Below are 56,193 nucleotides of genomic sequence, written 5' to 3' on the forward strand. Positions count from 1 at the left end.
CCTTATCATGGCAAACAATCTGTCCTGCTCGAATGGAATAAGCAGGATCCGGTTGACGACCGCGAGCGGAAAAGAAATGAAATCATTTATGAAAAATATCAGCACAACCGCAATCCATTTATCGACCACCCTGAATGGGCGGATGAGATTTGGCCGTAAGAAAAAGGTGCTCCTTTTAAGGAGCACCTTTTTCTAATACACAGCCTCTTCCGTTTCCGCATCGAAAAAGACGACGTGGTCCATTTTCACTGAGAGCTGGATTGAATCGCCTGCATCGATTCGCGTGTTTCCGTCCAGGCGGACCTTGAGCCGCTCGTCTCCAGCCATAACATGCACTATGAGCTCCGAGCCCAGATTTTCATTCACTTCCACCTTCGCTTGAAACACTGAATCAAACAACTGGTCATTTCCTGTCATTTGTGTGATGTGCTCCGGCCGTACACCGACAATCATCTGTTCTCCGGCATATCCCTTTTCCTTCAGCCGCTTTGCTTTTTCCTCAGGAATATGAAGCCGGATCGAAGAATTTGTGAAAAACAGCTCGCCATGCTGCTGTTCTATGATGCCTTTCAAAAAGTTCATTCCGGGAGAGCCAATGAAGCCTGCGACAAACAAATTGGCCGGGTAATGATAAATGTCATGAGGTTTTGCCACTTGCTGAATTTCCCCTTCATTCATGACGACAATCCGATCTCCCATTGTCATTGCTTCGGTCTGGTCATGCGTGACATAAATGATCGTTGCCTCTAATCGCTGGTGCAGCTTGCTGATTTCTGTCCGCATCGTCACTCTTAGTTTTGCATCCAGATTAGAAAGCGGCTCGTCCATTAAAAAGACCTTCGGCTCCCTCACAATCGACCTGCCAAGCGCCACCCTTTGCCGCTGCCCGCCGGAGAGCGCCTTCGGTTTTCTCTTCAGCAAATGTTCAATTTCTAAAATTCTAGCTGCCGCATGAACCCGCTCGGCAATTTCCTGTTTCGCCATCTTTCTGAGCTTTAATCCAAACGCCATATTATCAAAAACCGTCATATGCGGATAAAGCGCATAGTTTTGGAATACCATCGCAATATCACGTTCTTTCGGCGGAAGATCATTGACCCGCTCCCCATCAATAAGAAGATTTCCTTCAGAAATGCTTTCTAATCCAGCCACCATCCGCAGCGTTGTTGATTTTCCGCATCCTGACGGCCCCACCAGCACCAAAAGCTCCTTATCCTTTACATCTAAATCAAAGTCCTTCACGGTTAATTGTGAGTGATATGATTTTTTGACGTGTTCAAATGTTAATGAAGCCATCAGAAAAGTCCCCCTATCTTTTGACCCGTTATTTCGTCACTGGAAACAACTTGGTCTTTCTGTTATTTTTAGAGTAATCGATTCCCATTTTTGCTATATCTCTAAAATAAAAAATGTAAATTTGTATTATAACGTCATAATACATTATAATATAAATAATAGGTTAAAAGGAGGCTACCCTTTGTTAAACAACGGAAGTTCTACACCTTTATACATTCAGCTAAAACAAATCATCACTGATGACATCAAAAAGGGCGTGTATTCCCCAACTGCCAAGCTGCCTACCGAAAACGAGCTTTGCAGCAAGTATAACGTCAGCCGCATCACCGTCAGGAAAGCCATTCTCGATTTAGTCGAAGAAGGCTATCTGATCAGGCAGCAGGGAAAGGGAACGTTCGTTAAAAGCCCTAAATTAAAACGAGAGCTGATCGCTGTAAACGGCTACTCGGAATTTATGGAATCCACCGGCAAAAAACCGAAGCATCATGTGCTGTCCCATGACATCATTCCAGCGACAAAACCCATCGCCGAAAAGCTTCAAATCCATCCCGAGAGCCCTGTCGTTGAATTAAAACGGATTTTATATAATGATGATCAGCCTCTCACCTTTGAAGTGACGCATTATCCGCTTGATTTGTTTCCCGGCATTGATACCTTTATTGCTGACGGCGTATCCATGCATGATATTTTGAAACAGCAATACAAAGTTGTACCCACGCACAATACGAAGCTATTAAACGTTGTATATGCCCAACAGGAGGAAAGCAAATACCTGGATTGTGATATCGGGGATGCGCTGTTTGAAATTGATAAAACGGCTTTTACATCAAACGACCAGCCAATCTATTGCTCATTGTTTTTGATGCACACAAACCGTGTCACTTTTACCATCAACAGCCCCTACACATAACAGGCATAAAAAACGAGACACTGCTTATAGTATTCTCGTTTTTTCACTGCTTCCCCCGTCCTCCAAGCGATAAGGATAGCCATAGCCGAAAGCTCCGTACACACCGCATGTTTTCGCAGCCGTTTCAGCAGCCTGGCGCAAAGCGTACGTTATATCCTGCTTCACGCAAAAGGCAGTCAAAAAGCCTGCTATAAAAGAATCACCCGCTCCAAGTGTATCTATTATATCAGTTTCCACAATCGGCTGATGATAGATTCGATCACCCGCAGACAGGATTGCTCCTTGGCCCCCTCGGGTCATACAAACCATTTTGGCTCCGTACCCATGAGCTGTTTTGGCAAGCTCACCGCATTCCGACTCACTCAAATCGCTTCCTGAAAAAAATGCATACGTCACATAAGGACAGACCCTCCTCAAATAATCATCCTCCCGATTGGTTGAAAAATCAAATGAGACCGGGACAAGCCCGCACAGCTGGGGAAGATCGTTCTCAAGCCTGCTGTACACGCTCGTATGCAACAGATCATGTCCTCTGATAAAGGCTATATCTTTCTCCTGGAACACGAGCCGAAGCCGGGACTGAATGCCGCCTTTATTTGACCTGACAAAAATGCGGTCCCCCTGTTCATCAAGGGTGACAATCGCCATCCCGTTTTCTCCGTGCGCCTGGCGGATATAATCTGCATTGACCTGCTCCAGCTTGAGAACGTTCAACAGATGTGCCGCGGCTTCGTCATTGCCGACGATTCCGATATAGGAAGACTCATGCCCGAGCCGCTTGGCAAGCACAGCAACGTTTAAAGCATTTCCTCCCGGGTAGAATGTTTCTTGATCCTGGTAATAATCTACAACATTATCTCCAACCGCAATCAATTTCATAGCGCTTCCTCCTTTATCCTTTTACACTGCCGCTTGCAATCCCGCGGACAAAATATTTCTGCATCAATAAAAATAGAATAATAATCGGCGCGGCTGAAATCGTTAACCCCGCCAGCAGGACGCCCCAGTCTGTCTGCAGCGCGTCTCTGAACTGCATCAGCCCGGCTGGAATGGTCCGCAAATTCTCATCATCTATGAAAATAATCGCAAACATAAACTCATTCCATGTATGGTAAGCCGTCAAAATGCCGGATGTCACCAAAATCGGCACACTAATCGGTAAGAAAATTCTGAAAAATACCCCAAAACTTGTACACCCATCCAAATAGGCCGCCTCCTCCAATTCTTTGGAAATAGAAAGAAAATAAGAGCGGATCAAAATGATGGTGAATGGGATCCGATAAGCCGCATACGGCAGGATTAACGCCCAATACGTATTGTACAGGCCCAGCGACTGAATAATAGAATAAAGCGGCACAAGACTGACCTGCGGCGTCAGCATCAATCCGCCAAGACATAGCACCAAAAAGAATCTTTTTCCTTTAAACTCAAACCGGGAAAGGCCATACGCTGCCCATGCACTGATAAAGACAGTGATCACACACGTCAGCGCCGTAACGATGACACTGTTCATAAAATAAGAAGAAATCCCCTGGTTCCAGGCGGAAACAAAATTTTCCGGATGCCACGATGACGGCAGCGACCAGCTGTGCTCAAAAATATCGTCAGAGTTTTTAAAGGCGCTCATCACCATCCAGAGAAGCGGATAGGCAATCGCAATCAGATATAGAAACAGAAAAACCCACACAGACGTTTCTCCGATATACCATTTTCGTCTAGGCTTATCTTTAACCTCAATGTGCTGGTCAGGCACAGGCTCCAACCTGAACGAATCTGTCTTCTTCTGAGGCAGCATCAGTTACTCCTCCTTTCCGGTTTTAAAGAACTTCATTTGCATGAGCGATAATGCAAGCGTAATGATTAACACGACAGTGGCAATCGCTGAGGCGTAGCCCATCATATCCTTTGTAAAGGCGCTTTTATATAAAAACGTGCTCAAGACTTCTGACGCGTTTCCCGGCCCGCCGCCTGTCAAAATGTACGGCTCATTAAAGACCGTAAAGGCCCCGGTCAGCGTCATGACCACCGCAACAAAAGACATCTCTTTCGTCTGGGGAACAGTAATATGAAAAAACTGCTGAATTTTACCCGCGCCGTCAAGCCGGGCCGCTTCATACAGTTCATCCGGTATTTTTTGAATCGACACAATGTACAGCATCGCAATATAACCGACAGATTGCCACTGGGACACAAAAATGACAGAAAGCATAGCTGTGCTGTCATCCCCGAGCCAGGCCCTCGTCAGCTGATCAAGACCGATGGCCTGAAGCAGCTGATTCAAAAGCCCTGTCTCCGGATTGTAAATAAAATCAAACAAAAGCGCGATCACAGTCATTGAGATGACAACCGGCAAAAAGAAAACGGTACGAAAAAACGGCGACCATTTTCTGACCAGCTTATCCTCAAGCACCGCCGCCAAAATCAAACCGCCAAATACCTGGCATACAATTGAGATCACTGCATAAAGCACATTATTGGTAAGTGCCTGATAGAAGACAGGATCATGAAATAATTCAACATAGTTTTTTAAGCCGATAAACGTTTTTTCCGGAGAAAATGAGCTCCACTGAAACAGGCTGAGGAATACATTCTCAAAAATCGGGATATAAACGAAAAGTAAAAAAACGAGAGCGGGCACCAAAAACAAATAGGGGATTATTTTATTCTGATTGACCAAGGGTATCTCATCTCCTTTATAAAAAGAAAAGGTGCGAAGCTTCACCTTTTCTTTGATTTATTCAGCTGACGCCCTCACCTGCTTTGCTGCCTTTTGAACGGCTTTCATCACCTGCTGCGGTGTCATGTCGCCGCCAAGCATTTGCTGGACGCCTGTTAGGTACGCATCTGCGACTTCAACATCGACATCCATATCAAACCATGGAACCATTGATTTGGCATCAACGATATGCTGAACGGCTTCACGCTGAATAGCTGTTGCATTTTCTTCAGTAGCCGTACCTTGCACTGCACTGTATTTCCCGACATCTTTCACGAGCTTTTCGCCCATTTTTTTCGACGTCAAGAACTGCAAAAATTCCATCGCTTCCTTCGGATGTTTTGTTCTTGAGGAAATCATGAATCCTTCCGGCGCTCCCGTTAACGCTTCTGAAGATCCTTTTTGCCCGCTGATTTCAGGAAATGGGAACATCCCGAGATTAACCGGTTCAACCAGCTTGATTTCCGCTGTTTCCGCATATATCATCGCCGACTTTCCGCTCTTAAATTGCTGTCTCACATATTCGTGGTCGACGGAGTTTACATGTTTATTAAAGTAAGGCATCAGCTCTTGAAGCTTTTCAAGTGCTTTTACGTAGCCTTCATCAGTAAATTCACCCGTTTTGGCGTTATAGTCCTTTTCCCGTGTTTTTTCATCGACCATCCGCTGATTAAGCGTGCCGATATAGTGCGAGATTGTCCAAGTCGCCTTTGTTCCGAAGCTGATCGGTGTGTAGCCATGTTCTTTCAGCTTTTTTGACACATCGATTAATTCATCCCACGTCTTCGGGGGATCAAGATTCAGCTTTTGGAAAATGTCTTTATTATAGAAGAATGATTTAGCGTCCATTTGCCACGGCACGCCATATTGCTTGTTTTCATAAGTAAATGGTGTAATTTGCGATTGAACGAGCTGTGATGACCAATCGGTGTCATTTTTGTAGTAGGACGAGAGATCAAGTGCTTTATTGCCTCTGATAAATTTAAAAGCAAACTCATCGCTCCAAGAGAAGTAAATGTCAGGAGGGCTGGTGGTTCCCAGCATGACCTTAATTTTATCTTTATAGGAGTCATTTAAAACGGCTTCAATTTGAATATCGATATCTGGGTGTTCTTTTTCAAACTCCTTAACAACCTCTTCAAAATAACTTTTTTCCGGCTCCTTCGGCCATCTGTGGAAAAATTTCAATGTCACCTTTCCGTCCGCTGAACTGCTTTGGCTCGAACAGCCTGCAATGGTGAACATACTGACAGCTGCAATGATCAAGAACAACAACATTTTCTTCAAAGGGTTGGCCTCCTCTGGACATTAGACTATAATGTTATATAACATTATAGTCTAATGCATAATGGTTCCTCATTTTCAGATCAATACTCAACTTTCCACATGTATCTTCTATGAGATAAAGGATGATTTCTCGCCTCTGCCAGCTCGTCTGCATAGCTTCTCAGCACACGATTGAGAACGAGCGGAGCAAGATAGCCTTTAACTGAATCGTCAATTGCAGTGAAGTCGTAAGATGCAGCATCAAGCACAGTGAGCTTTTTGCCATACTTTTTCGAGAAGGTAAGCGCCCGCTCTTCAAGAGGTCTTGTTTCATCTAAACCGAGCAGGATGATAAACGGCACGGATTCATCAATAATTTCAAACGGTCCGTGAAAATATTCTCCGGCATGAATGGCGTGGGAATGAATCCATTGCATTTCCATGAGAATGCAGATGCTGTAGGAGTAAGCGACACCGTAGTTTGCACCGCTTGCCATGGTATAAATAATACTTTCTTTTTCATGGGCTTTTGCAAATTGCTTGGCGTTGTCAGCTTCCTGCTTAAGGGCTTTTTCATATACAGCCTGCAATTGATCTAAGCCTTCAATTGCTTGTTGGAATTTCGTATTGTTTTCTAATACTTGCAGGATTCCAAAAACGATTTGATACAAAACGCCATAGTTTGTATTGATCGCAAGCGCCTCATCACCCCAATCGTACTGGGCAACATATTGCGCTTCCTGCGCTAAAGGAGACTCCGGTTTAAACGTCATCGCAATCGTAAGTGCACCCTTGCCCCTTGCAAACGCAGCAGCTTTGACTGTCTCCGGGGTATTTCCCGAATGCGAGCACAAAATAACAAGAGACTTTTCACCAAGCTGAACAGGGTTGCGCTGAATAAATTCGTTGGCGCTGTAGAGGTCGGAGTTTATTGATTTTGACTCTCTGTCAAACACATACTTACTCGGATACATAATGGCAGAAGACCCTCCGCATGCGACAAAGAATACATGATCAATGGTTTTCCCTTTCAAATCCTGCAAGAAAGCTTGAACCTCACGATTTACTTTTGCTGTGGCCTGACTCAAATCCTTCACTCCCCGTTTTTATTATATAACGTTATATAACATTATATATTGTTATATTAAAGTCCGCGGCTAGGATTGTCAATATTATTTTCTGAAATTTCTCAATAATTTATTCGAATGATAGACAAAGGGCCTATATGCGAAAAAATGCCCAAATCAAAAGCCAGAACTTGACTTAAGCTCTGGCTCGCTGTTCAATCCGCAGACTGACGTCTTATTTAAAAAATACCTTGTCTATGTTGTACTTCGAGTGCTGTGTATTGATGATATATGTTTCGTAAATCTCTCTTTCCATTGGATCATCAACTACACATACCTCAATTTTATATACTTCGTCTCTGTGATGTTTGATCGGTGAAACAGTGTCTTCGAAATGCTTCTTAATTCTCTGTCTTAACTTTCTGGCTTTACCGACAAACAGCAGCTCGTCATGAATGTTGTAAAACATAAAAATGCCGCCTTTGTCCCTTGGTATCTGGTGAAAGTCGATGAATCCGTGAATCGGTTTTATCTTCGGCTCGTTATCATTAGCTGACTGCTGTCGTTCAGTGATGGTGACATTCGGTGCGGGTATATCAATTTTTATCAAAATCAGTTCACGTCCTCTTTTTCATTAAAGATAAATGCTAACACATACAGAAAAGAAAAGCCAGAACAGCTTTATACTATTTGTTTGTTAAGCCTTTATTTATTATGCAAGCGCTCCGGCTAGATCATACGGGCCAAGGTCGATTTCAGTCTGCTTTCCGAGAACTAGCTTTGCGAGCTCTGCACCCAAGAACGGCCCCATCGTCAGTCCAGAAGCACCTAAACCGTTTGCAGCGTACAGGCCTTGAACATTCGGCACGGCCCCTACGACCGGCAGAAATCCCGGTGTAAACGGCCTGAAGCCCACTCTTGTTTCAACAGCAGCCGCATCAGCAAGACCCGGTGCAACGGCTAACGCTTTGCTTAATACTTCGTGCTGGCCTCCGGCTGTCACACGAAGATCATCAAGGCCTGCATCGTTTTCGTGTGTGGCGCCGGCTACAATTCTGCCGTTATCAAACGAAAGAATGTACTGATCACTCGGCGGCATGACAACCGGCCACGATCCTGTATCTGCATCTGTCATATCAAAATGCATAATCTGCGCTTTTTGAAATGACACTTGAAAATGAATGCCAAGAGGCTTCAATATCTCATTGGCCCATGCTCCCGCCGTCACAATGACCGCGTCAGCCGCAAACTGCTTTGTATCTGTTTGCATGCCGGTGACTGTTCCGTTTTCAAAAAGCAAAGACGCATTTCCTTTGATGACCGTTGCGCCGCGTTTCTCTGCAGCGCTTAAAAGCGACCGGCACAGCGCTCTTCCGTTCACACGGGCGGCACCGCTGATATGAACCGATTCATAGCCGTCAGCTAAAATCGGAAACAGCTTTTTCGTTTCACTTGCAGACAAGCGGGTAATGTCGCCGATTTCCGGCGCATCCTCCCGTCTCTTATACGCCCTTTCCTCCATTTTATCGAGTTTAGACGCGTCCGTATGAATGCTGATGGCACCGACACGTTTGTATCCTGTATCCGATTCACCGTCTTTTTCCAATTGATGGATTAAATCCTTATAGTACCGGGCTCCCCCCTTAGCAAGCTGGTACCAATCCTGATTACGGCGCTGCGAGAGCCAAGGACAGACGATCCCCGCCGCCGCATCAGTCGCTTGTCCCGGCTCTTTCCGATCAATGACAGTAACGCGAGCGCCTGTTTTTGCGAGATGATAAGCCGTCGACGCGCCCAGAATCCCTGCGCCGACGATGATGTACGATTTCATATGCAAACACCTTTTCTATTATAATGTCTATTCATTTTACCAAATAGAATGCTTTCCTTCGACCTTTTGCCCTAATGTGGAAAAACCGCGAAGTTCGTCCAATCTCTTTACTCTCCTATCGAATATCCTGTCACTATCAATAGAGAAAGGATGATACCATGAGCGAAAATCGTCATGAAAATGAAGAAAACAGACGCGATGCGGCAGTCGCAAAAGTCCAAAACAGCGGTAATGCAAAAGTCGTGGTCAGCGTGAACACAGATCAGGATCAGGCACAGGCGCAGTCACAAGACGGAGAAGACTAATGAACGAAAACATCATTCCTCTTAACAGACATACTCAAGAGATACCCACTACTGAATCTGTTATCAAAAACAGCGGCAACTCAGAGGTCCATATCGACATTCACATTGATACAATGCCAATTGCTTTTGCTATATTATGCTCTGCATTAGCCGCAAAGCAGATGACAAAAGAGGAATTCGATATGGCTTATACTCAATTGCGAGAGATGAACAGAGAAAATAACAGCAGATCATCTGTAAAGCAAATTATCAATCAGGAGACAGAAGAAGAGTAAAAAACCGCGGGCCCTGTGGCCAGCGGTTTTTCTTCTGCATACAAAAAGGACGCGACTGAATCGGTTACTTCTGTACAATTTGAATAAGGTTACCGCTTGTATCGTCGAAGACAGCTATTGTGACTTCGCCCATTTTTGTCGGTTCCATCGTAAACGTCACGCCTTTTTCCTTTAATCGGTTGTACTCTTTTTGAATATCTGCAACGCCAAACATTGTGGCCGGGAGGCCTTCGGAGAATATCTTCTTTTGATACTCCTTGGCGGCAGGATGTTCATTCGGTTCGAGTAAAAGCTCGGTTCCGTCTTGATCATCTGGAGAAACAAGCGTTATCCACCTGAATTTCCCCATGGGAACATCCTCCTTTTTTACAAACCCCAGTTTTTCTGTATAGAACTTCAGTGCCTTGTCTTGATCTTGCACGAATATACTAGTCACAATGATTTTCATATTGTTGTTGCCTCCTTTGATATTTATGGTACATGGTACTGTGCAAACAATCCGGCTTCAAGCAAAACAAACCAACATTTGTCAGAAACTCAGTACTGGTTTTATAAAATTACTCTATCCATCCTTTCAGCAAATTTTTAAGCGGTTCGTTGTTGAATATAAGTACTCGATATTTTCCCTTTCGTTTTGATGTTACGAGTCCTGCATCCTCCAGTACAGAAAGGTGTTTAGCTATCGCCTGTCGCGTAATAGAAAGGTCGTACTTTGTATTAAGACGTATCGTAAGTTCATACAACGTCAGCTCGTTGCGTTCAGATAATTCGTCTAATATAAGCCGCCGAGTCGAATCGCCGAGTGCTTTGAATATAGCGTCTTTGTTCCAATTCATATATTGAGTATAAGCAACTTATTAGTTGCATGTCAAGTATAAGCAACTGTATGGTTGCGTGATATAGGAACTGAACCTATCCGGCGCAGGTCTGAAATGTTCTAATCGATAAGGAATTAAAACCATTAAAATAACAGTGGATATGTCTCTGAAAAATAAAAGAAGACGAACTTCAAAAGTTCGTCTTCTACAATCAAATTCGGCACGCCGGCCATTTTAAAGTTGATAACTATCTCGAAAACCCTTGATAAACAAAGGGGTTTTCATCATTAACCGATAGAACCTTCCATTTCGAACTTAATCAAACGGTTCATTTCAACTGCGTATTCCATCGGAAGCTCTTTTGTGAATGGCTCGATAAAGCCCATTACGATCATTTCAGTTGCTTCTTCTTCAGAAATACCGCGGCTCATCAAGTAGAAGAGCTGCTCTTCAGATACTTTAGACACTTTCGCTTCGTGCTCCAATGAAATGTTATCATTTAAGATTTCATTGTAAGGAATTGTGTCTGATGTTGATTTGTTATCCATAATGAGCGTATCACACTCGATGTTAGAGCGGGCGCCTTCCGCTTTGCGTCCGAAGTGGACGATTCCGCGGTACGTTACTTTTCCGCCCTGTTTTGAAATCGATTTTGATACGATTGTAGATGATGTGTTTGGTGCAAGGTGAATCATTTTCGCACCTGCATCCTGATGCTGGCCTTTACCCGCAAGAGCAATAGAAAGCGTCATACCGCGCGCGCCTTCGCCTTTTAGGATACAAGCCGGATATTTCATTGTCAGCTTAGAACCGATGTTGCCGTCGATCCATTCCATTGTTGCGTTTTCTTCACAGACTGTACGCTTTGTTACAAGGTTGTAAACGTTGTTCGCCCAGTTTTGGATCGTTGTATAACGGCAGTAGCCGCCTTTTTTCACGATGATCTCAACGACCGCACTGTGAAGTGAGTTTGTTGTGTAAACAGGCGCAGTACAGCCTTCAACATAATGAACACTTGCTTCTTCGTCAACAATGATCAGTGTACGTTCGAACTGACCCATGTTCTCAGAGTTGATACGGAAGTAAGCTTGAAGCGGTGTTTCAACCTTCACGCCTTTAGGCACGTAGATGAAAGATCCGCCGGACCAAACAGCTGAGTTAAGCGCCGCAAACTTGTTATCAGTCGGCGGGATTACTTTTGCCCAGTGCTCACGGAAAATATCTTCATTCTCTTTCAGCGCGCTGTCAGTGTCTTTAAAGACGATGCCTTGCGCTTCAAGATCTTCTTTCATGTTGTGGTATACAACCTCAGATTCGTACTGAGCAGAAACACCCGCAAGGTATTTTTGTTCAGCTTCAGGAATACCGAGCTTGTCGAATGTTTGTTTAATTTCTTCAGGAACTTCATCCCAAGAACGCTCTGAACGCTCAGACGGTTTTACGTAGTACGTAATTTCGTCAAAGTTCAGTGAGTTTAAATCTCCGCCCCATTGAGGCATCGGCATATTGTAGAAATGCTCAAGTGATTTCAAGCGGAAGTCAAGCATCCATTGAGGCTCTTCTTTCATGCGAGAAATTTCTTCTACGATTTCTTTTGTCAATCCGCGCTCTGAACGGAAAATGGAAACGTCCTTGTCGTGAAAACCATACTTGTATTCACCAATATCAGGCATTTTTTTAGCCATCCATTTTCACTCCAATCCTTTTAATTGCCGCCTTCTTCTTTCGCGACTCCTTTTTCAAGTGCTTTCCATGACAGGGTTGCACATTTGATACGGGCCGGGAATTTTGAAACGCCTTGAAGGGCTTCAATATCCCCGAGATCTATAGAATCATCATACTCTTTCCCTTGCATCATATCCGAGAAAATCTTAGACATGGAAAGGGCAGTTTCAATATCTTTCCCTTTAATCGCCTGAGTCATCATCGAAGCGGATGCCATTGAAATGGAACAGCCTTCCCCTTCAAACTTCGCATCTTCCACGATGTCTCCGTCAAGCTTCATTGTCAGTCTGATGCGGTCGCCGCATGTCGGATTGTTCATATCCACGACAATGCTGTCATTCAAAACCCCTTTATTTCGCGGGTTTTTGTAATGATCCATAATCACCTGTCTGTACAATGTATCTAAGTTTGCATTAAAAGACATTTGTAAAATACTCCTTTGTCTTTTGAAGAGCTTCCACAAGCTTATCAATCTCTTCCTCTGTATTATACAGATAAAAGCTTGCTCTTGCAGTAGCAGTTACATCCAGCCATTTCATCAGCGGCTGCGCACAATGGTGGCCGGCTCTGACTGCGATTCCCTCCGCATCAAGCACAGTCGCCACATCGTGCGGATGAACATCATCAAGGTTAAATGTGACAAGCCCGGCACGCTCTTCCGGCCCGTAAACCGTTACGCCGTCAAGCTGGCGGAAGCGTTCAAGCGCATAAGCTGCAAGCTTGTGCTCATGGCGGGAAATCTCATCAAGACCGATTTCTTCGAGAAAATCAATGGCGGCACCGAGGCCGATTGCTCCTGCAATAATCGGCGTACCCGCTTCGAATTTCCACGGAAGCTCTTTCCAAGTTGATTCATAAAGCCCGACAAAGTCGATCATTTCACCGCCGAATTCGGCAGGCTCCATGTTTTCCAGCAGGGCTTTCTTTCCGTACAGCACACCAACACCAGTAGGTCCGCACATTTTATGGGAAGAAAGCGCAAAGAAGTCGCAATCGAGATCCTGCACGTCAATTTTCATGTGAGGCGTGCTTTGTGCACCGTCCACCACAATGACAGCCCCATTGTCATGAGCGATTTTCGCCATTTCTTTAATCGGGTTGACCGTGCCGAGAACATTAGATACATGAGACACCGCAACAATTTTTGTGTTGCTTGTGACCGTTTCTCTGACGTCTTCTAAAGAAATCGTTCCGTCTTCCTGCAGCGGAATATATTTTAATGTGGCGCCAGTTGCTTTTACAGCCTGCTGCCACGGAATGATATTCGCATGATGCTCCATGTAGGTGATGACCACTTCATCACCAGGTTTCAGGTTGGCGCGCGCATAGCTTAACGCCACCATATTCAGTGATGTGGTCGTGCCTTTTGTGAAAATAATCTCAGCCATTGACTTCGCGTTAATAAACTTGCGGACTTTTTCACGCGCTCCTTCATAACCATCTGTCGCTCTGGTTCCAAGTGTATGGACGCCCCGGTGAACATTGGAATTGTATTGGTTATAATACTTATCCAGTGTTTCAATGACAGCACGCGGCTTCTGGGAAGTCGCCGCGCTGTCGAGATAAACGAGATCATGTCCGTTCACTTGCTGATGAAGGATCGGGAACTGTTCACGAATATCTGTGATATTCATTACTTCACTTTCCTTTCGATAACAGAAACTAATTGTTTCTTAACGCCTTCAATCGGAAGTTCATTTACTACCGGTGCAAGGAATCCGTAAATGACTAAGCGTTCTGCTTCTTCTTTCGGAATTCCGCGGCTCATCAGGTAGTAAAGCTGAATAGGGTCCACACGGCCGACAGATGCCGCATGTCCTGCAGTTACATCGTCTTCGTCAATTAAAAGAATAGGGTTTGCGTCTCCGCGTGCTTTTTCGCTGAGCATCAGCACGCGTGATTCTTGCTCCGCATTCGCTTTAGAAGCGCCATGTTCGATTTTGCCGATTCCGTTAAAGATAGAAGAAGCGGAATCCTTCATCACACCGTGCTTCAAGATATAGCCTTCAGAAGCTTTACCGAAATGGATGATTTGTGTTGTGAAGTTTTCTGTTTGCTCTCCTCTTCCGACAACAACCGTTTTCGTATCGCCGTATGTGCCGTCACCGTAAAGGTTTGTTGTGTTTTCGGAAATCGTGTCGCCGTCGTTCATCAGGCCAAGAGCCCACTCGATTTTGCTGTCGCGTCCGCGCGCAGCACCGCGGCGGTTCACATAAGTTGTCACACCGCTTGACAGATTATCCACCGCACCGTATGTCACGCTGGCATTATCACCTGTGATGACCTCACTGATAATATTGAAGACAGCGTCTTTCGGGTTTACAGTGCTGATGTAGTTTTCTACATATGTTACAGAGCTGTGGTCTTCAGCCACAATCAGCACGTGGTTGAATAGAGCTGTATCATTGCTTTCGTGGACATAAACAGCCTGAACCGGCGTCTCCACCTGAACATTTTTCGGAACATAAAGGAATGCTCCTCCGTTAACAAGAGCCGCGTGAAGTGCAGTTAACTTATGTTCGTCAACCTTCACGCCGTCCTTCATAAAGTATTTCTCCACCAAGTCGCTGTGCTCGCGTGCAGCAGTCAGAATATCAGTGAAGATGACGCCTTTGTCTTTCAATTCTTGAGAAAGAGAAAGATGTGCAGGCGTCTGGTCACGCTGTACGTATAATGTTTTATCTTCGTTTTCAATGTCGATCAGCGCTTTTACTTCATCAGTCAAATCTTCTAATGAAGAAAGCGGTTCGTTATCTACTGTATGCTTCGCGAAATTCGTGAAGTTCCAGTTTGTGATTTTTGTTTTGTCAGGTTTCGGCATCGGCAGATCCTCAGCTTGTTCAAGAGCCTGTAAGCGCAGGTTCTTCAGCCAGGCAGGTTCTTGGTGCTTTTCGGAAAAGCTTTTGAGATACTCCTGATCTACGGATAGTTTTGTACCTAGTGTCATATTAATCCCCCTAACGCTTACGCTTCTTGGCCAACAGTTTCGTCTTCAATGCCAAGTTCTTGTTTGATCCAGTCATAACCTTCTGCTTCAAGACGCTGTGCAAGCTCTGCACCGCCGGATTTTACAACGCGGCCTTGCATCATAACGTGAACAACATCCGGAGTGATGTAGTTTAACAGGCGCTGATAGTGAGTGATCATCAAGCAGCCGAAGTTTTCGCTGCGCATTTTGTTGATCCCTTTTGATACAACTTTCAAAGCGTCAATATCAAGACCTGAGTCAATTTCATCAAGGATGGCGATTTTCGGTTCAATCATCATTAATTGAAGGATTTCGTTGCGTTTTTTCTCCCCGCCTGAGAAGCCTTCGTTAAGATAGCGCTGAGCCATTTCAGGGTCCATTTCAAGGAACTCCATGTTTTCGTCCATTTTGCGGATGAATTTCATGAGAGAAATTTCATCGCCTTCTTCTCTGCGCGCGTTGATTGCTGAGCGAAGGAAGTCGGCATTTGTCACACCGCTGATTTCACTTGGGTACTGCATCGCAAGGAATAAGCCTGCCTGCGCACGCTCGTCCACTTCCATCTCCAGTACATCTTTGCCGTCAAGCGTGATGCTGCCTTTTGTTACTTCATATTTAGGATGCCCCATAATAGCAGCTGATAATGTGGATTTACCAGTTCCGTTCGGGCCCATTACTGCGTGGAATTCTCCACCTTTTATTTCAAGGTTTACACCCTTTAAGATCTCTTTCCCTTCGATTTCAACGTGAAGATCTTTGATCGTTAATGTTGAAGCAGCCATATCTATACCTCCAAAAATATATAATCATTATTCTCATTTTATTCTCATTCTAATTTTATAACAAATGAAAAGTAAATACAACTTTTTATCGTGCCTTGCACATTCCTCAAGTTTAACAAAGATCAGCACTTTATTAAAGCGATTGAAAAAGAAAAAGAGTGGATTCCCACCCTTTTTTAAAAGATTGATTTTCTCAATAAGCTCCCGCAGAAATCCGCTTGCTTTTTTCATAATCAAGCTCTCTCTGCCGCTCTACTTTCATTCTTGTTTCCAGCCGGCGTCCATATTCCTCGTATCCAATTCCGTGTGACAGCTGCATCGCTTTTTCCATTTCTGACGTATAATCGAGGTTCAGTCTGTCCTGGCTGCTGCAAATAATGAATCAATCCCTTCATATATTTGCTTTTTATTGTACCAGTGCTGCGTGGGATGCCGCAAAAACGATTTGGCGTGAAATAGCGGCAGATGAGACGAAAGCATCCTTTCAGAACAAATGAGAATGGTTTTTCGGAATATTCCTTCTCTTAATGCGTGGTGTTTCCGAATTCCTCAATGCACTGTTGAACGACTGTCACGCCTTGGCTGAAAGCCGCGCCGCCTCCAAATGCCGCTGCCACACTGACGGCTTCGAGAATGTTTTCTTCTGTCGCTCCCTGATCGAGACAGCCTTTTGTATGATAGATCATGCAATATTCGTCCTGAGCATTGATGGCAATTCCGAGGGCGATCAGCTGTTTTTCTCTTTCAGTCAGAGAATTCCCGGCAAAGCACTGTTCAGTAAATTCGTTAAATTTTCTTCCCATCAGCGGCATCTTTTGTTCAAATGTGCCTAAACCATGTTTATATTGTTTTAACGCGTCCTGCATGCTTCCTCTGTCTTGATTCAAAGAAAATCCCTCCATCTGTTTAACATTCCTTTTTATTATGAACAGCTTTTAGGAAAATACGCGAAAAAAACCCCGGATTTCTCATCCGGGGTTTCAGTCTTATTCAGATACAGGAAGCACAGCTCCGTCGTATTTTTTCTCGATGAAGTCTTTGATCTTTTTAGAATGAAGAACTTCCATCAGCGCTTTGATTTTGGCAGAATCTTCTTCGCCTTTTCTTACTGCGATAATGTTAGCGTATGGGTTGTTTTTCGTTGATTCTACTTCAATTGCATCTTTTTTAGGATTTAATTTATTTTGGATCGCATAGTTTACATTGATGAAGGCCGCGTCTCCTTCTTTGTTTTCATATGCTTTTGCCGTTAATTCAGGCGCTACTTTTTTGAATTCAAGGTTTTTCGGGTTTTTCTTAATGTCTTTCAATGTTGCGTCAACTGTTTCTACCTTAGAATCAAGAGTGATTAATCCAGCGTTTTCAAGCATTGCAAGCATACGTCCTTGTTCAGCAACGTTGTTTGTCAGAATGATTGTCGCACCGTCTGGAAGGTCTTTCAGTGATTTGTATGTTTTAGAGTAAATACCGAATGGCTCTAAGTGAACAGCGCCGGCATTCACAAGTTTGTAATCTGTGTTTTCTTTCATTTCTTGCTCAAGGTAAGGAATGTGCTGGAAGTAGTTCGCGTCCACTTCTTTATCAGCTAAAGCTTTATTGTACATTTTGTAATCACTAAGCACTTTCACTTTCAGCGTATAGCCTTTTTCTTTCAGCAATGGTTCAGCTTCTTTTAAAATTTCCGCATGCGGTGTTTTTGTTGCCGCAACGACAATTTCTTTCTTGCCGGATTCAGCGCCGTTATTCGAACCGCAGGCAGCCATGACTCCTGCAAATACAAACAGTAATGCACCCAAAAATAGCTTTTTCAATGTAAATCCTCCCTTATCGTTTGTCTATAATATTTGTTATTAGATCACCGATGATTTGAATAATAAACACGATGATTAAAATAAACACAGTAGCAACGAAGGTAACATCAGCGTTATTAGACTGATATCCTTCTACGTACGCAAGGTTTCCAAGGCCTCCTGAACCAATGGCTCCGGCAATTGCCGTTGAGCCGATCAAAGCGATGGCAGTAACCGTAATGCCAGAAATAAGAGCAGGCATTGATTCCGGAATCAGCACTTTGAAAATAATCGTAGACGTTTTCGCGCCCATTGATTTAGCTGCTTCAATCACACCTTTATCCACCTCACGCAACGCGATTTCAACAAGGCGCGCGTAAAATGGTGCCGAGCCGATTACCAGCGCCGGCAATGCGGCGTTTGGCCCTAAGATCGTGCCGACTAAAAATTTCGTAAAACCTAATAGTAAAATAATTAAAATAAGGAACGGAATCGATCTGAATATGTTAACAACGGCCGCAATCACTGAGTTGACCGCTTTATTCTGCCAGAGGCTTCCTTTGCTCGTCAGAAAGAGCAGCAAGCCGAGGATGACCCCGATGACAAAAGCAAACAGTAAAGAAATCAGCGTCATATAAAGTGTTTCATATGTCGCGTTCCATAATTCAGTTAAATCAACGTTCGGGAAGTATTTTTCAAACATTCGTGATCACCTCTGCTTTCACCTGTTTGTCATTAATGAATCGGATCACGTTTTGCACTTCTTCCTCGTCTCCGTCAATGTGGATGAACAGTGAACCGTAAGCCCCATCCTTCGTCTGCGAAATTTTCCCTTGCAGAATATTGACGCTGACATTGAAGTTTCTGATCATCTCTGTAATCAGAGGCTGTTCAGCTGACTCACCGACAAATGTGAGCTGAACCATTTTTCCTGATGCTGTATCATCAAGAAGGTGCTGAAGCGTCTCTTTCGTTTCTTCCGGCTCTGTCACCTGTTGAACAAATCGTTTTGTCATTTGTTCCTTTGGATTTTTAAAGACATCGAGAACCTCGCCTTCTTCGACCACCTTGCCGTTTTCCATGACGGCGACTCTGTTGCAGATTTTGCGGATGACATGCATTTCGTGCGTAATCAGCACAATCGTCAAACCGAGTCTTTCATTAATATCGGACAATAGATCCAGAATTGAATCTGTCGTTTGCGGATCTAATGCTGATGTCGCTTCGTCACAAAGGAGAACCTTCGGATTGTTTGCAAGCGCTCTGGCAATTCCGACACGCTGCTTCTGCCCGCCGCTCAGCTGGGACGGATATGATTTTTCTTTTCCTTCTAAACCTACCAGTTTAATCAGTTCATTGGCGCGCTTGATCCGCTCGCTCTTTTTCACCCCGGCAATTTCTAAAGGAAACATGATATTATCTCTGACAGTCCGCGACCAAAGCAAATTGAAATGCTGGAAAATCATACTGATCTCATGGCGTGCTTTTCTTAAACCGCGTCCATTTACTTCATTAATTTTGGTTCCCGCCACTTCCACGGTTCCTGAGGTTGGTTTCTCAAGGCCGTTCAGCAGACGGATTAAGGAACTCTTACCAGCTCCGCTATATCCTATAATTCCAAAAATCTCACCTTTTTTAATGGAAAGCGAGACGTTTTGGACAGCATTGACATCTCCATGTTTCGACTTGTAAACTTTTGAAACATCCTGAAGATTGATCAAAGCAATCACCTGCCTTAACACTATTCTAAGAAATCTTCCGGTTTTTTCTGCAAAAGAAAAGCCTTTCTGCACACTTGAGCAGAAAGGCTTATATAAAATGCCTTTCTCTCATCTTTCAAAGCTGAACGCTTCGTGTGAATTGGCACCATTTCAACAGTGTTGATGGTTGCCGGGCTTCATAGGGCACTTCCCTCCACCTCTCTTGATAAGAGAAATATATAGTCTTTTTCGTCCGGAAATTCTTAATGTAGAATAGCACGGCGAATGATTAAATGTCAATAAAATAAATGATGTCAACTTTTACTATTATAATAATTTATTATTTTTTAATTTTTTAAAATCCTCTGAAAAAATCCATTTGTCAGCCAGAGAATGGCTTCCAGCTTTAACAGGGCCCTGAATGACCCCTTTACTTTGAGGCTTCCGCTCTGAATCAGGTGCTGAAGGGAAATGTCTCCGTGCAATAAATCAATAATTTCCGTTTGGTTTCCGTAAAAGGTCAGGTTGGACGTTTGGGGCGGAGAAACTTTTTTCATTTCTCCCTGTTCGTTTATTGAGACGGTTAAGGCTTCTGCTTCTCCTTGGAAGGTAATGAGCAATGTTGAGGCATTCAAAAGGGGTTTTAAAAACAGATGCTGATACTCATCTTCTAAAACTTCCGCTTTCTCCATATGTACAACCTCCTATTTGTTGGTCATACATACACATTTCTCTCTTTGTCGCAAGAACCCCTTTATAAAACGAACGACAATTTCATTGGATATGCTGAGAAATATGTCATAAATGGGATGCGGAAGATGATTTTTGTTTGATCAGCTCATATAAATAAGAAACGGAATGAAATGCATATCCTCTTTCGACCATCTTTCCGCCTTTAAACAGCAGAAAACAAGGGACGCTTTCAATTTGATACACTTTTGCGAATGTCGGAGAGTAATTGACATTGTTTTGATAGAAGGCGACATCCGGCAGCATTTCTTTCACCACTGTCAGCATTTTGCTTGCAAGCTGGCAGGTGCCGCAAAACGGAGTATATAAATATAGAAGGTACACATCATCTTCAATGTGATCAAGTTCGTGTTCTTGGAGTTCTTTCATGCTATACACCTCGGGACTTTCTTTCAAGAAAAATAGTATGGACATTCAGATTCGCACGCAGCAATACAGAAGCGATATGGTGCCTGGGCGCAGCCGCTACTTCCTTATAGGCTCTGTCGATATGGAGATGGCAGGCTTCATTAAATTCACGCTTCAGCTGTTTTCTCAATTTCTCACCTGATTCATCAGCATCAACTAATATATAGACGTCTTTATCATAAAGCTCGTCAGCCAATTCCTCGAGCCTCAGCTGGCTGATTGTTCCGTTTGTGCAGATAATGCGCACCGGTTCATTCAGGACGCTTTCGATTTTCTCTTTATCTGATTTCCCCTCGACAATCATAACCTTTTCCAGCTCATCCATCTTCATCTTGTTCACCTGCCGCGTCAAATTTGAAACGTTCAGATTGTAAAAGAAGGCAGTGAAATTCACCGCCAACATTAACACCAGCCGTTTTCGTAGTCACAATCTACATATTTTGCGTCGTCTCCAGAGACCACATCGGCTGTCTTATAAAATTTCTCATTTTCAAAGGAATAACCGGACTTAAGCTCATATTCATTCATGCTTGTCATTTGGCCGATCATCTCATTATCATGATATAACGAGAGCCGGCCATTTTGAAAGCGGCCTGTCACGTCATTGGTGACATCGAGCTTTTGTTTGTCGAAAGCCATATTGGACACCTCCCATAACGTTAGCGTGTCCAATTGCTTTTACGGCTATCCTGTTTTAGTCTTCTTGTGTCATCTCTTCGTATTGCTCTGCTGTCATCAGTTTTTCAATTTCAGAAGCGTCAGATGGCTCAACTACGATCATCCATGCTTTTTCGTACGGAGATTCGTTGACGAATTCCGGACTGTCATCAAGATCTTCGTTTACTTCCACAACCGTTCCGTTAATCGGTGCATAAAGCTCAGATACCGTTTTAACGGATTCAACACTGCCGAATGGCTCGTCCGCTTTGATTTCAGCGCCCACTTCAGGAAGTTCGACAAACACGATGTCGCCTAGTTCGGACTGGGCAAAATGCGTAATTCCGATTCTGGCTTTTTCTCCTTCAACTTTTACCCACTCGTGTTCTCCTGAGTAACGCAAATCTTTTGGTATGCTCAATTGAATCCCTCCATTTTTTACAGCACTACAATAAGAAGATACCACACTTTTCAAAAAAAATTTACATTAAGCCCAGTTTTCTTCAAATTGGTCTTCTTTAAATCCGACAGTCACTTTTTCGCCGTCTGTTGTAAGCGGGCGTTTGATCAGCATGCCATCTGAAGCCAGCAGCTCGAGCTGTTCGTCCTCTGACATGTGATACAGCTTTTCCTTGAGATTGAGCTCGCGGTATTTCATGCCGCTCGTGTTGAAAAATTTCTTGAGATCCAGCCCGCTTTTTTCATAAAGCGTTTTTAATTCTTCTTTGCTTGGCGGCTGCTCAGCAATATGTATTTCGTTTATTTCTTTCCCATGCTCTTCAAGCCACTTCTTTGCTTTGCGGCACGTTCCGCATTTAGGGTACCAGTAAAAAGTTAACGACATCTTCTTCCCCCTCAATAAAATAATCGAGGTTATTTTAACACAGTTTGTTTTAAAAACCTAAAACAGTGCTTCTTAAAAAAGAGCTCCGCGCATGCGGAGCTCATGGCCAATCAGACAATATATTTCTCAGCCTCAAAAATGCCTGCCGCCGCCTCGCGTTTTTTCTGAATCACGTTTTTAGGCGTTACGCGTGTCAGCTTGCGCAGAGCGGAAAGCATCATGCGGAGTGAATCTCCTTCTTCCATTGCGATAAGGGATTCCTTCGCATGCGCTTCAATTTCGTTAAAGGCCTCTTGAACGAAAATTTCTGTGTACAGCACCTTTTGCGCTGCTTTTTCAGCGCCTTGAGCGGCAATGGCCTTTTCCGTTCTGAGCACGGCTGATTCCATTGCGTATACATTGCTGACGATATCCGCTACGTTCACGAGAATTTCTTGCTCACGATCGATGGCTTTTCCGTATTTTTGCGCGGCTAGGCCGGCAGCAAACAACGCAATTTTTTTGGCTTGCTTGACGATATATTTCTCCTGCTCTAAGACGCCGCTTCCAGGCTCTTCAGGCATAAGCATCATGAGTTCTTCCTGCAGCGACTGCGCTTTTTCGAATAAAGGCAGCTCGCCTTTAAGCGCTTTTTTCAGGAAGGTGCTTGGCACGATTAACCGGTTGATTTCGTTTGTGCCTTCAAAAATCCGATTGATCCTTGAATCCCTATAGGCCCTTTCTACTTCGTACTCCTGCATAAAGCCGTAGCCTCCATGAATCTGCACGCCTTCATCAACGATATAATCAAGCGTTTCAGAGCCGAATACCTTATTCAGAGAGCATTCGATGGCGTATTCCGCAATCGATTTGGCGATTTGCCGGCCGTCCTTGAGATCTTCGGCCGTGAACTGGCTCATATTGTCTTCAAACAGTCCGACGGTTCTGTATACAGAGCTTTCCATCGCATACAGCCTTGAGGCCATTGTCCCGATTTTTTCCTGTGTCAATGAAAAACCAGCAATCGGCGTTTTAAATTGGCGGCGCTGATTTGCGTATGCCGCAGACAGCTCGATGACGCGTTTAGATGCGCCGATTGTGCCAACCGCCAGTTTGTAACGGCCGATGTTTAAAATATTAAAGGCGATGACATGCCCTTTGCCGATTTCTCCGAGCAGGTTTTCCTTTGGCACTTCAGCTTGATCCAGAATGAGGGTTCTTGTCGATGATCCCTTGATTCCCATTTTCTTTTCTTCCGGTCCCGTGGAGACACCCGGGAACTCTTTTTCTACAATAAAGGCTGAAAACTTGTCGCCGTCTACCTTAGCGTAAACCACAAATACATCGGCAAAAGCAGAGTTGGTAATCCACTGTTTTTCCCCTGTTAATACATAATGCGTTCCTGCTTCATTCAGCACAGCTGTTGTTTTTGCTCCAAGTGCATCAGATCCAGAGCCAGGCTCAGTCAGAGCATAAGCGGCGATCTTTTCGCCTGAAGCGAGTCCCGGCAAATATTTTTTCTTTTGTTCTTCTGATCCGAAAAAGACGATCGGCAAGGAACCGATACCGACATGTGCCCCATAAGAAAGAGAAAAGCTTCCCGCACGCGAAAATTTCTCAGTGATGAGTGCCGAGCTGATTTTATCAAGGCCGAGCCCTCCGTATTCTTCCGGCACATCGGCGCCAAGCAGCCCTAGTTCGCCCGCTTTCTTCAACAGTCTGACAGAATGCTCGAATTGATGGTTTTCGATATCATCTATATGAGGAAGAACATCTTGCTCGATGTAATCCTCTGTTGTTTTTGCAATCATTTTATGCTCGTCAGTGAAATCCTCCGGTGTATACATTTGATCGTATGTGACATCCTCGATTAAAAATCCGCCGCCTTTTTGTACTTCAGCCGTTTTTTTTGCCATTTGTTTTTCCCCCTTTAGCATAATTCAAATACACCGGCCGCTCCCATCCCGCCGCCGATACACATGGTCACGACTCCAAATTGCTCGTTTCTCCGTTTCATTTCATGGATGAGTGAGAGTGTAAGCTTTGTGCCCGTACAGCCAAGCGGGTGTCCAAGCGCGATTGCGCCCCCGTTGACATTCACTTTTTCTTCATCAATTCCCAATTCCCTGATTACTTGAATGGCCTGTGAGGCAAAAGCTTCATTCAGTTCAAACAAGCCAATGTCCTGCAGCTGAAGTCCGGCAAGCTTCAAAGCGCGCGGAATCGCTTCCACCGGTCCGATTCCCATCACTTCCGGCGGCACGCCGCCTACCGCAAAGGAGCGGAATTTCACAAGCGGCGCCAGGCCAAGAGCATCGGCTTTTTCCCGGTCCATCAGCATGACAGCCGCCGCTCCGTCACTCGTTTGCGAGGAATTGCCCGCAGTCACCGTCCCGTCAACGGAAAAGGCCGGGCGCAATGTCGATAAGATGTCTGCAGTCGTTTGCGGGCGAACACCTTCATCCTGAGAAAATACAAATTGTTTTTCCTGAGGCTTATGGTTTTCTCCAATTTCTGTCACCGTCACTTCTACGGGTACAATTTCATCTTTAAATTTTCCTTCTGCAAGGGCTTTAGCGGCGTTTTGGTGGCTGCGAACGGCAAACGCGTCTTGATCCTCACGGGAGACGCCGTATTTTTTCGCGACTTGCTCGGCTGTGTGGCCCATGCTCATATAATATTCCGGTGCCTTTTCTGCCAAAGCAAGGTTCGGACGGGTAACATGCCCCATCATCGGTACTTGCGACATGGATTCTGCTCCGCCGGCGATCGCTGTATCGTAGGCGCCGAGCATAATTTTTTCTGCTGCATATGCAATAGACTGAAGGCCTGAAGAGCAATAACGGTTAACTGTAATCGCCGGAACTGTGTACGGCAGGCCCGCGAGCGCACCGATATTTCTCGCCATATTAAGCCCCTGCTCCGCTTCAGGCGTTGCACAGCCAATAATCAAATCGTCAATATTGCCTTCGTAGCCGCCTGCCCGTTTCAGCGTCTCTTTTACACAAATCGCTCCCAAATCATCCGGGCGAACGCTGGCCAACGATCCTTTTTTTGCTTTTCCAACCGGTGTTCTTGCACCTGACACAATGACTGCCTCTTTCATAAGCTCCCTCCTAATTCCGTAAAGGTTTACCTTTCACAAGCATATGCTGCATTCTCGCTTGAGATTTTGCCTCTCCTGCCAAACTCAAAAACGCTTCTCTTTCGATCTCCAATAAATACTCTTCATCAACCTCTGTACCAAACGGCACTTTTCCGCCCGCAATGACATAAGCGAGTTTTTTCGCGATCTTGAAATCATGCTCAGATATATAGCCGGACAGCTTCATCTGCTCAGCGCCAAGCAAGAGTGCCGCATAACCGGTTTCTCCCGGCACCTTGACCTTTTCTTTTACAGGCGGCCGCCAGCCGGTATCGTATAAAGATGCGGCCAGCTGCTTCGCATCGTATAACAGGTGGTCTTGATTCACGCTGATCTGATCCGTTTCTTTTAAGATGTTCATCTCACGAGCCTCTTGAGCGGAAGCGGACACTTTCGCCATCGCAATCGTTTCAAATGTTTTCATTGCCGCATTCATCGGATCAAGGCCGCGACGAAGATGATTGATGTACAGCTCTTTGTTACCTCCTCCGCCAGGGATGAGGCCGACACCGGATTCCACAAGTCCCATATAGGCTTCGCTTGCCGCTTGAATGCGCGCCGCAGGCAGGCATACTTCCGTTCCTCCGCCGAGCGTCATGCCAAATGGCGCGGCGACGACCGGTTTCGCACTGTATTTGATCTTCATCATCGTCTCCTGAAAACGGCGGATCACAAAATCAACTTCCAAAAAGTTGTCATCTTGGACTTCCATTAAGATCATGGCGAGATTCGCGCCGACGCAGAAATTTTTCCCTTGATTGCCGATGACAAGCCCCTTGTAATTCCGTTCTGTTTCCTCTAATCCTTTGTGGATCATTTGAATGATATCGAGGCCGATCGCATTGCTTTTCGAATGAAATTCAAGAAGGGCCACATCATCTCCAAGGTCAATTAAGCTTGCTCCGCTGTTTTTCGCAATCACGCCTTTTGTTTCTTTAAGTGCTTGTAAATGAATTCGTTTTTTATTTTCTTTCACGGCTCTGTATTCGCCTCGGTCATAATAAAATACCGTTCCGTTCTCTTTGATGTAGAAGGTTTCATTTCCTTTGTCCAGCATCTCTTTTATCCAGCCAGGCATATCTGCTCCAAGCTGCTCAAGCTTTTCCGCTGACTGCTTGAGGCCGATGGCGTCCCACATCTCAAAAGGTCCCAGTTCCCAGCCGAATCCCCACTTCATGGCTTGGTCAATCGCATGAATATCATCGGCAATCTCGCCAAGCAGCTCGGCTGAGTAAAGCAGGGTTTGAGAAGTGATATTCCACAGCAAACGGCCGGCCCTGTCATCCGAATAAATAAGCGCTTTCATTTTGGCTTTTGTCCCTTTTGCCTGTTTTGCCGCTTCAAGTGCCGGTGATTTCATTTTTGTCCGCTCGCCGTAAGTAAGCGTCACTGGGTCAAGCTCATAAATCGTTTTTCCTTCTTTTTTATAAAAGCCTTGGCCGGCCTTACTTCCGATCCACCCTTTTTCCAGCATATCGTTCATGAAGCTTGGAAGGCGAAACACTTCTTTTTCATCGCCATCAGCTTTGTCATACACATTTCGGGCAACGTGGGCGAATGTATCGAGACCGACCACATCAAGCGTTCTAAAGGTAGCGCTTTTCGGCCTGCCGATCAGCGGTCCTGTGATCGAATCAACCTCCCCGACCTGATAGCCGCCTTTCAGCATTTCTTGGACTGTCACGAGAAGCCCGTACGTCCCGATGCGGTTTGCGATAAAGTTCGGTGTGTCCTTTGCTGTAACAACACCTTTCCCGAGGACATTTTCTCCGAAAGCTGTCATAAACTTTAAAATATCAGGATCCGTTTCTTTAATCGGAATGATCTCCAGCAGCTTTAAATAGCGTGCGGGATTAAAAAAATGCGTTCCGAGAAAATGGGCTTTAAAATCATCCGACCTGCCTTCAGCCATTTCCTGCACTGATATGCCGGATGTGTTGCTTGAGACGATGCTTCCAGTCTTTCGATGTTCATCCACAAGAGCGAAAATTTTCTTTTTGACTTCAAGGTTTTCGACAACGACCTCAATAATCCAATCTGCTTCTTTCAGTTTTTCTGCATCATCCTCCAGATTGCCCGGTGTAATATAGGAGGTATTTTTCGCTGATGTGAGGGGAGCGGGCTTTTGTTTCAGCAGTTTTTTCACCGCCTGCCGGCTCAGCCTGCTGCGCATCTCCGGACTGTCCTTCGTCAGCCCCCTTTTTTCCTCTTCCTTTGTCAAATCGTTCGGCACAATATCTAGCAGCAGGACAGGAATTCCGATGTTAGCCAAATGCGCCGCAATCCCGGAACCCATTACCCCCGATCCTAAAACGGCTGCCTTCCGAATGTGTTTGTGCATGAGATATCCCCCTTGAACATTGAATGAATAATCATTCATTTTTTGACCAAAAAAAATGAAACTCGTTTCTTCTTTCATCTTAAAAGATTTCCGGTTCGACTTCAATAGCTAATTTGTTATTTTTTTGTATGAAGCCTATAAAAGTCGGGCAACTTAAGCCCGGAGGTGAAGGGAATGGTACGAGAGAAAAAAAATCCGTCTTCAGCGGCAGTCAGCGCGGCGAGCGTAAAGGGAGATGCCGGTCCGACTCAGCATTACGGCGGCGGAAAACGGACAAGTCAAAATCAGCAGTATAAAAAACATAACATGGAACAATCATAATGCAGCTGCTTCCCGCGGCTGCTTTCACTTTTTCAAAATTCCTTTTAACACAAACGCTGCATTGGCAGGCCGTTCTGCAATTCTTCTCATAAAGTAGCTGAACCAGTCCGTTCCATATGGGACATACACACGCATTCTGTAGCCTTCCTTGGCGAGTTCCTTCTGACGCTCCGGCCTGATGCCGTATAGCATTTGAAACTCAAATTGCGATGCGGGGATTTGATGTTCGACGACGAGCTGTTTCGTAAATGCAATGATGTCATCGTCATGTGTGGCGACAGCCGTGTAGTTCCCGCTTAACAACTGCAGCTTTATTAAGCTCTGAAAATGAAGGTCCGTTCCTCTTTTGTCGGGAAACGCTACGGCCGCAGATTCTTTATAAGCGCCTTTTACAAGTCTGAGATTCGGCTTTAAGTCCCGCATCTTTCTGATATCTTCTGCCACCCGGTACAGATACGCCTGAATGACCGTGCCGAGCTTCTCAAATTCCTGTTTGCATTGCCTGTAAATAGAAAGTGTCTGTTCATAATGAGAATAGTCTTCCATATCAATGGTAACAGCAACATCATATTGCTTCGCAACGGAAAGAATGGCGCGCAAATGAGTAAGAGCAAGTTCTTCTGAAAGATCGAGCCCGATTGAGGTCAGCTTAAGTGAAAGCTCTGAGTCCAATTGATGTTCGGCAATGGCTTGAATGGCTTTCTTGCATTCCTCCGCGACTTGGTTTGCTTCTTTTTCCGAAGCTGCATACTCGCCTAAATAATCAATTGTTGCACACAAACCGGATCTGTTTAGCCTTTTGACGGTCTTAACCGCCGATTCAATCGTATCCCCTGCGACAAACCTTCGTGCTCCAAGCCGCGTTCCGTATGCTTTTGCGAACTTGGTAAGTGTTTTATTTTGAGATAAGAATAAAAACACATGTCTCAACATCCGACTCCCTCCCGCCGTCATCTTCAAAACCCTGTATATAACTCCCAGTCTGAAGGAAACTATAAAATGAACAGAAACCAAAGGAGGATCACAATGGATAATCAGCAGCAATCTCAAATGCCGCCTTCCGTTATTTCGACAAAGGATCATTTGTATCTCAATGACATGCTGAACTGGAATTTGCTCGCGATGAAAAAAGCGCATTTCATGGCGCAGCAGTGCCAGGATCAAACGTTAAAGCAAGAACTCGACCGCATCGGACACATGCATCATGATCACTATCAAAGAATATTAAAGCACCTGCAGCCAGGCCAGCAGCAGTCCGGCTACATCCAATAAGGAGGCGCCAGAATGAATCAGCAAAATCAAAAAATCAGCAATCCGCAGACACCTGTACCGACAACATCGGAAATGAATGACAGAGATTTCGTCAACGAATTGCTGACAACCGAAAAATACATGACAACAGCTTATTGCACTGCCTTGCACGAATTCAGCCACGAGTCTCTTTATCAGGATATTCAATCCATTTTTGATGAGTCACAAAAAGCGCAAAGAAAACTATATGATCTCATGTTCCAATATGGATGGTATTCTGTTGAAGCGGAGGATGCACAAAAGCTGCAGCAGTCCTATCAAAAATTCCAGCAGACCATTCAGCAGCAGTCTCCTTATCAGCAATAACAATATCAGTAAAAAGGATACGATGTTCTTTCAGGCATCTATCCTTTTTTTGTGTAAAATCAGTTGACTTTTCATTTACGCTTATTTATATTTAATAAGCATTAACTATTTTGTTATCAAAATATATATACAGTGTATGTAACAGAGGGGAAATGAATATGAAGAGTGCGGATCAGTTAATGTCCGATATTCAATTATCGCTTCAGGCGCTCTTTCAACAGATACAGCCTGAAATGCTGGAAAGCATGGAGAAACAAGGTGTCACCCCAGCGCAGCTGTTTGTGCTGGCCAGCCTAAAGAAACACGGCAGCCTCAAAATTTCTGAAATTGCCGAGCGTATGGAGGTAAAGCCAAGCGCGGTGACGCTGATGGCAGATCGCCTTGAACAAAAAAATCTTATCGCCAGAACACACAACACAAAAGACAGGCGAGTGATTGATCTCAGTCTTACTGACGAAGGAGACAGAAAGTTCGAGGAGATTTTGGCAGGCAGAAAGGCCATTATGGCGCGCTATCTTTCCTTTTTGACGGAGGAGGAGATGCTGCAGGCGGCGCATATTACAGCAAAGCTCGCACAAGCAGCAGCAGAAACGGATGAAAGCAAAACATGAAAAGAGGAAACGGATGAAAATGAGTAAAGAAGGCAAACAATCAAAACGAACGTTATTAATAACAGGCTTAATTATTGCCATGTTTTTTTCAGCCCTTGACGGTACCATTGTCGGAACGGCCATGCCGAAAATTGTCGGTGATCTGGGCGGTTTGAGCATGATGACCTGGCTGACAACTGCATATTTGTTAACATCAACAACCATTGTTCCAATTGCCGGTAAACTGGCTGATTTATTGGGACGCCGCATTGTCTATGTATCAGGTTTGATTATTTTTATGGCAGCTTCTGCTTTGTGCGGAATGGCCAACAACATGACAGAATTGATTATCTTCCGTGGACTGCAGGGAATCGGCGGAGGCATCATGATGCCGATGGCGATGATTGTTATCGGTGACTTATTCACAGGAAAACAACGTGCTAAATTCCAAGGTGTCTTTGGCGCAATTTACGGGCTGGCTTCAGTGATTGGGCCGCAAATCGGCGGCTGGATTGTAGACTCGTTAAACTGGAAATGGGTTTTCTATATTAACCTGCCAGTCGGAATTATTGCGGTTATTTTTATTGCCAGAGGATTACAGGGACGCCAGCAGACTGGTCCGATCAACTTCGATATCGCTGGTATTTTCACAATGATTGTCGGTGTGGTCAGCCTCCTGCTCGCCTTAAGCTTTGGCGGAAAAGATTATGCATGGGATTCATGGCAGATTCTTGGGTTGTTCGCTCTCGCACTGATCGGCATTGTCAGCTTTATCATCGTAGAATCAAAAGCAAAAGAGCCAATCCTGCCAATGTATTTATTTAAAAACAGAACATTTACATTTCTAAACTTGATCGGCTTCTTTATGAGTATCGGTATGTTTGGCGCCATTACGTTTGTTCCTTTCTTTATGCAGGGAATTGTCGGTGTAAGTGCGTCTGAATCGGGTACAATTATGACACCGATGATGATTTCTATGATTATCACAAGTATCATCGGCGGACAGCTTGTTTATAAAATTGGGATTAAACCGCAAATCATTACAGGCATGCTGGTTATGGCCGGCGGATTCCTGCTGTTAACGACATTGGATCTCGACACGAGCAAGCTTGTCGCTACATCTTTTATGGCGATTATTGGTCTGGGAATGGGTCTTGTTATGCCGATTCTGACATTGGCTTTACAGGAAAGCTTTTCGAAGGAGGAGCTTGGAGTTGTCACTTCATCCAGCCAATTCTTCCGTTCTATCGGCGGAACATTCGGCATTACCATGCTGGGAGCCGTAATGAATGCGAGATCAGGAAATCTATTAACAGATAAATTGGTACCATATTTAGACTCTCTTCCGGCACAGGCAAGCTCGTTTGCCGCCCAGCTAAAGGGTATGATTGATACAAATCCGCAAGGGCTGCTGCAATCACTGTTCAGTCCGGACGCAGTCAAACAAATCCCTGCGGCTTTCTCATCCCATATTGTGCCGATTTTAAAAACATCGTTGATGGATTCGCTCCACAGCGTGTTTTATACAGGCCTGATCTTTATCGCAGTCGGAGCCGTATTCACCTTGTTCTTAAAACCTATCAAGCTATCAAATAAGAAAACGGAAGACCAACAAGAAAAAGAGAAAGCGGCAAAAGCCGTTGAATCACCTTCCCATTAATAGAGCACCCCGCGGGTATCAATCCGCGGGGTTTTTTATTCAATCATCTGGGCTCTTCCATTTCCGAAAGACCAATCCTCATCCTGATTTCCGGCCAGCATGATAAACACATCTTCTTTTCTTACACCAAGCTCGGAATGAATCCGGCTCGCGATTGAGCGGTAAAGTGCTTTTTTCTGTTCAGTTGTTCTTGACTGTTTCAGTGTAAAATGAATGTATATCAGTTCATCAGTACGCTCGACTTGTAGATAAAATGGATCATAAAAAAATTCGCTTTTTTCATATTGTCTGATGACTTGGAAATAATCATCTTCCGGCACATTGATTTCTTCAATCATCGATTGGTGGATATTCCTGCTCAGTTTTTGAAGCCACGCTTCGCTTCTTCCCGACCGTAAATGAATCTGTACAAATGGCATCTCCCTGCATCCCTTTCTTTACAGCGTCTGTCCGCTGTCAATTGTGATAATTTGGCCTGTGAGTGATTCCTGTTCAATTAGTGAACAAATCAATTTGGCAACATCATCTGGTTCAGCAATACACTGCAGCGGCAAAGAGCCGATCATGCTTTTCATTTTTTCTTCCCGTCCGGCCCACCATCTCGTTGCCACAGCTCCTGGTGCTACACCGCTCACTCTGATTTCAGGCGCTAAGGCGTGGGCCAATGATTTCGTTAAACCGTGCACCGCTGATTTTGATACTGCGTAAGGCATAGATGAGCCGGCACCAGTTATCCCTGCGATGCTGCCGACGTTTACGATCGCCCCGGCCTTGCTTTTCTTCATGAACGGAACCACTGCCCGCGCGCAGAAAAACATCCCTTTCACATTGACGGCATACAGCTCATCCCAGACGTCTTCTGTCGCAGCCTCAAGATCATCCATTGGAATATGCCGTGTAATGCTGGCATTGTTGACTAAAACATCAACCGTGCCGTGTGTGTTCACGATTGCTTGAATCATATCCTGCACGTCGCTGTTTTTGGATACATCTGCTTGGATGGCGAAGGCTTGCCCGCCAGCTTTTTGAATCATTTCCACTGTTTCCTCCGCTTCTGATTGCGAGCGTGAATAATTCACCGCCACAATCGCCCCGCGCTTTGCCAATTCCATACTGGCTGCTTTTCCGATTCCTGTGCCGCCCCCCGTTACGAGAGCTATTTTGTTCAAGACATTCATTGCCGCCACTCCTTGCTGTTGACTAAAGTATATTTCTGATTCCATTGTAATCCAGCTTTGATGTTACGTATAATGATTGTTAAAGATACTAGATATCACTCAGATTGATAGCAAACGAACGGAGGAGTTCAAAATGGAAAGCGGAGATTTACGTGTGTTTCAAATGGTAGCCCGTGAAGGGACCATTACGAAAGCAGCCCTGCAGCTTGGCTATGTACAATCGAATGTCACGGCCAGAATTCAACAATTGGAAGCTGAGCTGGGTACCACACTGTTTTTGCGCCATAATCGGGGCATGACTCTTTCCGCAAGCGGAAAGTTGCTGCTGGACTACGCAAATAAAATTATCGGCCTTCTTGATGAAGCGTCTAAAGCGCTCTCATCCTCCGCAGAACCAAGCGGGCCGCTTATGATCGGCTCCACTCAGACAACAGCCGCGGTAAGGCTTCCAAAGCTCCTGGCATCTTATTATGAAGAACATCCAAACGTCCAGCTGTCTTTAACAACAGGACATACGCAATTTCTCCTTGATAAAGTTCTTCGTTATGAATTGGATGGCGCGTTTATCGGATGCGAATGCCATCATCCTGAGCTCGAATCCTATCCTGCGTTTGAGGAAGAACCAGTAGTTGTTTCGGCTGCCTCCGTGCCCGATCTTGAGGAAGCCATCACAAAGCCGATTCTCGTTTACAGCACAGGCTGTTCGTATCGAGAAACACTTGAAAAATGGCTGCGTTCCGTAGGTGTCACACAGCCGGTCATTATGGAATTTGGAACGCTTGAAGCAATTATCGGCGGGGTTACAGCAGGTCTTGGCATCTCGTTGCTGCCAAGGATGGTTGTGCAGAAACATGAAGCAGAAGGATCAATTCAATTGTACCCGCTGCCTGAAGCTCTCAGCCAGATGAAAACAGAGTTTATTGTTCGAAAAGATTCGTTTATCAGCAGCGCGCTGAGAACCTTTATGGATTCCTTTACGCCAGATAAAACGGCTGAATCACAAAAAAGCAGTCTGCTATAATAAACAGACTGCTTTTTGGCTATTGTTTGTTTCGATGCGCTTCATTTAATTCCTTAATATGCTGAATGATCTCTTTAATGCCCCGCTTTGCGTCGGGGTATGTCGCATTCCAATGCTTAGCGAGCGGAGGCATGCTCTTGGCTATATGCGTGTACAAAATCCATTGCTTCACTTCTTCTTTTAGCTCATCGTTTGTTTCACCAAGCAGAAGCTCAGTATACTTCTCCAGCAATCCATCCAGCTGCTCCTGAAGTTTTTGTTCCATTTTCCATCTTCCTTTCGAAAAAACAGCAAGGAGCTTTCTCAATTGAAAGCTCCTTCGCTGCGTTATTTATCCATGTGATGTGAAAGCCGCTTCCTGGACAATGCATCTGCCCCTGCCATGAGGAATGCAAAGAGGCGTTCCGAAGAGCGGGTCCTGTGTAACCTGACAGTTCATAGAAAACACATTTTGCACAAGATCACAAGTGATGACCTCTTCCGGACGGCCTTCTGCATAAATCCGTTTGTCTTTTATGGCCACAAGATGATGTGCATAGCGGCACGCCAAGTTTAAGTCATGGAGAACCATAACAATCGTCCGGTCTTCCTTTTCATTCAGCTCAAACAGCAAATCAAGAATTTCAATTTGATGCGTCATGTCTAAATACGTCGTCGGCTCGTCTAGAAGGATGATATCCGTTTCCTGGGCAAGCGTCATCGCGATCCAAGCCCGCTGGCGCTGTCCTCCTGACAAAGAATCAACGGCGCGGTCAGCCATGTCCTCAAGCTTTGTTGCTTTAAGCGCTCTCTCAACTGCTTCCTCATCCTCTTTTGACCACTGCTTCAGCCAGTTTTGGTAAGGATATCTTCCTTGCTTCACCAGCTGATGCACCGTCAGCCCATCTGGAGCCGAAGGACCTTGGGGCAGGATTGCGAGCTCTTTTGCGACTTCCTTCGTCGGAAGCTTGGCAATGGCTTTTCCTTCCAGCAGCACTGAACCGCCTCTCGGCTTCATCAGGCGCGCTAATGAACGTAAAAGTGTCGATTTTCCGCAGCCATTGCTGCCAATAAATACGGTAATTTCACCTTTGGGAATTGTTAAATTCAACTCATCAATAATAACGGCATCCCCGTATCCTAAGCTCAGCGTTTCTGTAGAAATTGCACTCATACCCATAACCGCTCCTTTTTGCTGGCTTTTAGCAGCACTATGTATTGCACGTTTTCTATATACATGCTTTTAAGTCAATTGTCATCAATGCAAGTGATTCCGATATTCAGCCATTTGATATGGTCATATATCCCTCATTGTAGCAGAAAACACTGACTTTGAAAATCATTTTCAATTAGTTTTATGGACATAATTGACGTTTATGGGTTTTTTATCACAAGATTACTTCTTGATTTCTCTGATGGAGCCGTCCTTCAGCTTCAATTTTAAATCGATATGATCATAATGACTGTCCAGATTAAATGCTGCCAGCACACTGTGTATCACTTCTGTTTCAGCCATTTGGTCTGTCACGGAAAGCTCGCTCAAAATCATTTTCATCTCATCCAATGCTTCTTCTCCTTCCTGATTGACACCGGAGAGCTTATCCTGTATTTCCGCTTTTTCCTGAGTCCCGTTCTTTGTATAGATTCCTTCATAACGATTATGCTCACCATCCCCGTAGCTCACACGAAGCGAAAAATTGCTGTAGGGAACGGACTTCAGCTGGGTGACGGCTGTATTTTCTCCTTCTGCCTGCTGCTGGTCTTCATTGAGACGGCAGCCTGCAATCAGAACCACTGCGAGACATACAGCCCCGGCTGCTCTGATCAAATGCATATGTTTCCCCCCTGTAGGATTCCATTTATTTTAGGTATATCCAGAGAATGAAATCCTCATTCAGAGAAGAATTGAAAAAGCCGGGGCATTTAACGCCACGGCTTTTTCTTTAAGATTCGGTCATTTGTAAAAAGGTTTCGGCGTCACGCACAGCCAGCTTGATGGCATTCTCCCAGAAATCACGCTTCGTGATGTCAGCGCCCAAATGCTTCATCGCCAAATCCTCCACTGTCATAGAAGCCGTATCTCGCAATAGCTCCATATACTTCTCTTCGAATGCGTTTTTTTCTTCAAGCGCCAGCGCGTAAATGCCAAGAGAAAACAGGTAGCCGAATGTATAAGGGAAATTGTAAAACGGCACCCTCGTGATGTGAAAGTGAAGTTTTGATGCCCAAAAAAGCGGATGATATTCTTCTAACGCATTGCAGTATGCCTCTCTTTGCGCCTCTTCCATCAGCTCATTCAAGCGGCTGGCCGGTACCACTCCCCGCTTTCGTTCCTCGTAGAATCTCGTTTCGAATAGAAATCTTGCGTGAATGTTCATGAAGAACGCAACGCTTCTTTGCACTTTATCCTCCAGAAGAACAAGCTTTTCTTCCCTGGTCTCGGCCTGCTGGACAGTCGCGTCCGCGACTATCATCTCTGCAAACGTTGAAGCTGTTTCTGCAACATTCATGGCGTAGGAACGGTTTAACGGCCTGACGTCGAGCATTGCTTCCTGATGGAACGCGTGCCCGAGTTCATGCGCAAGAGTAGAGACATTTGAGGCGCTGCCCGAAAATGTCATGAAAATCCGGGATTCCCCGCTGTCAGGAAAGCTCGTGCAAAAGCCGCCGACTCTTTTTCCACTCCTGTCTTCCGCCTCAATCCAACCGTCCCGAAACGCTTTTTCAGTGAATGAGGACAGCTTTTTGCCAAACGTTGAAAACTGGCTGGTAATGATATTTGCGGCTTCATCATACGAATAGACCTTTCCGTCAGAACCGATCGGTGCCTCGACATCGTACCAGCTGAGTTTTTCAAGGCCGAGCATGGATGCTTTCCGGTTCAAAAACTGAACGAACGGCTTCTTGTTTTCAGTGATGACCTGCCACATCGTATCAAGTGTTTCTTTTTTCATCCTGTTAATTTGCAGCGGTTCCTTCAGGACATTCTCCCAGCCGCGCGCTTTATAGGTTTCAAGCCGGAATCCCGCCAAATGATTCAGCGTGCTGCTGAAAATATCTTGCTTGCTCTCCCAAGCTTGGCGGAAACGTTCATATACTGTTTTTCTGACAGTACGGTCTTGATGGTCCATCATATTCTCCGCCTGACCGACAGACAATTGCTTGTTTTCACCGTTTTCCTCATAAGGGATCGTCATTTTCCCGACAACCATATTGTATAAGTCACTCCAAGCGTGATATCCGTCCACGGCAAGGTTCCCGATCAGTTTTTCTTTACCGGGGCTAAGCTTTTCGGCAACCCTCTGTCTTCTTTCATTTAATATGTAAGATACATCGCGCAATCCCGGTTTTGTTAATAATTCATTCCACACGTCTTGATCAATGTCCACAAGTTTATGATCTAATGTAACGAGCGACGATTGAAAATCTGCGGAAAGCCGGTTCATGAGTGCCTGATGCTCTATAGCCTTTTGATCATTGATATTCTGGGCCTGGAGGCAAGCAACAAAAGCGCCAGCCTGCTGAAGCTTGACGGATGTCTGTTCGAATAAATCAAGCAACGCGGTCAGCCCTTCAGCCTCTTCAGGCGATTCAGGCACCTGAAACGCATCAGTCCTGTCTTGAAATGCACGCAGACTTTGTGACAGCTTCTCAATATATCCTTTGAATTCTTCTGATTGGCTCCCGCCCTTAAAAAATGAATCAAGATCCCATCTTTGGCCTACCCCTTGCAGCGCCATATCATAAAACCCCTTTCCTTCTTTCGTTCTATTATAGAACAATTCTGAATTGTTGTATAAAAATTTCTTTTACAGACGTCATTTCCTGTTCAGGATTGTACAATAGCTGTAGCAGTTTAATAGGAGGTATAGGATGAATAAAAAAATAGCAATCGTAACGGGAGCCTCCAGCGGCTTCGGTCTGCTGGCAGCTGTAAAGCTTGCCCGATCATTTTTCGTGATAGCCACATCAAGACAGCCTGAAAAAGCGGAACAGCTTCGGGAATTGGCTGCAGCACACAATGTGTCTGATTCTATTCACATTACAGCTCTCGATATCACCGATGAACAATCTATAGTCTCATTCGGAAAAGCCGTTAGTGCTTACGCCCCGATCGATTTACTCGTTAACAACGCCGGAACGGCTTATGGAGGATTTATCGAGGATGTGCCGATGGAACATTTCAGACAACAATTTGAAACGAATGTCTTCGGTGTGATCCATGTGACAAAAACCGTTCTGCCTTACATAAGAAAGCATGGCGGCGCAAAGATTATAAACGTGAGCAGCATCAGCGGACTGACCGGATTCCCAGCGCTGTCGCCATATGTTTCTTCCAAGCATGCATTGGAAGGTTTTTCTGAAAGCCTGCGTATCGAGCTGCTTCCGTTCGGTATCGAAACCGCTTTGATCGAGCCGGGCTCATACAAGACATCGATCTGGTCAACGTCATTATCAAATTTTATGTCGGTGCCTGCTGACGATTCAGCCTATCATCAATACTATAAAAAGATCCTTTCCTATGTTCAAAAAAATGGAGAAGAAAGCGGAGATCCCCAAGAGGTTGCCGACCTCATTTATCAATTGGCAACAAAACAGCACATAAAGAAATTGCGATACCCGATCGGAAAGGGCATCAAGCTCACCCTGCTATTCCGATCGCTTTTTCCTTGGTCTGCGTGGGAGTCTATCCTGAAGAAAAAGCTATTCAAATAACCTAAATTATAATTATTATAATTTAGTATTGATTTTTATTTAGTATATGGTATAATTAAATCAACAGATCACAAGGAGGACGTTATCTTATGAAAACTGAAAATGCAAAAACAAATCAAACATTAGTTGAGAATTCAATGAACACACAATTATCAAACTGGTTTCTTTTATACTCTAAGCTCCACCGTTTCCATTGGTATGTGAAAGGGCCTCATTTCTTTACATTGCACGAGAAATTTGAAGAACTTTATGACCATGCGGCTGAAACAGTCGATACAATCGCTGAGCGCCTGCTGGCGATTGGCGGACAGCCTGTTGCCACAGTGAAAGAATACACTGAGCATGCATCTATCACAGACGGCGGAAACGAAACATCAGCTTCAGAAATGGTACAAGCATTGGTAAACGACTACAAACAAATCAGCAGCGAATCTAAATTCGTGATCGGCCTGGCTGAAGAAAATCAAGACAATGCGACAGCGGACTTGTTTGTCGGATTAATTGAAGAAGTTGAAAAACAAGTGTGGATGCTTTCCTCTTACTTAGGATAAAAAAAGCTGAACCCTATTTTGGGTTCAGCTTTTTGTTTTTTTCTTAGCTTGAACTGCTTTCTGTCTGCTTGGTCAGTGTCGCGTTCAACGTTTTCGTTTTTCCCTTTCGCAGCACTTGGATTGTTGTTTTATCTCCGACTTTTAAGTCTTTGTAAAGGATCTGACGGATATCCGCACTGCTTTCCACGTCTTTACCGTTTAGTTTGACAATGACATCCTCAGATTTAATACCTGCTTTTTCTGCCGGTGAATTTGCTTGAACTTCTTTTACATAAACACCTTTGCCCAATTGATCTCCAAACAGGCCGAGCGTATTTTCCTGATAGGTTTCAGGAACTTGTGACATGTCAATCATCTGCACGCCTAAAAACGGACGGTCCACCTTCCCGTTTTGCAGCAGCTGGTCAACAATCGGCTCGACATCATTGCTTGGGATCGCAAATCCAAGTGATTCCACGCCGCTTTCGCTCACCTTCAAGCTGTTGATGCCGATGACCTGGCCACTTGCATTGATTAATGGGCCTCCGCTGTTCCCCGGATTGATCGCTGCATCGGTTTGCAGCACGTTCATTTCCACCGTCCCTTGTGTTGTATCCACATCAATTGTCCGGTTCAGTCCGCTAATGATGCCTTGTGTCACCGTACCGGAAAACTGCTGTCCGAGCGGGTTACCGATAGCGATTACCTTTTCGCCAGTGCGCAGCTGTGAAGAATCACCAAAGCTCGCCACTTTTTTGACGTTCTTGCTGCTGATTTCCAAAACTGCCAAATCAGTAATGGTATCGCTGCCGACAAGCTTGGCAGTTTCCGTTTCTCCGTTGTATAGCGTAACAGTCAGCTTGTTCGCGCCTTCAACGACATGGTTGTTTGTAATGATATACGCTTTATTGCTGTCTTTTTTGAAAATAACACCTGACCCGGTTCCGCTTTCACTTTCTGAGCTGGAGCCTCCTCCCGTGCCGAATGTGTTATTTTGAGAGGTTTGGATATTTGAGATTCCGACAATCGTAGGCTCTAAATCCTCTACCATATCAGCGATGTTTGATGCGTTCGTTATCGGCGCCGTTGTAAAATTATCAGACTGCACCTGTTTATTTGCGGAAGCGGTTTCGGTCGCCTGATTTTGGTCTGACGGCAGATAAGGCGCGATGCCAAGCATGAGGCCCCCGCCGATAATACCGCCTAAAATCGGGCTCAGCCATGCGGCTCTCCGTTTCTTTTCTTTTTTCACAGCCGTTTCTTGCTTTTCCATTTCTAAAGCAGAAGCCGTTTCCTGCCGTCCCGCTTCATACGACACAGGCGCGTCAAGCAATTCTTGTTCAGAATGTCCAATCAGCTTCTGGTTTTCTGTATTCTGCTGTTCTGTATGTGAAGGTTCAGTTTGATGTTGATCGTTTTGGCCATCACGTCGATAATCCATGTTCTTACACTCCTTTAACGGTTATTCATTTATCGTTACATATTCATCGCATGTACAAGTTCAATTGTCCCAATAATGAGGAGAAAAGCAAAGCACCAAAATAGAATATGTTTGATCATCCTACATCTTCCTCGCTCTTTTTCTCTTCCTTTCTTCCCTTATACATATCATAAACAAACATTGTGGGATAAAAATGAAAAGAATATGTGAAATTATGAAAATTGCCTGCCGTATGTTAAAACTAGTTTATAATGACGTTGAAAGGATGTGAAGAGCCTTGTCATACACCATTTATCTAGTTGAAGATGAGGATAACCTGAATGAACTGCTGACGAAGTATTTAGAGAATGAGGGCTGGAACATTACATCTTTTACGAAAGGTGAAGACGCCAGAAAGAAAATGACACCGTCTCCCCACCTATGGATTCTCGATATCATGCTGCCGGATACCGACGGCTATACATTAATAAAAGAAATCAAGGCGAAAGATCCTGACGTGCCGGTCATTTTTATTTCCGCCCGAGATGCGGATATTGACAGAGTGCTTGGCTTAGAGCTTGGCAGCAATGACTACATTTCAAAGCCGTTTCTGCCGCGGGAGCTGATTATCCGTGTGCAAAAGCTGCTGCAGCTCGTATATAAGGAAGCTCCTCCTGTACAAAAAAATGAAATTGCCGTCTCCTCGTATCGGGTCGCTGAAGACGCCCGCGAGGTCTATGACGAAAACGGGAATATCATCAATTTGACATCGAAGGAATTTGATCTGCTGCTATTATTTATCCATCATAAAGGGCATCCATACTCTCGTGAAGATATCCTCCTAAAAGTGTGGGGGCATGACTACTTCGGAACAGACCGGGTCGTTGATGATCTCGTCCGGAGACTGCGCAGAAAGATGCCTGAATTGAAGGTGGAGACGATTTACGGTTTCGGCTACAGGATGATGTCATCATGAAAAACAAGCCGCTCGCGTTTCAGATATGGGTTGTCATATCCGGTATCCTGTTAGCGATATCGATTTTACTGCTTGTGTTATTTTCAAACACGCTGCGAGATTTTTTCACTAATGAAACGTATACGACGATTGAAAATGAGCAGCATGTTCTGACAGAGTACCGCCTGCCAGGTTCGATTGAAAGGCGCTATTACAGTGAGGAAGCGACGGCGCCGACAACTGTCCGCTCCGTACAGCACGTGCTCCTTCCTGAAAATGAAGAGGCTTCTTCAGACAAGGATTTAAGCATTCTGTCATCTTCATTTATCCACAAGGTGTACAAACTGGCTGATAAGCAGGAAGCTAAAAAGAAACGTTACAGCGCCGACGTCAATGGAGAGAAAGTGTTTTTTGTCATTAAAAAGGGACTTTCCGTCAATGGACAATCAGCGATGATGCTCTCTTACGCGCTTGATTCTTATCGGGACGATTTGGCCTATACCTTGTTCAAACAGCTTCTGTTTATTATAGCTGTCGTCATTTTATTAAGCTGGATTCCGGCTATTTGGCTTGCAAAGTATTTATCAAGGCCTCTTGTATCATTTGAAAAACACGTCAAACGGATTTCTGAACAGGATTGGGATGACCCAGTAAAAGTGGACCGGAAAGATGAAATCGGCAAATTGGGCCATACCATCGAAGAGATGCGCCAAAAGCTTGTGCAAAAGGATGAAACAGAAAGAACTCTATTGCAAAATATCTCTCATGATTTAAAAACGCCGGTCATGGTCATCAGAGGCTATACACAATCAATTAAAGACGGGATTTTTCCTAAAGGAGACCTTGAAAACACTGTAGATGTTATTGAATGCGAAGCTCTTAAGCTGGAGAAAAAAATAAAGGATTTATTATATTTAACGAAGCTGGATTATTTAGCGAAGCAAAAAGTGCAGCACGACATGTTCAGTATTGTGGAAGTGACAGAAGAAGTCATCGAACGATTGAAGTGGGCGCGGAAAGAACTATCGTGGGGAATTGATGTAGAAGAGGATATTTTGATGCCGGGCGATCCGGAGCAATGGAACAAACTCCTCGAAAACATTCTGGAAAATCAAATCCGCTATGCTGAGACAAAAATAGAAATCAGCATGAAACAAGATGATCGAAATATCGTGATCACCATTAAAAATGACGGTCCGCATATTGAAGATGAGATGCTCTCCAGCCTCTATGAGCCTTTTAATAAAGGGAAGAAAGGCGAATTCGGCATTGGTCTAAGCATCGTAAAACGAATTTTAACTCTTCATAAGGCATCTATCTCAATTGAAAATGACAAAACGGGTGTAACATACCGCATAGCAGTGCCAAAATAGACTGTAGATGTTTTGCAGTCTATTTTTTTATGTGAAAGAATAGCCGTTAAAATCTCTGTAATTTGTTTTGAGCGGCTGTTTGCATTGATGAACCCATTTTTTCTCTGACAAGGTCTGCTTCGGATATTTGACTTTCTCCACTTTGATTCCTCTGTTTCGCAAGCGGCTGATCATTTCGTCCAATTCTCTCATTCTAGATTCACCCTTTCGCTTGAGCTTTGACCATTCGGTCATCTCAATTTATAATATAAATAATACATGATAAAAAAACAAGTTACAATAAGGTTAATTTTATAACAGACGGTGTGACTATATGGTCATATCCTAGCAGGCCTCCGGGCTCCGAAAGGGTGGAACCATTGAAGGAAAAAGAAAAACTGATTATTGAAACAGCCTTAAAACTATTTGCCCAAAAAGGATACAACTCAACATCAGTCCAGGAAATCGCAAAAGAATGCAAAATATCTAAAGGCGCTTTTTATATTTATTTTCCTTCGAAAGAAGCGCTTCTTCTCTCTATGCTGAACTACTATTATGATAAAACGTTTACCCGAATTTTAAATATTAAAACGAAGGGCGACAGCCCCAGAACGGCTTACCGTAAACAGCTGACCGTCCTCTATGAAAACATTCTTGAACACAAAGATTTTATCAGTATGCAGTTGAAGGAGGGTTCTCTGCCTTACACAGAAGAAGTGGAGCAATGCGCAAAAAAAATCCGCCAGTCCTCACTTCAATTTCATATCGACAGCCTGCTGAACATCTATGGAAAAAAAGCGGAACCGTACACTGCTGAGCTTTGTTTTTTAATAGAGGGCATCAGCCAGATTTACCTGGAATGCATGATTTTGCTCGAGTACACTGTGAAGCCGTCTCAATTAGCTGATATCATTATGAATCGAATAGATGATATGGTAAAAGGCATGTCTGAACGAAACGATAAGCCTTTCATCACATTGGAAGAGGCGAGTTCTTTATTCGGGCCTCTTACGCACGGACGGCCTGACCCGCTGACTGAATCGATTGTGAAAAGCCTACGTGACAAAATTAACAGCTTAAACACAAACTCCTCTCTTGAATTATCGGAGAGCTTGGACATACTTGAAGCCGAAATGAAGAAAAAAACACCGAAGCTTGTGATCATTAAAGGAATGATTCATAATCTGACGGAGTCTGAAGCTCTCGCCAATGATGCGGAACAGCTTAAATATTTATTAAAACAGCAACATATTTAGAAGAACGGCTGCTTAAAAAGCAGCCGTTCTTTCTTTCTATTATGCCTTTGGTTTTACCATGTCTTCCGGCTTAACCATTTCGTTAAATTGCTCCTCTGTCAGCAATTCAAGCTTCAAAGCTGCTTCTTTGAGCGTCAATCCCTCTTTATGGGCAAGCTTGGCAATTTTCGCCGCGTTTTCATAACCGATATGCGGGTTCAGCGCCGTAACAAGCATTAATGAATTTGACAGGTTTTCCTGAATGGTTTCTTTATTAGGCTCAATACCGACAGCACATTTATCATGGAATGAATTCATGCCGTCACTGAGCAGCTGCACAGATTGCAGGAAGTTGTAAATAATAACAGGCTTAAACACGTTCAGTTCAAAGTTCCCCTGACTCGCCGCAAAGCCGATTGTCGCATCGTTCCCCATGATTTGCGCTGCGATCATTGTTAACGCTTCGCTTTGTGTCGGATTGACTTTACCAGGCATAATGGAGCTTCCCGGCTCATTTTCAGGAATGACGATCTCGCCGATGCCGCAGCGAGGTCCGCTTGCAAGCCATCTGACATCGTTCGCGATTTTCATTAAGTCAGCCGCAAGCGCTTTTAATGCGCCGTGCGCATAAGTGATTTCGTCATGGCTTGTCAGCGCGTGGAATTTATTCGGCGAGCTGCTGAACGTTTGGCCGGTCAGCTTAGTGATCTCTTCTGAGACAAGCTCTCCAAACTCTGGGTGGGCGTTGATACCCGTTCCGACAGCCGTTCCACCAATGGCAAGCGCACGCATTTTATCTGTCGCTTCCAAAATCATTTCCTTCGAACGGTCCAGCATGTGAACCCATCCGCTGATTTCCTGTCCGAGAGTCAGTGGCGTAGCATCCTGAAGATGCGTGCGTCCGATTTTGACAATATCATTGTATGCTTTGGCTTTTTCATCCAGTGTATTGCGAAGCTGATCAAGCGCCGGCACAAGCTGCTCGTAAACAGCCAAAACAGCGGCAACATGCATCGCAGTCGGGAATGTGTCGTTTGAGCTTTGGCTGCGGTTCACGTCATCATTTGGATGAATCGTTTGATCAGAGTTCTTCTCTTTTAATAAAGCAGTCGCACGGTTGGCTACCACTTCGTTCATGTTCATATTGCTTTGTGTGCCGCTTCCGGTCTGCCATACGACAAGCGGGAAGTTGTCATCGTACTTGCCTTTGAGCACATCATCACAAACCGCTGCAATCGCTTCTGCTTTTTCAGCATCCAGATTGCCGAGGCGTTTATTAGCTAGAGCTGTGCTTCGTTTTAATATTGCAAACGCCTTCACAACACGCATCGGCATTTTTTCAGAACCGATCTTAAAGTTCTCCTTGCTTCGCTGTGTTTGGGCGCCCCAAAATTTATCAGCAGGAACTTTTACTTCTCCCATGGTGTCTCGTTCAATTCTGTATTCCATTTATGTATCCCTCCATAACGGTTGCTTCAATAGATCATAATTCGCCAATCACACAAAAAATCCTTTTTATTTTTCGATCTTGGCAGATTTTAATTTTAATTCAAGATATACGCGGGAATCCTTTGAATATTTGTATTTTGGATTCGTCCTTCCGTACTCCTTTGATGTATAAGAGACATCATAATGCTTTTCAAATGATCTAATGAGCTGTTCAATTTCTTCTTGTTTTCCAGCTAGCCTTACCTGTGCCACTTCGTATCCTCCGCTTTCATAAAAAACTTACTCCATGAAATACTCTAACACAGTATATCATTTTTTTAACAGGAAAAGATAACCTCTACTAAGGTTTTGGATAAGAGGTGACCTCATTGGAACAAACAGAGTTTAAGGAATATATACACGATAATTTAGCATTGGTGCTGCCAAAATTAAAAGAAAACGATGACCTGGTGAAAAACAAAAAAATGCTTGCGAACGGACTGGTTTTTTACTATCTCTATTTCAGTGAACTGACTGATGAGAATAAGGTGTCAGAAGCCATTAAAACTTTGATTAAAGATGAGGAGACCTTAACGCTTGACCAGGTCAAAAAACGCCTTGACCAGCTTGACGCAAGACCTGTTGAAACCGCAAAAAAAACGATTGAATCGATTCTCAACGGCAATTGTGCTGTGTTTATCAACGGATTGGATAAAGCCTATATTCTGACCACAGGAAAGAAAAAAACAAGAAGCCTGACAGAGCCGACAACTGAAAAAGTGGTTCGCGGCCCAAAAGTAGCGTTTGTAGAGGATATCGATACAAATCTCGCTCTGATCAGACAAAGAACCTCCCATCCGAAATTGATCACCAAAAAAATCATGATCGGCGAAAACAAGCTGAAGCCCGCAGCCATTATGTACATTGAGGGCAAAGCGAAAAAGTCCGTCATAAAAGAAGTGAAGGCGCGGCTTAAAAATATCCAGCTGGAGGATATCCAGGACAGCGGAACGCTCGAGGAGCTCATTGAAGATAATAAATATTCACCATTTCCGCAGATTCAAAATACGGAAAGACCTGACAAAGTATCTTCAGCCCTGTTTAACGGCCGTGTGGCAATTTTGGTCGACAGTTCACCATTTGTGCTGCTGGTGCCGGTTTCTCTCGGCATCCTGATGCAGTCCCCGGATGACTACTATGAACGCTGGATTTCAGCATCTCTTATCCGGTCGCTGCGGTTTGCTTCTATCTTCATCACCTTGTTTTTGTCATCGATTTATATTGCACTCGTTTCCTTCCATCAAGGGCTGCTGCCGACCGCGCTCGCCGTCACGATTTCGGCAAATAGGGAAAACGTGCCGTTCCCTCCGATATTTGAAGCCCTGCTGATGGAAGTAACCATCGAGCTGCTGAGAGAAGCCGGGCTGCGTCTCCCCAATCCGCTCGGACAGACGATCGGCCTCGTCGGGGGCGTAGTCATCGGACAGGCGGCTGTAGAAGCGAATCTCGTCAGTTCGATTATGGTCATTGTCGTCAGTGTCATTGCCCTGGCATCCTTTACCGTTCCTCAATACGGAATGGGTCTGTCTTTCCGGGTGCTGCGTTTTATTTCGATGTTTTCCGCCGCTATTTTAGGGCTGTACGGGATTATTTTATTTATGCTTGTCGTTTATACGCACTTAACGAGACAAACGAGCTTTGGGTCTCCGTATTTTTCGCCGAATGGATTCTTCAGCCTGAAAAATACGGATGACTCCATTATCCGTCTCCCAATTAAAAACAAACCAAAAGAGGCGAATAATCCAAATGAGCCAAAAACAGACTCCACTAAAACTTAATACCTTTCAAGGTATTTCTATTATTGCAAATACAATGCTTGGGGCCGGACTTTTAACATTGCCGAGAGCGCTGACCACTAAGGCTAATACGCCTGACGGCTGGATCACGCTGATATTAGAGGGTTTCATTTTCATTTTCTTCATTTATTTAAACACGCTCATTCAGAAAAAACATCAATACCCTTCACTCTTTGAATATTTGAAGGAAGGGCTTGGGAAATGGATCGGCAGCATCATCGGCCTTTTGATCTGCTGCTATTTCCTCGGCGTGGCCAGCTTCGAGACCCGGGCGATGGCTGAAATGGTGAAGTTTTTCCTGTTGGAGAGAACGCCAATTCAAGTTATTATTTTAACGTTTATTTGCTGCGGTATTTATTTAATGGTTGGGGGCTTAAGTGATGTGTCGCGGTTGTTTCCCTTTTATTTAACGATAACCATTATTATATTGCTGGTTGTGTTCGGGATCAGTTTTAAAATTTTTGATATCAATAATTTGCGTCCTGTTTTAGGCCAAGGCCTTGGCCCCATTGCAAACTCCCTTACTGTCGTTTCCATCTCTTTTTTAGGAATGGAAGTAATGATGTTTCTTCCTGAACATATGAAGAAAAAGAAATACACGTTCAGGTATGCATCTATAGGATTTTTGATTCCGATTGTTTTATATATCCTGACGTATATTCTCGTTGTCGGAGCTTTGACCGCTCCCGAGGTGAAAACGCTGATTTGGCCGACCATTTCTCTCTTTCAGTCCTTTGAGCTTAAAGGCATATTCATTGAACGATTTGAATCCTTTTTGCTGGTCGTCTGGATTATCCAGTTTTTCACGACTTTTGTCATTTACGGATATTTTGCCGCTAACGGACTAAAGAAGACGTTTGGGTTATCGACTAAAAAAAGTATGGTTATCATCGGCATAACGGTCTTTTATTTTTCTCTCTGGCCGGATGACGCCAATCAAGTCATGATGTACAGCGATTATCTCGGGTACATTTTCGTCTGCCTGTTTCTGCTTCCTTTCATTCTCTTTTTCATTGTAGCTCTCAAAAGGAGGATTACAGCAAAATGAAAATCCGGATTTTATGTATGTTTATATGCACCCTATTGCTGTCAGGATGCTGGGACAGCCAGAATATCGAGGAATTAAGCTTGGTGATCGGAGTAGGCCTAGACAAGCCTGATGATAACAATTTAGAACTGACACAGCAGATTCTCGTGCCGAAAAAAATCAGCTCCAAGGAGGGCTCTTCATCTGACCCGACACAGCTTTCTATCACAAAGGGTGAAACTGTCCATCAAATGATGAGAACTTCTGCATTAAAGCATAATCCTACGTTTTCACAGCATTTGCGTCTCATTCTGCTTTCCAAAAGCGTGATTGCGGATGACATTGGAATGGACGCGATCATTAACCAGTTTGTCAGAGATAACGGAACAAGGAGGAGTTCCTACGTCTTTATCACCAACGGCCGAACTAAGGATATATTTAAAATGAATGATGAAGGCGAGCCCGCATCCAATGTGATTTATGATCTGACAGAGAATAATAAGGTTACGATCAGAATGATGGAGCCTGTTACATTGGGGGAGATCTCAGAACACTTAACCTCTGACGATTCATTCCTCATCCCTCATGTCGGTAAGGAAAACGGCAAGCTCGCGATAAACGGAGCCTCTGTCATAAAAAATAAATTATGGAACCGGGATCTAACACCGATTGAGGTTCAAAATATCAACTTATTTTCAGGTACTGTCGAGGGAGGCGTCATTGACTTGAAGCGCGATGGCCATCTCTTTTCTTATGAAGTATATTCGAGCAATCGGAAGATCAAGACGGCCTACAAGGACGGAAAGTTCAAATTCACCGTCACCCGCAATATTGAAGGTCGTCTATCTGAGGATTGGAATCCCAATGAAGATTCGTTTAAGGATTCATATATCAAAAATATTGAAAAGACAGTCGAAAAACGGGTACACGATACAGTAACAGCATTTATTACAGGGAAACTGCAGAAAGAGATCAAAGCGGACGTCACCGGTCTGGGAAACGAGGTCAGAATTCATTATCCTCAAAAGTGGAAAAAGATTTCAAGAAAATGGGATGAGGATTATTTCAGCAATGCGGAAATAGACTACCGGGTCAATGTGGTTGTCAGAGACTTCGGAACGAAAGGCGCGAACAAATAGCAGCCGCCTATTTTACGAGGTGATTTCGGTGTGCGTACACCGCCGCCTGCGTCCGGTCACTGACATCCAGCTTTGATAAAATATTGGTAATATGTGTTTTGACTGTTTTAATCGTAATAAAAAGTTCCTCGCCTATTTCTTTGTTTGTCTTCCCTTCTGCGATCAGGCAGAGTATTTCGAGCTCCCGTTTCGTAAGTGATTCATGCGGGAGCGCGTTTTCACCTGAGTGGCGCAGCCTGGATAATACTTTTCCCGCCACTTTTGACTCCAGCTTTGGCTCTCCCTTGCTTGCGGCGCGGATGGCATCGGCGATTTCTGCCGCTTTTGAGGTTTTCAACAGATAGCTGAGCGCGCCAGCTTCAATAACCGGGTACACTTTGTCATCATCAATGAAGCTAGTGAGCACAATAATTTTCGGGTCGGAAAGCTCCCGGCAAATTTGCTTTGTAGCTTCAATGCCATCCATGCCCTCCATGACAAGATCCATTAAAATGACATCCGGCGACAGTTCCGCAGCAAGCCGAACACCTTCGCTGCCGTCCGATGCTTCGCCGATGACTTCAATATCGGGCTGCGCCTCCAAAAAAGCCGCGAGCCCCATTCTGACCATTTCATGATCGTCAATCAATAATACTCGAATCACGTTCGTTCTCTCCTTTTTCTTCCGGGAAAATCGGGACCTTCACTTCGATTTGGGTGCCTTTTCCTTCTACTGAAATCACTTCGGCGACCCCGCCGATTTCACTTGCACGTTCTTTCATAGAATTCAAGCCGTATGAGGATGCTTTCACCTGGTCCATTTTAAAGCCTTTTCCATTATCAATCACCTTCAGACGGAGCTGGCTGTTCTTTATGCCCAGAATCACGGTTACTTTTGACGCTTTTGAATGTCTAAATACGTTTGAAAGGGCCTCCTGCACGATTCTGAACAAATGGTCTTCAACACCCTTGGATATCGCTGTGTCCTGTATATCCCACTCAATATCAATCGGCTGCTTTTTTCGGAACTCGTCCAAAAGCTCCGTAAGCCCCTCCTTCAGCCCTTTTCCTTCAAGGGTAACAGGCCGTAAATGGAGCAGCAGCGCCCTCATCTCATTTTGGGCTTCGCCTGCCATATGCTCGACCATCCTGATCCGCTTGACTGTTTTATCATCAGCACCCTTGACATTTTCCAGCACGGCTGATGTCATCATCGATATTGCAAAGAGCTGCTGGCTGACCGCATCGTGAAGATCTCTGGCCAATCGCTGGCGTTCTTCTGAGATAACCGACTTCTTCATTTGCGCCTGCCATTCCGCACGTTCATTGGAAAGTTTCTGCAAAGATGCGACTTGAAGCTCCACGCGCTTCGCCATTTCGTTCAGCTGATCGGCGGCCAGGCCGATTTCATCATCACCGAGCGGCGGTATCCGATAAGCGAAATTGCCGTTTTCAAAGGTTAAAATGGATTCAATTAATGTATCAATCCTTGTCTTCAACCGATTGCCGTACATATACCCTGAGGCGAAACCGACCGTCACGCTGATCAGCAGCAAAATCAGGATAAACGGAATTCCGAACCAGCTTGATGACAGCAAAACAAGCGGATCGAGCCGATAGTAAAACATCATAAAGGAAATCAGGCAGACAAAAAGGAGCAGGCTGATTCCCGTTGTCATGCGGATGGCGCGCCATTGGAGGCTGGCAAGCATTTTTTTTCTCATACGTACTTCACATCCACATCACCGATAAATAAGGAAACGGACACTTTGACCCGGCGCTTTGACTCGCTGAAATCGGTTGACGTGGCATATACCTTCGTGCTTAATCCGCTTTTCTTCGAGCCGATCAGATTAATGTCTCCTATAAAAACAGCCGAGCTGACAGCCACTTCAAGGTCCGATGGTACATAAATATCAACGTTTCCGATGACTCCGCTAATGACGATTGTACTTTCTCCCTCGGGAATCATCGCTTTAGACAAATCGATTTTGATATCACCGATAAAACCAGAGACATTTAAATCATTCAGGTCAAACGGCTGCTTCATCATTTGCAGCTCTCCGATAAAGAAGCTGCGCATGTCGGGATGTTTTACATCTTTTGGCGGCTCATGATGTTCTTGTTTATTGAGATTGACCTGTTTCTCATTCGGTTCAAATATCGGCTTCCCTTTGACAAGCCTGTAGCCGGCGTAAATCAGAAACGCGGCAAACGCATAGCCGAATAAATTAAAGGTGATGCTGAAGAGGTTTTTCAAAAATAGAAACGCGGCAAAGATATACATGACGGAGCCAAGCCAATCACGGGAATATTTTTTAAGAAAATAGCCGGCAATCAGAAAAAAGAGCGGCCAAAACAGCAGATCGCCTATTCCGATAATTTGCAAAAACATACTGATGCCGAATAAAGCAATGATCAATCCGAGAAGCTGTTTTTTTGTCATTCCTGGTGTCCGCCTCCTTTCTTCTGCCTGGTGCTACCGTATCGCTAGATCCCCGCTGTCCGTTTTGATGTCGATTGGATACCGGCCGCTTCCTTGCGTGCCTGTGATGTGATGCTGTTCTTTATGTGCTTTGTCAGCAAATGAATACGGCGAACTGACGTCACCGCTTGCTGATAAAGCATTGACTGCAAAGCTGCCTTTTTTGGGAAGGCTTAAATTAGCATCACCGCTTGTCAGCGTGACAGATACAGGACCGGTTACCTTTTTCAATACAGCATTAAAATCTCCTGAAGTCATTTTCACATCAAGAGAGCCTGATACATGAACCAGATTTGCGTCCCCTGAAGCTAAATCAATACCGGCTGTTTTGGAGACGGTATTTGAAATGGTTACATCCCCCGATGACGCCTTCACTTTCAGGTCTTGAAGGCGGACGTCCGTCACGCTCGTATTTCCGCTCGCAGATACTGCGTTCAGCCCGGAAAGCGCAAGATGGTCATTCCCGGCCACAGACACGTCGCCGCTTGAGGTTCGCACTGCCAGATCACCTTTATAATCATACGGAAGCCTGACGATAAGAGTTGAACGGTTAAATCCATTCAAAAATTGAAATGCTTTTTCCTTTACGGTCAGCTCCAGTTTTCTTTTGTTTTCAGTAACAAATAACTTTCCTGAGTCTCCTGAAATGCGTGCCGATATGTCACTTCGTTCTTCCGCTATAATCCGGACATCCTTGCTATCCGACTCAATGACCATGCTGTCAATGTCCCGCGGCGATGCGCTGGCTGAATCGGCTTCTGTGCCATTTATGAAACCCAGGCCTGCAGCAAACACATCTTTTACGACGACGGCGAAAAAAACCAGAATACCGGCAGTGATCAACAGTTTGCCAAGCATTTTTTTCATTCGGTTTCATCCTTCTCATTCATTCTATTATAAAGGAAAAGCTTGCGAATTGATACGTGCGGAAGGGAAGGACTTGACCGCAAATCCTTCCCCGTTCCGCTTATTCATTTGCCGCTTTTGTCTGGTCTGATTTTTGCAGTGAAAGTGTCCGCATTTTTTCAATCTCCGCTTCCACATCGTCTGCGAATTCTTTACGTGTAAGTTCTGTGCCGGCTTCCGCTGACTTTGAATAATTCGCGCGGATTTCCATTTCTTCAATACGATTTTCAATACGTAAAAATTCACGATACGCGCTTTCACTGTCAATTTTGTCAAATGTCGTATTCATATGCTCTTTAGCTTTCGCCGCATTTGCCCGCGCAATCAGCGCCTGTTTTTTATCCTTTACGTCCTGCAGCTTTGTTTCAAGTGCCGCCAGCTGCTCTTTCAGGTCAGCCAGCTGACTGTTAGCCTGTTCATAGGAAGCTTTATGCTCAGCCGCCTTCCCTTCTAAATACTTCATTTCAGTCAGCGCCTTTTTCGCCAGTTCTTCTTCACCTGCGTCAAATGCGAGCTGTGCCTGATTTTTCCGTTTGCCAGCCACTTCAGCGGCTTCTTCATATTTTTTCTTAAATTGATAGGCAATCGTGTGCTGTTTCACAATTGTTTGCTTTGCTTTTGCGATGTCGCTTTCCATATCGCGTACATATTGATTCAGCATCACCTTTGGATTCTCCATTTTATCAAGTCCTTCATGAACTGACGCAACAAACATGTCTCTGATTCTTTTTAATACCATACCTGATTCCTCCTAATATACTGATATTATTTTTTCTTCAAAAATTCTTCCCATTCGTCATCAAAGTGAGATTGGTAGGCAGCAGAAGCCGGTTCAGGATCAAAAGATGATACACCGTTATCAGCTGATCCGTTTTTCATCAGCTTCCAGCCGTAATACACCATAGCGGCCGCCAACGCGATTCCGACGACAAATGGAAGTGAGCAAATGAGCATTATCGCTCCGATACCGCCCACGATGATTCCCGTGATGGTTTTTCCCGCGGCAAACCTTTTGATTCCTGCGTATGTCATCAAGCTCCCGATGGCGAGCGGGATGATAAAGCCGAAGCTTCCTCCTCCAAAAAAGACGGAGATCCCAAATATAATTAATAAGAATCCGCCTACTGTTTTCTTGTTTATCTTCATGCAGATCCTCCTTTCGTTTTCCTTGTCTTCATCTTATACAAGTTGGAAGATATGCAAAACGAATCAGAGATTGATTTTTATATAAGACCGTAGTCGTATCTCGCACCGGACCCATCGACACAAAAAAACGCCATGCACGAGGCATGGCGTTTTAAAACCCTTTACAGATGAACACTTGCTTCCCTTTCTTTAATCAGGTCGGACCTTTCTGCTTTGGCCAGTTTTGTAAACAGCAAAATTCCGATACCCGCAATAATTTCGACAATCCCGCCGACAGCGATCACTTTACCTGAGCCGAAAGCATTTGCGGCATACCCGCAAATGACAGCTCCGGCAGGGATCGAAATATTGGAGATCATATGTATAACGGCGTAAACCTGCGGCTGATCCTCACTATCCACAGACGTCTGGATAATCGTGTACTCAGGAACATTAACAGCACTGACTGCGGCGCCAAAGGTAAAAGCAGCGAAAAAGACGAGCGGCAAAAAGGTATTCATCCCGGTAATAAAGAAAGCAAATCCTTCAATAATGCCGGCAGTGACGAATAACAAGCCGTACCTGTTTACTTTGACTTTCGCCAGCACAAACCCTAATAAAAACGCGCCCGCGGCGGTGGTGGCCTTTAAAAGCGAGTATACGATCGGCTGGCCATTTAAATCTTCCGCAACGTATACGGCAGAGAGCGCTTCCCATGGGGCAGCCGCGAAATTCATAAAGATACAGTAAATGGCGAGCGGATATAAAATCTGGTGTTTTCTGACGAGCCTAAAGCCGCGTTTCAGTCTTCCGATATATGTTCCTCTCTGTGTAACAACCGCAGACTCTGATTGAGATTCAACCGCAGTGTACTTAATAAAAAGAACGAGAAAACCCGACACCAAATAGAGCACAAGTGCGATAAGCATGGTATAAGAAGGACTGATAAATGTAAGAAAAGCGCCGCATAATGTGACAGCCCCGAGCCGAACAATTTGAGCGGAGGATTGCAGTACAGCGTTTGCTTTTTGAATGCCCTGTTCATTGACGATTTGAGGAATCAAAGCGATAGAGGCGGGATTGTAGGCAGCTCCAGTAGCTGAATGCACAATCATAAGCGTCATGACAAACCACAGCGGAGAGAAGCCCGCAAAATGACATAGAGGGATAATCAAAACAATCGCCGCCCTTGTCAGATCTGAAAAGTACATCCAAAATTTCAGCGTGGTCTGTTTCATAAAAGGCCCCGTCACAGGCGCCAGAACGGCTTCCGGCAAAAAAGTGACAGCAATCAATAAAGCAGTGCCGATCGCACCTTTGCCGTCATAAATTAAAAACCATAATATTGAATTAAATGCGAACATATCGCCGGATATCTTGACTATTCTTGAGAAAAACAGATAATTGAAATTTCTCTTCCAGATGCTATCACTTTCAATTAAATTCACCATCCATCAGAGCCCCCCACTGCCTATTTTTTACATCTATTTATTACAATATCTCATTTTTCCATTTTTCAGTCAATAATTCATAAGGTTCATTTTTTGTCGTAAAATGGGAAATTGACAGAGTGAAAAACAAAAAAGCCAGCATGTATTTGAACACGCCGGCTTTCGTTTTCACTTTTTATGATTCACTGCTGTCTCGGTCCCGAAACACAATGGCACTTCTTTCATATTCTACATCGCCAATACCGCTTCTTGCATTCACAACCCGTGCGGCGGCAAAGAAATAATCGGACAGACGATTGAGATAACGCAGCACTGTTTCATGAATCTCCTCCGATTTCATCAGCGCCACCACTCTTCGTTCTGCCCGCCTTGTAATGGTGCGGGCGATATGGAGAAGCGAAGCACCCTTTGATCCGCCTGGAAGAATAAATTTCTTCAGTTCCGGCGCTTCTGCTGTATAGGCATCAATGCGCGTTTCTAAAAAGGAAACAGATTCTTCCGTTAGTTTGTAGTCTTTTCTTTCTGTGACGATTGCCAGATCGCCTCCGCAGTCAAACAGCTCATGCTGGATGGTCAGCAGCTCGGCTGTCAGATCTTCAAAGCCGGGCTGCCCGGAAAGCTCTGCCAAAGCAAGCCCGATAAAGCTGTTA

At 44.6% G+C, this 56,193-nt stretch carries 65 protein-coding genes, 1 pseudogene and 1 riboswitch (2 of these 67 only partly in view); of the genes and pseudogenes, 18 read left to right on the forward strand and 48 right to left on the reverse strand.

What is annotated here, in order from left to right; all coding sequences use genetic code 11:
- A protein-coding gene (locus tag CW370_RS09260) for an endonuclease I family protein (RefSeq protein WP_014480775.1) crosses the window boundary here: on the forward strand, positions 1-159 show its 3' end. It extends 708 nt beyond the left edge of the window; 159 of the gene's 867 nt are visible here — the last part of the coding sequence; its start codon lies off the left edge, out of view; it ends in the stop codon at positions 157-159.
- Between the two features lie 33 nt (positions 160-192).
- On the opposite strand, the gene CW370_RS09265 is transcribed toward CW370_RS09260, so the two are convergent.
- Positions 193-1,296 (reverse strand): ABC transporter ATP-binding protein, encoded by a 1,104-nt coding sequence (locus tag CW370_RS09265; RefSeq protein ID WP_101169597.1) that lies wholly within the window; start codon positions 1,294-1,296, stop codon positions 193-195.
- 181 nt (positions 1,297-1,477) lie between these two features.
- Here CW370_RS09265 and frlR point away from each other — a divergent pair, with 181 nt between their 5' ends.
- Positions 1,478-2,206 (forward strand): transcriptional regulator FrlR, encoded by a 729-nt coding sequence (gene frlR / locus CW370_RS09270; protein ID WP_024572487.1) that lies wholly within the window; start codon positions 1,478-1,480, stop codon positions 2,204-2,206.
- Between the two features lie 24 nt (positions 2,207-2,230).
- Here frlR and frlD read toward each other — a convergent pair whose 3' ends face one another.
- The 7 genes from frlD to CW370_RS09305 all read right to left on the reverse strand — a co-directional run bounded on the left by frlD (position 2,231) and on the right by CW370_RS09305 (position 9,086).
- On the reverse strand, positions 2,231-3,085 hold the full coding sequence (frlD, locus tag CW370_RS09275; protein ID WP_024572488.1) for a fructosamine kinase FrlD: 855 nt from the start codon (positions 3,083-3,085) through the stop codon (positions 2,231-2,233).
- A gap of 13 nt (positions 3,086-3,098) precedes the next feature.
- On the reverse strand, positions 3,099-4,001 hold the full coding sequence (locus CW370_RS09280) for a carbohydrate ABC transporter permease (protein WP_024572489.1): 903 nt from the start codon (positions 3,999-4,001) through the stop codon (positions 3,099-3,101).
- A gap of 3 nt (positions 4,002-4,004) precedes the next feature.
- Complete coding sequence (locus tag CW370_RS09285) at positions 4,005-4,883, reverse strand: carbohydrate ABC transporter permease (RefSeq protein ID WP_014477910.1); 879 nt, start codon at positions 4,881-4,883, stop codon at positions 4,005-4,007.
- Positions 4,884-4,940: 57 nt separating this feature from the next.
- Positions 4,941-6,209 carry an ABC transporter substrate-binding protein gene (locus tag CW370_RS09290; RefSeq protein WP_024572490.1) on the reverse strand — a complete coding sequence of 423 codons (1,269 nt, stop codon included), beginning with the start codon at positions 6,207-6,209 and terminating at the stop codon, positions 4,941-4,943.
- Between the two features lie 80 nt (positions 6,210-6,289).
- The gene (gene frlB / locus CW370_RS09295; protein WP_024572491.1) at positions 6,290-7,276 is read right to left on the reverse strand and encodes a fructosamine deglycase FrlB; all 987 of its coding nucleotides are present in this window, start codon (positions 7,274-7,276) and stop codon (positions 6,290-6,292) included.
- A 214-nt stretch (positions 7,277-7,490) separates the two neighbouring features.
- Positions 7,491-7,865 (reverse strand): nucleotide excision repair endonuclease, encoded by a 375-nt coding sequence (locus CW370_RS09300; RefSeq protein ID WP_003228617.1) that lies wholly within the window; start codon positions 7,863-7,865, stop codon positions 7,491-7,493.
- 102 nt (positions 7,866-7,967) lie between these two features.
- Positions 7,968-9,086, reverse strand: coding sequence for an NAD(P)/FAD-dependent oxidoreductase (locus CW370_RS09305; RefSeq protein WP_029946445.1), 1,119 nt, complete (start codon positions 9,084-9,086; stop codon positions 7,968-7,970).
- 158 nt (positions 9,087-9,244) lie between these two features.
- On the opposite strand from CW370_RS09305, the gene sspG reads away from it, so the two are divergent.
- Complete coding sequence (gene sspG, locus CW370_RS09310; RefSeq protein ID WP_003228613.1) at positions 9,245-9,391, forward strand: acid-soluble spore protein SspG; 147 nt, start codon at positions 9,245-9,247, stop codon at positions 9,389-9,391.
- Entirely contained in the window at positions 9,391-9,666 is a 276-nt protein-coding gene (locus tag CW370_RS09315; RefSeq protein ID WP_003243521.1) for a hypothetical protein, read from the forward strand. Before sspG ends, CW370_RS09315 begins: the two co-directional genes overlap by 1 nt.
- Positions 9,667-9,730: 64 nt before the next feature.
- On the opposite strand, the gene glxB is transcribed toward CW370_RS09315, so the two are convergent.
- The 21 genes from glxB to CW370_RS09425 form a co-directional block, all read right to left on the reverse strand.
- Positions 9,731-10,114: a methylglyoxalase gene (gene glxB / locus CW370_RS09320; protein ID WP_024571867.1), complete on the reverse strand. Its 384-nt coding sequence runs from the start codon at positions 10,112-10,114 to the stop codon at positions 9,731-9,733.
- A 109-nt stretch (positions 10,115-10,223) separates the two neighbouring features.
- Positions 10,224-10,502 (reverse strand): ArsR/SmtB family transcription factor, encoded by a 279-nt coding sequence (locus tag CW370_RS09325; protein ID WP_024571868.1) that lies wholly within the window; start codon positions 10,500-10,502, stop codon positions 10,224-10,226.
- Between the two features lie 269 nt (positions 10,503-10,771).
- Positions 10,772-12,169 (reverse strand): Fe-S cluster assembly protein SufB, encoded by a 1,398-nt coding sequence (gene sufB, locus CW370_RS09330; protein ID WP_003228608.1) that lies wholly within the window; start codon positions 12,167-12,169, stop codon positions 10,772-10,774.
- A 20-nt stretch (positions 12,170-12,189) separates the two neighbouring features.
- Positions 12,190-12,633, reverse strand: coding sequence for a Fe-S cluster assembly sulfur transfer protein SufU (gene sufU, locus CW370_RS09335; RefSeq protein WP_003222809.1), 444 nt, complete (start codon positions 12,631-12,633; stop codon positions 12,190-12,192).
- Positions 12,623-13,843 carry a cysteine desulfurase SufS gene (sufS, locus tag CW370_RS09340; RefSeq protein WP_003228604.1) on the reverse strand — a complete coding sequence of 407 codons (1,221 nt, stop codon included), beginning with the start codon at positions 13,841-13,843 and terminating at the stop codon, positions 12,623-12,625. Before sufS ends, sufU begins: the two co-directional genes overlap by 11 nt.
- Positions 13,843-15,156 carry a Fe-S cluster assembly protein SufD gene (gene sufD / locus CW370_RS09345; protein ID WP_003228602.1) on the reverse strand — a complete coding sequence of 438 codons (1,314 nt, stop codon included), beginning with the start codon at positions 15,154-15,156 and terminating at the stop codon, positions 13,843-13,845. The genes sufS and sufD overlap by 1 nt, the downstream gene beginning before the upstream one ends.
- Before the next feature lie 17 nt (positions 15,157-15,173).
- Positions 15,174-15,959 carry a Fe-S cluster assembly ATPase SufC gene (sufC, locus tag CW370_RS09350; RefSeq protein ID WP_003151872.1) on the reverse strand — a complete coding sequence of 262 codons (786 nt, stop codon included), beginning with the start codon at positions 15,957-15,959 and terminating at the stop codon, positions 15,174-15,176.
- Between the two features lie 193 nt (positions 15,960-16,152).
- Positions 16,153-16,290 (reverse strand): hypothetical protein, encoded by a 138-nt coding sequence (locus CW370_RS09360; protein WP_003228600.1) that lies wholly within the window; start codon positions 16,288-16,290, stop codon positions 16,153-16,155.
- 193 nt (positions 16,291-16,483) lie between these two features.
- The gene (locus CW370_RS09365) at positions 16,484-16,861 is read right to left on the reverse strand and encodes a carboxymuconolactone decarboxylase family protein (protein ID WP_014477920.1); all 378 of its coding nucleotides are present in this window, start codon (positions 16,859-16,861) and stop codon (positions 16,484-16,486) included.
- Between the two features lie 84 nt (positions 16,862-16,945).
- Entirely contained in the window at positions 16,946-17,770 is an 825-nt protein-coding gene (metQ, locus tag CW370_RS09370) for a methionine ABC transporter substrate-binding lipoprotein MetQ (RefSeq protein WP_101169598.1), read from the reverse strand.
- A 13-nt stretch (positions 17,771-17,783) separates the two neighbouring features.
- Entirely contained in the window at positions 17,784-18,452 is a 669-nt protein-coding gene (gene metP / locus CW370_RS09375) for a methionine ABC transporter permease MetP (protein ID WP_003228593.1), read from the reverse strand.
- Positions 18,445-19,470 (reverse strand): methionine ABC transporter ATP-binding protein MetN, encoded by a 1,026-nt coding sequence (gene metN / locus CW370_RS09380; protein WP_003242531.1) that lies wholly within the window; start codon positions 19,468-19,470, stop codon positions 18,445-18,447. Before metN ends, metP begins: the two co-directional genes overlap by 8 nt.
- A gap of 105 nt (positions 19,471-19,575) precedes the next feature.
- A riboswitch (SAM riboswitch) is annotated at positions 19,576-19,682 on the reverse strand.
- 114 nt (positions 19,683-19,796) lie between these two features.
- A complete protein-coding gene (locus tag CW370_RS09385) occupies positions 19,797-20,141 on the reverse strand; it encodes an SCP2 sterol-binding domain-containing protein (RefSeq protein WP_003228587.1) in 345 nt (114 codons plus the stop codon).
- Positions 20,142-20,247: 106 nt separating this feature from the next.
- Positions 20,248-20,568: a thioredoxin family protein gene (locus tag CW370_RS09390; protein ID WP_024571870.1), complete on the reverse strand. Its 321-nt coding sequence runs from the start codon at positions 20,566-20,568 to the stop codon at positions 20,248-20,250.
- A 1-nt stretch (position 20,569) separates the two neighbouring features.
- Positions 20,570-20,932, reverse strand: a complete 363-nt coding sequence (locus CW370_RS09395; RefSeq protein ID WP_024571871.1) for a toprim domain-containing protein — start codon at positions 20,930-20,932, stop codon at positions 20,570-20,572.
- Between the two features lie 77 nt (positions 20,933-21,009).
- On the reverse strand, positions 21,010-21,246 hold the full coding sequence (locus CW370_RS09400) for a YusG family protein (protein WP_003228581.1): 237 nt from the start codon (positions 21,244-21,246) through the stop codon (positions 21,010-21,012).
- Between the two features lie 55 nt (positions 21,247-21,301).
- Positions 21,302-21,685 (reverse strand): glycine cleavage system protein GcvH, encoded by a 384-nt coding sequence (gene gcvH, locus CW370_RS09405; protein WP_003222781.1) that lies wholly within the window; start codon positions 21,683-21,685, stop codon positions 21,302-21,304.
- A gap of 66 nt (positions 21,686-21,751) precedes the next feature.
- Positions 21,752-22,108 carry an arsenate reductase family protein gene (locus tag CW370_RS09410; RefSeq protein ID WP_024571872.1) on the reverse strand — a complete coding sequence of 119 codons (357 nt, stop codon included), beginning with the start codon at positions 22,106-22,108 and terminating at the stop codon, positions 21,752-21,754.
- A gap of 110 nt (positions 22,109-22,218) precedes the next feature.
- Positions 22,219-24,003 carry an acyl-CoA dehydrogenase FadE gene (gene fadE, locus CW370_RS09415; protein WP_015251266.1) on the reverse strand — a complete coding sequence of 595 codons (1,785 nt, stop codon included), beginning with the start codon at positions 24,001-24,003 and terminating at the stop codon, positions 22,219-22,221.
- 14 nt (positions 24,004-24,017) lie between these two features.
- Positions 24,018-25,193: an acetyl-CoA C-acetyltransferase gene (locus CW370_RS09420; RefSeq protein ID WP_017697187.1), complete on the reverse strand. Its 1,176-nt coding sequence runs from the start codon at positions 25,191-25,193 to the stop codon at positions 24,018-24,020.
- Positions 25,194-25,203: 10 nt separating this feature from the next.
- Complete coding sequence (locus tag CW370_RS09425; protein ID WP_029946370.1) at positions 25,204-27,573, reverse strand: 3-hydroxyacyl-CoA dehydrogenase/enoyl-CoA hydratase family protein; 2,370 nt, start codon at positions 27,571-27,573, stop codon at positions 25,204-25,206.
- A gap of 174 nt (positions 27,574-27,747) precedes the next feature.
- Here CW370_RS09425 and CW370_RS09430 point away from each other — a divergent pair, with 174 nt between their 5' ends.
- Positions 27,748-27,894, forward strand: a complete 147-nt coding sequence (locus CW370_RS09430) for a YuzL family protein (RefSeq protein WP_003240817.1) — start codon at positions 27,748-27,750, stop codon at positions 27,892-27,894.
- Between the two features lie 24 nt (positions 27,895-27,918).
- On the opposite strand, the gene CW370_RS09435 is transcribed toward CW370_RS09430, so the two are convergent.
- The gene (locus tag CW370_RS09435; RefSeq protein WP_024573378.1) at positions 27,919-28,827 is read right to left on the reverse strand and encodes a proline dehydrogenase family protein; all 909 of its coding nucleotides are present in this window, start codon (positions 28,825-28,827) and stop codon (positions 27,919-27,921) included.
- Between the two features lie 93 nt (positions 28,828-28,920).
- Between CW370_RS09435 and CW370_RS09440 the strand changes: the two genes are divergently transcribed.
- From CW370_RS09440 to mdtP, 4 genes and pseudogenes are all read left to right on the forward strand, one after another.
- Complete coding sequence (locus CW370_RS09440; RefSeq protein WP_014480799.1) at positions 28,921-29,166, forward strand: hypothetical protein; 246 nt, start codon at positions 28,921-28,923, stop codon at positions 29,164-29,166.
- A gap of 12 nt (positions 29,167-29,178) precedes the next feature.
- Positions 29,179-29,511, forward strand: coding sequence for a spore coat protein (locus tag CW370_RS09445; RefSeq protein ID WP_003222766.1), 333 nt, complete (start codon positions 29,179-29,181; stop codon positions 29,509-29,511).
- A gap of 158 nt (positions 29,512-29,669) precedes the next feature.
- Positions 29,670-30,139, forward strand: a pseudogene (gene mdtR / locus CW370_RS09450) (MarR family transcriptional regulator MdtR).
- Positions 30,136-31,761, forward strand: a complete 1,626-nt coding sequence (gene mdtP / locus CW370_RS09455) for a multidrug efflux MFS transporter MdtP (protein WP_015384597.1) — start codon at positions 30,136-30,138, stop codon at positions 31,759-31,761. Before mdtR ends, mdtP begins: the two are co-directional and overlap by 4 nt.
- Positions 31,762-31,796: 35 nt before the next feature.
- Here the strand turns inward: mdtP and CW370_RS09460 are convergent, their stop codons facing one another.
- On the reverse strand, positions 31,797-32,180 hold the full coding sequence (locus CW370_RS09460; protein ID WP_024573607.1) for a tautomerase family protein: 384 nt from the start codon (positions 32,178-32,180) through the stop codon (positions 31,797-31,799).
- Between the two features lie 18 nt (positions 32,181-32,198).
- Entirely contained in the window at positions 32,199-32,939 is a 741-nt protein-coding gene (locus CW370_RS09465; protein ID WP_029946371.1) for an SDR family NAD(P)-dependent oxidoreductase, read from the reverse strand.
- Positions 32,940-33,072: 133 nt separating this feature from the next.
- Here CW370_RS09465 and CW370_RS09470 point away from each other — a divergent pair, with 133 nt between their 5' ends.
- Positions 33,073-33,960, forward strand: coding sequence for a LysR family transcriptional regulator (locus CW370_RS09470; RefSeq protein ID WP_029946372.1), 888 nt, complete (start codon positions 33,073-33,075; stop codon positions 33,958-33,960).
- A gap of 19 nt (positions 33,961-33,979) precedes the next feature.
- Here CW370_RS09470 and CW370_RS09475 read toward each other — a convergent pair whose 3' ends face one another.
- The 4 genes from CW370_RS09475 to CW370_RS09490 form a co-directional block, all read right to left on the reverse strand.
- The gene (locus tag CW370_RS09475) at positions 33,980-34,267 is read right to left on the reverse strand and encodes a YusU family protein (RefSeq protein ID WP_080262572.1); all 288 of its coding nucleotides are present in this window, start codon (positions 34,265-34,267) and stop codon (positions 33,980-33,982) included.
- Between the two features lie 24 nt (positions 34,268-34,291).
- Positions 34,292-35,119 (reverse strand): ABC transporter ATP-binding protein, encoded by an 828-nt coding sequence (locus CW370_RS09480; protein WP_080262571.1) that lies wholly within the window; start codon positions 35,117-35,119, stop codon positions 34,292-34,294.
- Between the two features lie 216 nt (positions 35,120-35,335).
- Entirely contained in the window at positions 35,336-35,773 is a 438-nt protein-coding gene (locus tag CW370_RS09485; protein ID WP_014665325.1) for a YusW family protein, read from the reverse strand.
- 109 nt (positions 35,774-35,882) lie between these two features.
- Complete coding sequence (locus CW370_RS09490) at positions 35,883-37,679, reverse strand: M3 family oligoendopeptidase (RefSeq protein ID WP_024571423.1); 1,797 nt, start codon at positions 37,677-37,679, stop codon at positions 35,883-35,885.
- A gap of 133 nt (positions 37,680-37,812) precedes the next feature.
- Here CW370_RS09490 and CW370_RS09495 point away from each other — a divergent pair, with 133 nt between their 5' ends.
- Together CW370_RS09495 and mrgA are read left to right on the forward strand one after the other, a co-directional pair.
- A complete protein-coding gene (locus CW370_RS09495) occupies positions 37,813-38,655 on the forward strand; it encodes an oxidoreductase (protein WP_024571422.1) in 843 nt (280 codons plus the stop codon).
- Positions 38,656-38,744: 89 nt separating this feature from the next.
- Entirely contained in the window at positions 38,745-39,206 is a 462-nt protein-coding gene (gene mrgA / locus CW370_RS09500; protein ID WP_014477938.1) for a metalloregulation DNA-binding stress protein MgrA, read from the forward strand.
- A gap of 43 nt (positions 39,207-39,249) precedes the next feature.
- On the opposite strand, the gene htrB is transcribed toward mrgA, so the two are convergent.
- Complete coding sequence (htrB, locus tag CW370_RS09505; protein WP_015251256.1) at positions 39,250-40,626, reverse strand: serine protease Do-like protein HtrB; 1,377 nt, start codon at positions 40,624-40,626, stop codon at positions 39,250-39,252.
- Between the two features lie 277 nt (positions 40,627-40,903).
- Between htrB and cssR the strand changes: the two genes are divergently transcribed.
- Both cssR and cssS read left to right on the forward strand, forming a co-directional pair.
- On the forward strand, positions 40,904-41,581 hold the full coding sequence (cssR, locus tag CW370_RS09510; protein ID WP_003228529.1) for a secretion stress-responsive two-component system response regulator CssR: 678 nt from the start codon (positions 40,904-40,906) through the stop codon (positions 41,579-41,581).
- Positions 41,578-42,933: a secretion stress-responsive two-component system sensor histidine kinase CssS gene (gene cssS, locus CW370_RS09515; RefSeq protein ID WP_024571421.1), complete on the forward strand. Its 1,356-nt coding sequence runs from the start codon at positions 41,578-41,580 to the stop codon at positions 42,931-42,933. Before cssR ends, cssS begins: the two co-directional genes overlap by 4 nt.
- A 27-nt stretch (positions 42,934-42,960) precedes the next feature.
- Here cssS and spxO read toward each other — a convergent pair whose 3' ends face one another.
- Positions 42,961-43,125, reverse strand: coding sequence for an anti-adapter protein SpxO (spxO, locus tag CW370_RS09520; RefSeq protein ID WP_003221681.1), 165 nt, complete (start codon positions 43,123-43,125; stop codon positions 42,961-42,963).
- Positions 43,126-43,292: 167 nt separating this feature from the next.
- Here spxO and CW370_RS09525 point away from each other — a divergent pair, with 167 nt between their 5' ends.
- Entirely contained in the window at positions 43,293-44,168 is an 876-nt protein-coding gene (locus CW370_RS09525; protein ID WP_024571420.1) for a TetR/AcrR family transcriptional regulator, read from the forward strand.
- Between the two features lie 39 nt (positions 44,169-44,207).
- Here CW370_RS09525 and fumC read toward each other — a convergent pair whose 3' ends face one another.
- Positions 44,208-45,596: a class II fumarate hydratase gene (gene fumC, locus CW370_RS09530; protein WP_003228523.1), complete on the reverse strand. Its 1,389-nt coding sequence runs from the start codon at positions 45,594-45,596 to the stop codon at positions 44,208-44,210.
- A 66-nt stretch (positions 45,597-45,662) separates the two neighbouring features.
- Entirely contained in the window at positions 45,663-45,848 is a 186-nt protein-coding gene (locus CW370_RS09535) for a YvzF family protein (RefSeq protein ID WP_003221676.1), read from the reverse strand.
- A 116-nt stretch (positions 45,849-45,964) separates the two neighbouring features.
- Here CW370_RS09535 and gerAA point away from each other — a divergent pair, with 116 nt between their 5' ends.
- The 3 genes from gerAA to gerAC are packed head-to-tail and all read left to right on the forward strand — an operon-like array spanning position 45,965 to position 49,597.
- Complete coding sequence (gerAA, locus tag CW370_RS09540) at positions 45,965-47,413, forward strand: spore germination receptor protein GerAA (protein WP_024571419.1); 1,449 nt, start codon at positions 45,965-45,967, stop codon at positions 47,411-47,413.
- A complete protein-coding gene (gene gerAB / locus CW370_RS09545; protein ID WP_024571418.1) occupies positions 47,382-48,479 on the forward strand; it encodes a spore germination receptor protein GerAB in 1,098 nt (365 codons plus the stop codon). The genes gerAA and gerAB overlap by 32 nt, the downstream gene beginning before the upstream one ends.
- On the forward strand, positions 48,476-49,597 hold the full coding sequence (gerAC, locus tag CW370_RS09550; protein ID WP_024571417.1) for a spore germination receptor protein GerAC: 1,122 nt from the start codon (positions 48,476-48,478) through the stop codon (positions 49,595-49,597). Before gerAB ends, gerAC begins: the two co-directional genes overlap by 4 nt.
- Before the next feature lie 7 nt (positions 49,598-49,604).
- On the opposite strand, the gene liaR is transcribed toward gerAC, so the two are convergent.
- The 8 genes from liaR to CW370_RS09590 form a co-directional block, all read right to left on the reverse strand.
- A complete protein-coding gene (gene liaR, locus CW370_RS09555) occupies positions 49,605-50,240 on the reverse strand; it encodes a two-component system response regulator LiaR (RefSeq protein ID WP_021480575.1) in 636 nt (211 codons plus the stop codon).
- Entirely contained in the window at positions 50,218-51,300 is a 1,083-nt protein-coding gene (gene liaS, locus CW370_RS09560) for a two-component system sensor histidine kinase LiaS (protein WP_024571416.1), read from the reverse strand. Before liaS ends, liaR begins: the two co-directional genes overlap by 23 nt.
- Positions 51,297-52,022 carry a LiaRS two-component regulatory system accessory protein LiaF gene (gene liaF, locus CW370_RS09565; protein WP_024571415.1) on the reverse strand — a complete coding sequence of 242 codons (726 nt, stop codon included), beginning with the start codon at positions 52,020-52,022 and terminating at the stop codon, positions 51,297-51,299. The genes liaS and liaF overlap by 4 nt, the downstream gene beginning before the upstream one ends.
- Before the next feature lie 33 nt (positions 52,023-52,055).
- Positions 52,056-52,928 carry a LiaG family protein gene (liaG, locus tag CW370_RS09570; protein ID WP_029946453.1) on the reverse strand — a complete coding sequence of 291 codons (873 nt, stop codon included), beginning with the start codon at positions 52,926-52,928 and terminating at the stop codon, positions 52,056-52,058.
- 100 nt (positions 52,929-53,028) lie between these two features.
- Positions 53,029-53,706 (reverse strand): stress responsive protein LiaH, encoded by a 678-nt coding sequence (gene liaH, locus CW370_RS09575; RefSeq protein WP_003243047.1) that lies wholly within the window; start codon positions 53,704-53,706, stop codon positions 53,029-53,031.
- Between the two features lie 26 nt (positions 53,707-53,732).
- Positions 53,733-54,113 (reverse strand): cell envelope stress-induced membrane anchor protein LiaI, encoded by a 381-nt coding sequence (liaI, locus tag CW370_RS09580; RefSeq protein ID WP_024571413.1) that lies wholly within the window; start codon positions 54,111-54,113, stop codon positions 53,733-53,735.
- A 161-nt stretch (positions 54,114-54,274) separates the two neighbouring features.
- Positions 54,275-55,543: an MFS transporter gene (locus CW370_RS09585; RefSeq protein ID WP_003244338.1), complete on the reverse strand. Its 1,269-nt coding sequence runs from the start codon at positions 55,541-55,543 to the stop codon at positions 54,275-54,277.
- Positions 55,544-55,718: 175 nt separating this feature from the next.
- A protein-coding gene (locus CW370_RS09590; protein WP_024573172.1) for a cob(I)yrinic acid a,c-diamide adenosyltransferase crosses the window boundary here: on the reverse strand, positions 55,719-56,193 show its 3' portion. The gene runs 107 nt beyond the window's last position; 475 of the gene's 582 nt are visible here — the last part of the coding sequence; its start codon lies off the right edge, out of view — the gene reads right to left on this strand; its stop codon occupies positions 55,719-55,721.

It is taken from the genome of Bacillus sp. SN32, from assembly GCF_002837495.1.
In the GTDB taxonomy this organism is placed as follows: domain Bacteria; phylum Bacillota; class Bacilli; order Bacillales; family Bacillaceae; genus Bacillus; species Bacillus subtilis.

Coding starts and splice junctions, on each gene's coding strand:
- CW370_RS09460 (WP_024573607.1), bottom strand. CDS start 32,180: ATGCCATTTGTACAGATTCATTTACGGTCGGGAAGAAGCGAAGCGTGG.
- CW370_RS09430 (WP_003240817.1), top strand. CDS start 27,748: ATGGTACGAGAGAAAAAAAATCCGTCTTCAGCGGCAGTCAGCGCGGCG.
- fumC (WP_003228523.1), bottom strand. CDS start 45,596: ATGGAATACAGAATTGAACGAGACACCATGGGAGAAGTAAAAGTTCCT.
- CW370_RS09445 (WP_003222766.1), top strand. CDS start 29,179: ATGAATCAGCAAAATCAAAAAATCAGCAATCCGCAGACACCTGTACCG.
- CW370_RS09480 (WP_080262571.1), bottom strand. CDS start 35,119: ATGGGTATGAGTGCAATTTCTACAGAAACGCTGAGCTTAGGATACGGG.
- CW370_RS09385 (WP_003228587.1), bottom strand. CDS start 20,141: ATGGAGAAAGCGGAAGTTTTAGAAGATGAGTATCAGCATCTGTTTTTA.
- gerAB (WP_024571418.1), top strand. CDS start 47,382: ATGAGCCAAAAACAGACTCCACTAAAACTTAATACCTTTCAAGGTATT.
- CW370_RS09305 (WP_029946445.1), bottom strand. CDS start 9,086: ATGAAATCGTACATCATCGTCGGCGCAGGGATTCTGGGCGCGTCGACG.
- CW370_RS09280 (WP_024572489.1), bottom strand. CDS start 4,001: ATGCTGCCTCAGAAGAAGACAGATTCGTTCAGGTTGGAGCCTGTGCCT.
- mdtP (WP_015384597.1), top strand. CDS start 30,136: ATGAAAATGAGTAAAGAAGGCAAACAATCAAAACGAACGTTATTAATA.
- CW370_RS09420 (WP_017697187.1), bottom strand. CDS start 25,193: ATGAAAGAGGCAGTCATTGTGTCAGGTGCAAGAACACCGGTTGGAAAA.
- sufC (WP_003151872.1), bottom strand. CDS start 15,959: ATGGCTGCTTCAACATTAACGATCAAAGATCTTCACGTTGAAATCGAA.
- CW370_RS09395 (WP_024571871.1), bottom strand. CDS start 20,932: ATGGATGAGCTGGAAAAGGTTATGATTGTCGAGGGGAAATCAGATAAA.
- CW370_RS09365 (WP_014477920.1), bottom strand. CDS start 16,861: ATGGAGGGATTTTCTTTGAATCAAGACAGAGGAAGCATGCAGGACGCG.
- sufU (WP_003222809.1), bottom strand. CDS start 12,633: ATGTCTTTTAATGCAAACTTAGATACATTGTACAGACAGGTGATTATG.
- sspG (WP_003228613.1), top strand. CDS start 9,245: ATGAGCGAAAATCGTCATGAAAATGAAGAAAACAGACGCGATGCGGCA.
- frlD (WP_024572488.1), bottom strand. CDS start 3,085: ATGAAATTGATTGCGGTTGGAGATAATGTTGTAGATTATTACCAGGAT.
- CW370_RS09485 (WP_014665325.1), bottom strand. CDS start 35,773: ATGCATTTGATCAGAGCAGCCGGGGCTGTATGTCTCGCAGTGGTTCTG.
- CW370_RS09465 (WP_029946371.1), bottom strand. CDS start 32,939: ATGAATGTCTTGAACAAAATAGCTCTCGTAACGGGGGGCGGCACAGGA.
- liaG (WP_029946453.1), bottom strand. CDS start 52,928: ATGAAAAAAATGCTTGGCAAACTGTTGATCACTGCCGGTATTCTGGTT.
- CW370_RS09435 (WP_024573378.1), bottom strand. CDS start 28,827: ATGTTGAGACATGTGTTTTTATTCTTATCTCAAAATAAAACACTTACC.
- CW370_RS09585 (WP_003244338.1), bottom strand. CDS start 55,543: ATGGTGAATTTAATTGAAAGTGATAGCATCTGGAAGAGAAATTTCAAT.
- sufS (WP_003228604.1), bottom strand. CDS start 13,843: ATGAATATCACAGATATTCGTGAACAGTTCCCGATCCTTCATCAGCAA.
- liaI (WP_024571413.1), bottom strand. CDS start 54,113: ATGAAGATAAACAAGAAAACAGTAGGCGGATTCTTATTAATTATATTT.
- CW370_RS09490 (WP_024571423.1), bottom strand. CDS start 37,679: ATGGCGCTGCAAGGGGTAGGCCAAAGATGGGATCTTGATTCATTTTTT.
- liaH (WP_003243047.1), bottom strand. CDS start 53,706: ATGGTATTAAAAAGAATCAGAGACATGTTTGTTGCGTCAGTTCATGAA.
- CW370_RS09495 (WP_024571422.1), top strand. CDS start 37,813: ATGAATAAAAAAATAGCAATCGTAACGGGAGCCTCCAGCGGCTTCGGT.
- CW370_RS09325 (WP_024571868.1), bottom strand. CDS start 10,502: ATGAATTGGAACAAAGACGCTATATTCAAAGCACTCGGCGATTCGACT.
- CW370_RS09470 (WP_029946372.1), top strand. CDS start 33,073: ATGGAAAGCGGAGATTTACGTGTGTTTCAAATGGTAGCCCGTGAAGGG.
- mrgA (WP_014477938.1), top strand. CDS start 38,745: ATGAAAACTGAAAATGCAAAAACAAATCAAACATTAGTTGAGAATTCA.
- glxB (WP_024571867.1), bottom strand. CDS start 10,114: ATGAAAATCATTGTGACTAGTATATTCGTGCAAGATCAAGACAAGGCA.
- liaS (WP_024571416.1), bottom strand. CDS start 51,300: ATGAGAAAAAAAATGCTTGCCAGCCTCCAATGGCGCGCCATCCGCATG.
- CW370_RS09360 (WP_003228600.1), bottom strand. CDS start 16,290: ATGGAAAAAGCGATGCAGCTGTCACACGGAATTGGATACGAGGAATAT.
- CW370_RS09390 (WP_024571870.1), bottom strand. CDS start 20,568: ATGAAAGAACTCCAAGAACACGAACTTGATCACATTGAAGATGATGTG.
- fadE (WP_015251266.1), bottom strand. CDS start 24,003: ATGGCAAAAAAAACGGCTGAAGTACAAAAAGGCGGCGGATTTTTAATC.
- gerAC (WP_024571417.1), top strand. CDS start 48,476: ATGAAAATCCGGATTTTATGTATGTTTATATGCACCCTATTGCTGTCA.
- CW370_RS09440 (WP_014480799.1), top strand. CDS start 28,921: ATGGATAATCAGCAGCAATCTCAAATGCCGCCTTCCGTTATTTCGACA.
- CW370_RS09425 (WP_029946370.1), bottom strand. CDS start 27,573: ATGCACAAACACATTCGGAAGGCAGCCGTTTTAGGATCGGGGGTAATG.
- CW370_RS09400 (WP_003228581.1), bottom strand. CDS start 21,246: ATGGCTTTCGACAAACAAAAGCTCGATGTCACCAATGACGTGACAGGC.
- cssS (WP_024571421.1), top strand. CDS start 41,578: ATGAAAAACAAGCCGCTCGCGTTTCAGATATGGGTTGTCATATCCGGT.
- spxO (WP_003221681.1), bottom strand. CDS start 43,125: ATGAGAGAATTGGACGAAATGATCAGCCGCTTGCGAAACAGAGGAATC.
- CW370_RS09315 (WP_003243521.1), top strand. CDS start 9,391: ATGAACGAAAACATCATTCCTCTTAACAGACATACTCAAGAGATACCC.
- CW370_RS09410 (WP_024571872.1), bottom strand. CDS start 22,108: ATGTCGTTAACTTTTTACTGGTACCCTAAATGCGGAACGTGCCGCAAA.
- CW370_RS09265 (WP_101169597.1), bottom strand. CDS start 1,296: ATGGCTTCATTAACATTTGAACACGTCAAAAAATCATATCACTCACAA.
- sufB (WP_003228608.1), bottom strand. CDS start 12,169: ATGGCTAAAAAAATGCCTGATATTGGTGAATACAAGTATGGTTTTCAC.
- liaF (WP_024571415.1), bottom strand. CDS start 52,022: ATGACAAAAAAACAGCTTCTCGGATTGATCATTGCTTTATTCGGCATC.
- metP (WP_003228593.1), bottom strand. CDS start 18,452: ATGTTTGAAAAATACTTCCCGAACGTTGATTTAACTGAATTATGGAAC.
- sufD (WP_003228602.1), bottom strand. CDS start 15,156: ATGACACTAGGTACAAAACTATCCGTAGATCAGGAGTATCTCAAAAGC.
- htrB (WP_015251256.1), bottom strand. CDS start 40,626: ATGGATTATCGACGTGATGGCCAAAACGATCAACATCAAACTGAACCT.